The sequence below is a fragment of the Mesorhizobium sp. LNJC391B00 genome (assembly GCF_000502535.1).
Lineage (GTDB): Bacteria > Pseudomonadota > Alphaproteobacteria > Rhizobiales > Rhizobiaceae > Mesorhizobium.
Genome location: NZ_AYWI01000003.1, coordinates 343661 through 401331, shown reverse-complemented (window position 1 = coordinate 401331; position 57671 = coordinate 343661). Strand labels below are relative to the sequence as shown.

The 57671-nt window shown below is 63.0% G+C and carries 52 protein-coding genes and 2 tRNA genes (2 of these 54 running past the window's edge); 32 read left to right on the top strand and 22 right to left on the bottom strand.

The window, feature by feature from the left end; genetic code table 11:
• Positions 1-683 carry the 5' portion of a GNAT family protein gene (locus X750_RS155105; protein WP_023747150.1) on the bottom strand. 4 nt of this gene lie to the left of the window's left edge, so only the first 683 of its 687 coding nucleotides appear in the window; it begins with the start codon at positions 681-683; its stop codon lies beyond the left edge, outside the window.
• An 83-nt stretch (positions 684-766) separates the two neighbouring features.
• On the opposite strand from X750_RS155105, the gene X750_RS155110 reads away from it, so the two are divergent.
• Entirely contained in the window at positions 767-1951 is a 1185-nt protein-coding gene (locus X750_RS155110) for a pyridoxal phosphate-dependent aminotransferase (protein ID WP_023747149.1), read from the top strand.
• Positions 1952-1963: 12 nt separating this feature from the next.
• Here X750_RS155110 and X750_RS155115 read toward each other — a convergent pair whose 3' ends face one another.
• Positions 1964-2725 carry an SDR family oxidoreductase gene (locus X750_RS155115; RefSeq protein WP_023671933.1) on the bottom strand — a complete coding sequence of 254 codons (762 nt, stop codon included), beginning with the start codon at positions 2723-2725 and terminating at the stop codon, positions 1964-1966.
• A 142-nt stretch (positions 2726-2867) separates the two neighbouring features.
• On the opposite strand from X750_RS155115, the gene X750_RS1000000167350 reads away from it, so the two are divergent.
• Positions 2868-2990: a hypothetical protein gene (locus tag X750_RS1000000167350; RefSeq protein WP_023710951.1), complete on the top strand. Its 123-nt coding sequence runs from the start codon at positions 2868-2870 to the stop codon at positions 2988-2990.
• 66 nt (positions 2991-3056) lie between these two features.
• On the opposite strand, the gene X750_RS155120 is transcribed toward X750_RS1000000167350, so the two are convergent.
• Positions 3057-3794: a tellurite resistance TerB family protein gene (locus X750_RS155120; protein ID WP_023671935.1), complete on the bottom strand. Its 738-nt coding sequence runs from the start codon at positions 3792-3794 to the stop codon at positions 3057-3059.
• A 203-nt stretch (positions 3795-3997) separates the two neighbouring features.
• Between X750_RS155120 and X750_RS155125 the strand changes: the two genes are divergently transcribed.
• Entirely contained in the window at positions 3998-4360 is a 363-nt protein-coding gene (locus X750_RS155125) for a nuclear transport factor 2 family protein (protein WP_023733472.1), read from the top strand.
• A 23-nt stretch (positions 4361-4383) separates the two neighbouring features.
• Here X750_RS155125 and X750_RS155130 read toward each other — a convergent pair whose 3' ends face one another.
• Positions 4384-5310, bottom strand: a complete 927-nt coding sequence (locus tag X750_RS155130; RefSeq protein WP_023704004.1) for a rhodanese-related sulfurtransferase — start codon at positions 5308-5310, stop codon at positions 4384-4386.
• Positions 5311-5484: 174 nt separating this feature from the next.
• Here X750_RS155130 and X750_RS155135 point away from each other — a divergent pair, with 174 nt between their 5' ends.
• Complete coding sequence (locus tag X750_RS155135) at positions 5485-6123, top strand: 2-dehydro-3-deoxy-phosphogluconate aldolase (RefSeq protein WP_023747148.1); 639 nt, start codon at positions 5485-5487, stop codon at positions 6121-6123.
• Between the two features lie 137 nt (positions 6124-6260).
• On the opposite strand, the gene X750_RS155140 is transcribed toward X750_RS155135, so the two are convergent.
• The 3 genes from X750_RS155140 to X750_RS155150 all read right to left on the bottom strand — a co-directional run bounded on the left by X750_RS155140 (position 6261) and on the right by X750_RS155150 (position 10206).
• Positions 6261-6334: transfer RNA gene (locus X750_RS155140), tRNA-Gln, on the bottom strand.
• 115 nt (positions 6335-6449) lie between these two features.
• Positions 6450-8276 (bottom strand): DUF882 domain-containing protein, encoded by a 1827-nt coding sequence (locus X750_RS155145; protein WP_023747147.1) that lies wholly within the window; start codon positions 8274-8276, stop codon positions 6450-6452.
• A gap of 391 nt (positions 8277-8667) precedes the next feature.
• Positions 8668-10206 carry a sigma-54 dependent transcriptional regulator gene (locus X750_RS155150; protein ID WP_023747146.1) on the bottom strand — a complete coding sequence of 513 codons (1539 nt, stop codon included), beginning with the start codon at positions 10204-10206 and terminating at the stop codon, positions 8668-8670.
• A 145-nt stretch (positions 10207-10351) separates the two neighbouring features.
• Here X750_RS155150 and X750_RS155155 point away from each other — a divergent pair, with 145 nt between their 5' ends.
• The 12 genes from X750_RS155155 (at position 10352) to X750_RS155210 (ending at position 24716) form a co-directional block, all read left to right on the top strand.
• Positions 10352-12190, top strand: a complete 1839-nt coding sequence (locus tag X750_RS155155; protein ID WP_023747145.1) for a M3 family oligoendopeptidase — start codon at positions 10352-10354, stop codon at positions 12188-12190.
• Positions 12191-12604: 414 nt separating this feature from the next.
• On the top strand, positions 12605-13321 hold the full coding sequence (locus tag X750_RS155160) for a protein in NADH-ubiquinone oxidoreductase complex (protein WP_023747144.1): 717 nt from the start codon (positions 12605-12607) through the stop codon (positions 13319-13321).
• Positions 13322-13484: 163 nt separating this feature from the next.
• Positions 13485-14630 carry an aminodeoxychorismate synthase component I gene (locus X750_RS155165; RefSeq protein WP_023747143.1) on the top strand — a complete coding sequence of 382 codons (1146 nt, stop codon included), beginning with the start codon at positions 13485-13487 and terminating at the stop codon, positions 14628-14630.
• Positions 14579-15241, top strand: a complete 663-nt coding sequence (locus tag X750_RS155170) for an aminotransferase class IV family protein (protein WP_031242745.1) — start codon at positions 14579-14581, stop codon at positions 15239-15241. The genes X750_RS155165 and X750_RS155170 overlap by 52 nt, the downstream gene beginning before the upstream one ends.
• A gap of 52 nt (positions 15242-15293) precedes the next feature.
• Positions 15294-16217 (top strand): DUF3445 domain-containing protein, encoded by a 924-nt coding sequence (locus X750_RS155175; protein WP_023747141.1) that lies wholly within the window; start codon positions 15294-15296, stop codon positions 16215-16217.
• 2 nt (positions 16218-16219) lie between these two features.
• Positions 16220-17458 (top strand): hypothetical protein, encoded by a 1239-nt coding sequence (locus X750_RS155180; RefSeq protein ID WP_023747140.1) that lies wholly within the window; start codon positions 16220-16222, stop codon positions 17456-17458.
• Between the two features lie 127 nt (positions 17459-17585).
• Positions 17586-19031, top strand: a complete 1446-nt coding sequence (locus tag X750_RS155185; RefSeq protein WP_023747139.1) for a homospermidine synthase — start codon at positions 17586-17588, stop codon at positions 19029-19031.
• Positions 19032-19219: 188 nt separating this feature from the next.
• Entirely contained in the window at positions 19220-19597 is a 378-nt protein-coding gene (locus X750_RS155190) for a hypothetical protein (RefSeq protein WP_023683250.1), read from the top strand.
• A 197-nt stretch (positions 19598-19794) separates the two neighbouring features.
• Positions 19795-21822 carry a bifunctional UDP-sugar hydrolase/5'-nucleotidase gene (locus X750_RS155195; protein WP_023747138.1) on the top strand — a complete coding sequence of 676 codons (2028 nt, stop codon included), beginning with the start codon at positions 19795-19797 and terminating at the stop codon, positions 21820-21822.
• Between the two features lie 154 nt (positions 21823-21976).
• Positions 21977-23041, top strand: a complete 1065-nt coding sequence (gene hemH / locus X750_RS155200; RefSeq protein ID WP_023747137.1) for a ferrochelatase — start codon at positions 21977-21979, stop codon at positions 23039-23041.
• Between the two features lie 158 nt (positions 23042-23199).
• On the top strand, positions 23200-24150 hold the full coding sequence (locus X750_RS155205; protein WP_023671952.1) for an SPFH domain-containing protein: 951 nt from the start codon (positions 23200-23202) through the stop codon (positions 24148-24150).
• A gap of 101 nt (positions 24151-24251) precedes the next feature.
• Complete coding sequence (locus X750_RS155210; protein ID WP_023686409.1) at positions 24252-24716, top strand: NfeD family protein; 465 nt, start codon at positions 24252-24254, stop codon at positions 24714-24716.
• Between the two features lie 86 nt (positions 24717-24802).
• Here X750_RS155210 and X750_RS155215 read toward each other — a convergent pair whose 3' ends face one another.
• The gene (locus X750_RS155215; protein ID WP_023747136.1) at positions 24803-25798 is read right to left on the bottom strand and encodes a KpsF/GutQ family sugar-phosphate isomerase; all 996 of its coding nucleotides are present in this window, start codon (positions 25796-25798) and stop codon (positions 24803-24805) included.
• Between the two features lie 150 nt (positions 25799-25948).
• Here X750_RS155215 and X750_RS155220 point away from each other — a divergent pair, with 150 nt between their 5' ends.
• On the top strand, positions 25949-27733 hold the full coding sequence (locus X750_RS155220; RefSeq protein WP_031196517.1) for an outer membrane beta-barrel protein: 1785 nt from the start codon (positions 25949-25951) through the stop codon (positions 27731-27733).
• Here the strand turns inward: X750_RS155220 and galU are convergent, their stop codons facing one another.
• A complete protein-coding gene (gene galU / locus X750_RS155225) occupies positions 27734-28639 on the bottom strand; it encodes a UTP--glucose-1-phosphate uridylyltransferase GalU (protein ID WP_023671956.1) in 906 nt (301 codons plus the stop codon).
• A gap of 207 nt (positions 28640-28846) precedes the next feature.
• On the opposite strand from galU, the gene X750_RS155230 reads away from it, so the two are divergent.
• Both X750_RS155230 and X750_RS155235 read left to right on the top strand, forming a co-directional pair.
• Complete coding sequence (locus tag X750_RS155230) at positions 28847-30070, top strand: lytic murein transglycosylase (RefSeq protein WP_023744196.1); 1224 nt, start codon at positions 28847-28849, stop codon at positions 30068-30070.
• A gap of 102 nt (positions 30071-30172) precedes the next feature.
• Complete coding sequence (locus X750_RS155235) at positions 30173-31378, top strand: DUF459 domain-containing protein (protein ID WP_023695706.1); 1206 nt, start codon at positions 30173-30175, stop codon at positions 31376-31378.
• Here the strand turns inward: X750_RS155235 and X750_RS155240 are convergent.
• Together X750_RS155240 and gltB are read right to left on the bottom strand one after the other, a co-directional pair.
• Positions 31375-32829 carry a glutamate synthase subunit beta gene (locus X750_RS155240; protein ID WP_023671207.1) on the bottom strand — a complete coding sequence of 485 codons (1455 nt, stop codon included), beginning with the start codon at positions 32827-32829 and terminating at the stop codon, positions 31375-31377. The genes X750_RS155235 and X750_RS155240 overlap by 4 nt on opposite strands.
• 140 nt (positions 32830-32969) lie before the next feature.
• Positions 32970-37721 (bottom strand): glutamate synthase large subunit, encoded by a 4752-nt coding sequence (gene gltB, locus X750_RS155245; RefSeq protein WP_023747134.1) that lies wholly within the window; start codon positions 37719-37721, stop codon positions 32970-32972.
• A gap of 509 nt (positions 37722-38230) precedes the next feature.
• On the opposite strand from gltB, the gene X750_RS155250 reads away from it, so the two are divergent.
• On the top strand, positions 38231-39280 hold the full coding sequence (locus X750_RS155250) for a low specificity L-threonine aldolase (RefSeq protein ID WP_023686416.1): 1050 nt from the start codon (positions 38231-38233) through the stop codon (positions 39278-39280).
• Between the two features lie 18 nt (positions 39281-39298).
• A complete protein-coding gene (locus X750_RS155255) occupies positions 39299-40195 on the top strand; it encodes an MBL fold metallo-hydrolase (protein WP_023747133.1) in 897 nt (298 codons plus the stop codon).
• Here X750_RS155255 and X750_RS155260 read toward each other — a convergent pair.
• Together X750_RS155260 and X750_RS155265 are read right to left on the bottom strand one after the other, a co-directional pair.
• Positions 40192-40956 (bottom strand): sulfite exporter TauE/SafE family protein, encoded by a 765-nt coding sequence (locus X750_RS155260; protein ID WP_023695702.1) that lies wholly within the window; start codon positions 40954-40956, stop codon positions 40192-40194. The genes X750_RS155255 and X750_RS155260 overlap by 4 nt on opposite strands.
• Positions 40957-41113: 157 nt before the next feature.
• Complete coding sequence (locus tag X750_RS155265; protein WP_023671202.1) at positions 41114-41581, bottom strand: Hsp20 family protein; 468 nt, start codon at positions 41579-41581, stop codon at positions 41114-41116.
• A gap of 458 nt (positions 41582-42039) precedes the next feature.
• Between X750_RS155265 and X750_RS155270 the strand changes: the two genes are divergently transcribed.
• From X750_RS155270 to X750_RS155280, 4 genes are all read left to right on the top strand, one after another.
• Positions 42040-42999 (top strand): alpha/beta hydrolase, encoded by a 960-nt coding sequence (locus tag X750_RS155270; RefSeq protein WP_023683237.1) that lies wholly within the window; start codon positions 42040-42042, stop codon positions 42997-42999.
• Between the two features lie 164 nt (positions 43000-43163).
• Positions 43164-43334, top strand: a complete 171-nt coding sequence (locus X750_RS1000000166345; RefSeq protein WP_023683236.1) for a hypothetical protein — start codon at positions 43164-43166, stop codon at positions 43332-43334.
• A gap of 3 nt (positions 43335-43337) precedes the next feature.
• Positions 43338-43577: a DUF1127 domain-containing protein gene (locus X750_RS155275; protein WP_023683235.1), complete on the top strand. Its 240-nt coding sequence runs from the start codon at positions 43338-43340 to the stop codon at positions 43575-43577.
• 125 nt (positions 43578-43702) lie between these two features.
• Positions 43703-44533: an AraC family transcriptional regulator gene (locus X750_RS155280; protein WP_023683234.1), complete on the top strand. Its 831-nt coding sequence runs from the start codon at positions 43703-43705 to the stop codon at positions 44531-44533.
• 12 nt (positions 44534-44545) lie between these two features.
• On the opposite strand, the gene hisN is transcribed toward X750_RS155280, so the two are convergent.
• Together hisN and X750_RS155290 are read right to left on the bottom strand one after the other, a co-directional pair.
• A complete protein-coding gene (gene hisN, locus X750_RS155285) occupies positions 44546-45319 on the bottom strand; it encodes a histidinol-phosphatase (protein WP_023747132.1) in 774 nt (257 codons plus the stop codon).
• 337 nt (positions 45320-45656) lie between these two features.
• A complete protein-coding gene (locus X750_RS155290) occupies positions 45657-46598 on the bottom strand; it encodes an N-formylglutamate amidohydrolase (RefSeq protein WP_023747131.1) in 942 nt (313 codons plus the stop codon).
• Between the two features lie 164 nt (positions 46599-46762).
• Here X750_RS155290 and X750_RS155295 point away from each other — a divergent pair, with 164 nt between their 5' ends.
• Together X750_RS155295 and X750_RS155300 are read left to right on the top strand one after the other, a co-directional pair.
• The gene (locus tag X750_RS155295) at positions 46763-47125 is read left to right on the top strand and encodes a response regulator (RefSeq protein ID WP_023671195.1); all 363 of its coding nucleotides are present in this window, start codon (positions 46763-46765) and stop codon (positions 47123-47125) included.
• A 114-nt stretch (positions 47126-47239) separates the two neighbouring features.
• Positions 47240-47314 (top strand) — tRNA-Val (locus tag X750_RS155300).
• Positions 47315-47521: 207 nt separating this feature from the next.
• Here X750_RS155300 and X750_RS155305 read toward each other — a convergent pair.
• From X750_RS155305 to X750_RS155330, 7 genes are all read right to left on the bottom strand, one after another.
• A complete protein-coding gene (locus X750_RS155305) occupies positions 47522-47809 on the bottom strand; it encodes a DUF982 domain-containing protein (RefSeq protein ID WP_245260022.1) in 288 nt (95 codons plus the stop codon).
• A gap of 112 nt (positions 47810-47921) precedes the next feature.
• A complete protein-coding gene (locus tag X750_RS155310) occupies positions 47922-48344 on the bottom strand; it encodes a DUF982 domain-containing protein (RefSeq protein WP_348524465.1) in 423 nt (140 codons plus the stop codon).
• A gap of 64 nt (positions 48345-48408) precedes the next feature.
• A complete protein-coding gene (locus tag X750_RS155315) occupies positions 48409-48816 on the bottom strand; it encodes an Hsp20 family protein (RefSeq protein ID WP_050587649.1) in 408 nt (135 codons plus the stop codon).
• Between the two features lie 572 nt (positions 48817-49388).
• Positions 49389-49595 carry a hypothetical protein gene (locus X750_RS1000000164245; RefSeq protein ID WP_023686425.1) on the bottom strand — a complete coding sequence of 69 codons (207 nt, stop codon included), beginning with the start codon at positions 49593-49595 and terminating at the stop codon, positions 49389-49391.
• Positions 49596-49676: 81 nt separating this feature from the next.
• Positions 49677-50645, bottom strand: coding sequence for a GDP-L-fucose synthase (locus X750_RS155320; RefSeq protein ID WP_023704026.1), 969 nt, complete (start codon positions 50643-50645; stop codon positions 49677-49679).
• 9 nt (positions 50646-50654) lie between these two features.
• Entirely contained in the window at positions 50655-51725 is a 1071-nt protein-coding gene (gmd, locus tag X750_RS155325) for a GDP-mannose 4,6-dehydratase (RefSeq protein WP_023704027.1), read from the bottom strand.
• 103 nt (positions 51726-51828) lie between these two features.
• A complete protein-coding gene (locus tag X750_RS155330; protein ID WP_023747129.1) occupies positions 51829-52983 on the bottom strand; it encodes a dihydrodipicolinate synthase family protein in 1155 nt (384 codons plus the stop codon).
• A gap of 229 nt (positions 52984-53212) precedes the next feature.
• On the opposite strand from X750_RS155330, the gene X750_RS155335 reads away from it, so the two are divergent.
• The 5 genes in view from X750_RS155335 to X750_RS155355 are tightly spaced (at most 10 nt apart) and all read left to right on the top strand, a layout consistent with a single transcriptional unit that may run on beyond the window.
• Entirely contained in the window at positions 53213-54271 is a 1059-nt protein-coding gene (locus tag X750_RS155335) for a LacI family DNA-binding transcriptional regulator (RefSeq protein WP_023747128.1), read from the top strand.
• Positions 54268-55284 (top strand): Gfo/Idh/MocA family oxidoreductase, encoded by a 1017-nt coding sequence (locus X750_RS155340; RefSeq protein ID WP_023747127.1) that lies wholly within the window; start codon positions 54268-54270, stop codon positions 55282-55284. The genes X750_RS155335 and X750_RS155340 overlap by 4 nt, the downstream gene beginning before the upstream one ends.
• A complete protein-coding gene (locus X750_RS155345) occupies positions 55281-56882 on the top strand; it encodes an acyl CoA:acetate/3-ketoacid CoA transferase (RefSeq protein ID WP_023747126.1) in 1602 nt (533 codons plus the stop codon). Before X750_RS155340 ends, X750_RS155345 begins: the two co-directional genes overlap by 4 nt.
• Positions 56875-57651, top strand: a complete 777-nt coding sequence (locus X750_RS155350; RefSeq protein WP_023671185.1) for an enoyl-CoA hydratase/isomerase family protein — start codon at positions 56875-56877, stop codon at positions 57649-57651. The genes X750_RS155345 and X750_RS155350 overlap by 8 nt, the downstream gene beginning before the upstream one ends.
• Positions 57652-57661: 10 nt before the next feature.
• A protein-coding gene (locus tag X750_RS155355; protein ID WP_023671184.1) for an aldehyde dehydrogenase family protein crosses the window boundary here: on the top strand, positions 57662-57671 show its start. The gene runs 1502 nt beyond the window's last position; only the first 10 of its 1512 coding nucleotides appear in the window; it begins with the start codon at positions 57662-57664; its stop codon lies off the right edge, out of view.

Below are 57671 nucleotides of genomic sequence, written 5' to 3'. Positions count from 1 at the left end.
GCGCCGAACTCGGCGCGGAAATCCTCGAGCCGCCGCTTCTGCCGGCCTTCGCCATCGAAATTGGCGGGATCGAGCCATGCCTCATAGGCTTTGCGCAGCGCCGGCCATTCCTTGTCGATGATCGAGTACCATGCCGTATCGCGGTTTTCACCCTTGACCACAAGATGCTGGCGGAAAATGCCCTCGAACTTGAAGCCGAACCGCTCCGCAGCGCGCTTCGAAGGGTCGTTGCGGTTGTTGCATTTCCACTCGTAGCGGCGATAGCCGAGCCCGTCGAAAATGTACTTCATGAACAGGAACTGCGCTTCGGTCGCTGCCGGCTTGCGCGAGATCAGCGGCCCCCAATAGATGTTGCCGATCTCAATGACGCCATAGGTGGGATCGATGCGCATCAGCGTCTGTCGCCCCGCGACCCTGCCGCTGGCCTTGTCGATGACGGTGAAGAACAGCGGATCCTCGCTCGCCTCGACCTTATCCAGCCATGGCTGGAAATCGGCGCGGGTTTGCGGCGGATAGTCGGGCAGCCAAGCAAAGCGGCCGTCAATGTCAGGCACCGACGACGCCTCGTAAAGGCCGTCGCCATGCTTTTCGGCGCTCAGCGGTTCGAGCCGGACATAGCGGCCGTCAATGGGCTTGCGCTCGGGCCGCGGACGCGCTTGCCAATCTTTGAGATTTTCCGACACGCAAAACTCCAATCCGTTTGACTTTTGTGAGCAGACGCTCACAAAAACGCGACCTAACAGCAAGAACCACACGGACGGGAAAAATGCTCCACACGATTTCGGCCTTCGACCGCCTCGGCGAGGAAAACGCCTTTGCCGTGCTGGCGCGGGCGACCGCACTGGCTCAACAGGGCCGCGATATCGTCAATCTCGGCATCGGCCAGCCCGACTTCAAAACGCCGCAGCACATTGTCGACGCAGCGATCAAGGCGCTGCGCGACGGTCACCATGGCTACACCCCGGCCAACGGCCTGCTGGCGACGCGCGAAGCGGTGGTGCGGCGCACGCTGGCCACCACCGGCGTCGAGGTCTCGCCGGAAAATGTGATGATCCTGCCCGGCGGCAAGCCGACCATGTTCGCGGCGATCCTGATGTTCGGCGAACCCGGCGCCGAGATCCTCTATCCCGACCCTGGCTTTCCCATCTATCGCTCGATGATCGAGTTCACCGGCGCCGCGCCCATTCCGGTGCCGATCCGCGAAGAGAACGGCTTTGCCTTCTCGGCCGAGGAGACGCTGGGGCTGATCACCTCGAAGACGAGGCTGCTAATCCTCAACTCACCGGCCAACCCGACCGGCGGCGTCACGCCGCGCGCCGAGATCGAGAAGCTGGTGGAGGGGCTGCAAGCGCATCCGCAGGTCGCTATCCTCTCCGACGAAATCTACGACGTCATGACCTATGACGGCGAGACGCATTTTTCGCTGCTCAATTTTCCGGAAATTCGCGACCGGCTGATCGTGCTCAACGGCTGGTCGAAGACATGGGCGATGACCGGCTGGCGCATGGGCTGGTCGATCTGGCCGAATGGCGACAAGGGCGCGCATCTCTACGACAAGGTGCGCAAGCTGGCGGTCAATTGCTGGTCCTGCGTCAACGCGCCGAGCCAGTTCGCCGGCATCGCCGCGGTCGACGGCCCGCAGGACGATGTCGACAAGATGATGCGCGCCTTCGACAACCGCAGGAAGATCGTGGTCGAGGGGCTGAACGCGCTGCCGGGCGTCTCCTGCATCACGCCCAAGGGCGCATTCTATGCCTTCCCGAATGTTTCGAAGACCGGCTGGAAGGCCAAGAAGCTCGCCTCGGCACTGCTCGAGGAGGCCGGCGTGGCGCTGATCGGCGGCCCCGATTTCGGCATTCTCGGCGAAGGCTACATCAGGCTCTCCTACGCCAATTCCGAAGAGAACATCTTGCGCGCGCTGGAGCGGATCGAGTCGTTTTTGAAGAGGTAGGCCTTCGGCTCTTCACCCACGCCCCACGAACGGCATCTTGGTCGCCATCACCGTCATGAACAGCACATTGGCATCGAGCGGCAGGCTGGCCATGTGGACGACGGCGTCGGCGACGCGCTGGACGTCCATCACCGCTTCGGCGGCGATGGTGCCATTGGCCTGCGGCACGCCGACCGTCATTGCGTGCGCCATATCGGTCAGCGCGTTGCCTATGTCGATCTGGCCGCAGGCGATGTCATAGGGCCGGCCGTCGAGCGCCAGCGTCTTGGTCAGCCCCGATATGGCATGCTTGGTCGCGGTGTAGGGGACCGAGCCCGGCCGTGGCGCATAGGCCGACACAGAGCCATTGTTGATGATGCGGCCGCCCATTGGCTTTTGCTTGCGCATGACGCCGAAGGCGGCGCGGGCGCATAGGAACGATCCGGTGAGATTGACGCCGACAATATCGTTCCAGACCTCGACCGGGATCTCGTCGATCGGCGTCGACTTGTAGCTCATGCCGGCATTGTTGAAGAGCAGGTCGACGCGGCCGAAGGCTGCGGCCACCGTCTCGAACAGATCATCGACTTCGCCGGCCTTGCTGATGTCGCAGGCAACTGCCAGCGCCTTGGCGTCCGCTTTCCCGGCTTCGGTAATGGCGGCGTCGAGCACCGCTTTGCGGCGGCCGCAAAACACCGTGTTCCAGCCCGCCTTGAGCAGCGCCGTGGCGACGCTCTTGCCGATGCCGGTGCCGGCGCCGGTGACGATGGCGGTTTTCTCTGTGAGGGCTGTCATGGATTTCGCTCCTGCGCGCCGCGCATCCCGGCAACAGATCGGGGTGCATCCGAATGCACCGACCCATCGCAAATGACGGGGATCATGGCAAGCCGGACACTGTGCATGTCGCTCAAAGTGGCCCCGGTTGTGAGAGAACGACATGCATCAGGACAAAAACATGAAGCGCGACGCACTTTATGTGATCGGTCCAACAAAAAGGGCGGTCATTGGCGACCGCCCTGATCTGAACCGGGCTTGGGAGGAGGAAAGCCGATCCGACTGACTAAAATCATGCGCTTCCTCGGTAAACGAGACGTTAACGCATTTTTTCCGGCCTCGGCTGCGTTGTCTACCAGCGCGGATTCGGCGCCGTGCCTGACGGAACCGGCACCTTGGCCGCCGACACCGTAGCCTCGACATGATCGACGAGCGCATCCGGCAGGCCGAGCCGGCCGGCGAGCAGGTCGAGATAGCCGCGTTCGGCGCGCGTATCGGGGTCGATCGTCAGTCGCGACGCCGTGTAGAGCTCGAGCCTCTGCTCATCGGTCTTGGCGCCTGCGACCAGCGTATCGAGGTCGAGCGGGCTATCCAACTCGGCCATCAGAAACTTTTCCGCTTCCGTGCCGATGCCGGCCAGACTGAGCTTGCCGGCGATCTTTTGGCGTTCCGCGTCATCGACATGGCCATCGGCCTTGGCCGCCGAGATCATCGCCCGCACAAGGGTCAGCGTGAACTCGTCCTCCCCCTGTGGCGCCTGTGAAGGATGAAAGCCGGTGTCGGCGGGCGGCGGCAGCAATTCCGGCTGGCCGGCCGCCGGCGCCTGCTCGGGTGCATTGCCGGCCTTGTAATTCTGGTAGGCCTTGTAGGCGAGACCGCCGATCGCAGCCAGTCCGCCGAGCTTCACGGCCGTGCCGGTGACCTGCCGTCCCGTGCCGGTTCCAAGCAGCACCGCGGCCAGCGCACCGGCGGCCAGCGGATTGTCCTTGGCCATCTGCACAGCCTGCCCGGCCTTGTCGCGAACGGTGCCGGTTGTGCCGGGAACTTGCGAGCCGAGCAGATCGTCGAGAAGCTTCTTGGGGTCGAACATGGTGCCTCCAGAAAAGGGCCCGCGCCAACGTGGACGGGCAGGTTTTGGACGTTGCAGACGTAGGTCCCGATTGTTGACATTACAATGACGGACCGGCGCTTTGCTATCGGCGCCGGCAATGCCGCAAATCAAATTCGATGTGTCGAAACCCGCCTCGGCTTCGGTTAGTGTCGCCGCAACGTCGGCGAGGGAGGAGTTTTGCCGTGACCGATCAGCCAGACCGCGACCAAGCACGAGATCCCCAGGATCTGGAGCGCCTGCTAATTGATCGGCAATGGGCGGGAGACATTGAGGGCATGGTAGCGCTGTTCGAACCCGATGCCGTCATCGACACCGGAGCAGCCGAATTGACGCGTGGCCATGAGGCGATCCGCGCTTTGTTCGAAGCCTTTGCCGCGAGCTGGCGAAAATTCCAGCGCGGCGAGCAGCGCCCGGCGGCCATTAACGGCGAACTCGCGTTGACGTCGACCAGGCTTGCCGACGGCTCGATAACCTCAGAGGTCGCGCGCCGGCAGGCCGACGGCACATGGCTGTGGGTGATCGACCGCTATTCTGTCGTGTGGTGATCCAGTCAGGGCGTCGGCGGCACTTAACTGCCGATATGTCCCCTGCCCTGCGCCTGCGCAAGTTCGACCTGGCGCTGGCGCTCGGCATAGCGGGTGCGATCCTCATCCGAGCGTGCCTCGTAGCAATGCGGGCATGACACGCCGGTGGAAAAATGCGGCGACAGCCGGTTCTCCGGCGTCAGCGGATGCCGGCAGGCGCGGCAGAGTTCGGCCTCGCCTTCGGTCAACCCATGCGACACCGAGACCCGCTCGTCGAAGACGAAACACTCGCCCTGCCACAGGCTGTCTTCGGCCGGCACCTCTTCGAGATATCTGAGGATGCCGCCCTTGAGATGGAACACATCCTCGAAGCCGAGCGACTTCACATAGGCCGTCGCCTTTTCGCAGCGGATGCCGCCGGTGCAGAACATCGCAACCTTGCGGCCGTCGAGTTGGTCGCGGTGTTTTTCCACCCAGGCCGGGAATTCGCGAAAGCTCGACGTGCGCGGGTCCACCGCGCCCTCGAACGTGCCGATCGACACTTCGTACGCGTTGCGTGTGTCGATGACGATGGTGCCGGGGTCCGAGATCAGCGCGTTCCAGTCGGCCGGCGCGACATAGGTCCCCGCACCCGTCGCCGGGTCGAGGTCTTCGACGCCCATGGTGACGATCTCGCGCTTCAGCCGCACCTTCATGCGATGGAACGGCATTTCGGCGGCAGTGCTGTATTTGACCTCGAGATCGGCAAGACCCTCGATGGCCTCGAGATAAGCGATCAGGTCGGCTATGTCGGTTTCGCTGCCGGCGACCGTGCCGTTAATGCCCTCCTGCGCCAGAAGCAGCGTGCCCTTGATGCCGCGCCCGCAGCAGAAGGCGGCAAGCGGCGTGCGCAAGACCCGCAGCGCGTCGAAGTCGCCCAGCCTCGCAAATTTGTAGAGCGCGGCGACGCGCACGGGTTCATGGTTGGTCATCGCCAAGCCACTAGACCGTGGTCAAAGCGGATTCAAGGCAGAGCTAAAGACACTTCGTCGGTATTCGCCCGCAGGCTCGTTGGCCGACATGTGACATCGCGGCAGGCCGGGTTTCGTGGACTCGGAATCGGCCTTCTGCTAATCGGTTGAAATCACCCAGGGAGAGAAAAGCCAATGCCCAGCAAGACCGAAAAGCTCCTGTCGCTGCTCAATGGCCAGCCGGTCATTCCGGTGCTGAAGATCGCCAATGTCGCGGACGCCGTCCCGCTCGCCCGGGCGCTGGCCGCCGGCGGCCTGCCGGCGATCGAGATCACGTTGAGAACCGCCGATGCGCTGGAAGCGATCCGCCGCGTGGCCGGTGAGGTCGAGGGCGCCATTGTCGGCGCCGGCACAATTCTCGATGCCAAGCAGTTCGACCAGGCAGCGGCGGCTGGCTCGAAGTTCATCGTCAGCCCCGGCATCACGCGCGAGTTGCTGGCGGCGGCCAAGGACAGCGACGTTCCCTTGCTGCCCGGCGCCATCACGCCCGGCGAGATCATGGCTGCCCGCGAGGCCGGCCTGCGGTTCCTGAAATTCTTCCCGGCCGAACAATCCGGCGGCATCGCCTCGCTGAAGGCCTTTGCCTCGCCGCTGGCCGACGTGAAATTCTGCCCGACCGGCGGCATCTCGGCCAAGAACGCCGCCGACTATCTCAGCCTGTCCAACGTTATCTGCGTCGGCGGCTCGTGGGTGGCGCCGGACGAGTTGGTCAAGGCCGGCAAGTGGGATGAGATCGAGGCGCTCGCACAGACCGCGAGCAAGCTCGGAAAATAACCTCCGCTACTTTATCTTTGCGCAATCCCAAGGGAAGCGCTCCGCGCTTTCCCGGGAAAATCACAGTGTTCCCGGAATTGCACTCGGCACAAAAACCCGCCAGCTGCGCCGACCGGGTTTGCTACGCGTTGAGATTTTGGTTCCCGCTCAAGGGCTCGAACCTCGATTCACGCCTTCAAAGGGCGCTGTCCTACCATTAGACGAAGCGGGAATGCAGTTTGGTGGTTAGCATTCTGGGGCGATGGAAGCCAGTGCTCGATATCTCGCTAGAAGCAAAAGCCGCGCGGGTTGCCCAGCGCGGCTTCAATGTTTACCCCGTCGAGCTCTTACTTCGTCTGGAAGCGGGCGACCGAAAGGAATTTCACGGCATTGCCGGTGAAGCGGTTGGCATCGGCCATCTGGTTGTCCGCATGGAAGCCTGCGGTGTAGACCTCGCTCGGCGGCGTATGCACGATGTTGTAGGCATAGCGCGGCGCTGTCGTCGGGCTGGAAACGGTGGCGATGTTGTCGCCGCTGCTCAGCGCCCAGCGGGCCGCCTGCGGTTCGGCCGCCACCACCACTGCCTTCGGTCCTGGCTTCAGGTCGCGGGCCGAAGCCCTGGCTTCCTTGCGTGTCGTCTTGACGCCGGCGCCGATCACCGAGGCTGGATCGGTACCGGCGGGACGGGCAGCAATAGCGCCGCGCGGCGATGCGGCATCGACACCTGACGGATCGTTGAACGCCGAGCGCGGCTCAAGCGACGCAACCTGATAGTCGTCGGTAGCACCGGCTGTATCGGCGGCGCTGGCCTGTTCGAGAACCGCCTTGACCTCGTCCGGACGCCGCGACGGCAGCACCGAGAACGCGTCGGTTGCGGTCTGCTTGTGGGCAGCCGTATCGGCCAGCGCCAGCAGAACGCCCTTGTCCTGCGGCGCAAGCTCAGCCGGCGGCGAAGAGCGGTCGGGACGCCAGGTCGGCAACGGGACGTTGACCGCGACCTGCGCCGGAGCGGCAGCTTGATCGGCCCCCTGGTCGGCATTGCTCGCATCGGCCGTGCCGAACGGCACATTGGCCGGCGCCTGCGCCGTCGCCACCGTCTGTTCGGTGGTGGCATCGGCCACGCCGAACGGCACGGTCTCAGGTTGTTGCGCGCCGACATCGGCCTTCGGCCGCGGTGCGAAAGCGGGCAGCGGCACTTCCTTGGCGGGCAGCGCGGCCATGATCGTCTCCGGCGTGTCCTGCGGCTCCGAATCGTCAGCGCTGTCGTCGGCAAGCTGCGGAACGTTGGCGCGCTTGGCGTTCTGCGGCGACACGATCGCGATGCCAGGCAGATTGCTGTTGTTGTTGCTCGTGGCAGCCAGCACCGGCTTCACGCTTCTCGGCGGCGGCGCGGCGGTAGCGACATCGGCGCTGTCGTCGGCTTCGTCTTCACCGCCACCGCCAAAGAACGCGGACAGGAAGCCACCGGATTTCTTGGTGCTGCCGCCTGCGCTGGCCATCATGATGGCAGGAGAACCGGCGCCCTTGCGCGCCTTGTAGGAGGCGAGCGCCTGGTCATAACCCGGCAACGGCCTGCCGTCGCTCGGCACATGCAGCGTCTTGCCATTGGGGAACAGGCTGACCAGTTCCTGGCGGCTGATGCCTGGCCAATGCCGCACATTGCCGACGTCCATGTGGACGAAGGGCGAACCCGACGACGGATAGTAGCCGACGCCGCCGCCCTGCATCTTCAGGCCGATGTTGCGCAGCTTTTTCAGCGGCACACCCGGAATGTAGAAGTCCATCGCCTTGCCCAGCATATGCTGGCTTTCCTTGGCGACACCGCGGCTGCGGCTGCGCAGCATCGAATTGGTCGACGGCGAGCGATAGCCGCAGACGACCTGGATATAGTCGGTGGCGCCGGCCTGCCGGTAAGCTTCCCACACCAGATCGAGCAGGCGCGGATCCATCTTGGTCGGTTCGTTGCGACGCCAGTCGCGCAGGATGATGTTGATCTTCCTGAGGCCTGCCGGATCGTAGCGGCCATTGCGCTTGTAGACGATCTCGGCCTTTTCGTGCGTGTGGAGGTGATAGAGCTTGAGCGAGCGCGTTTCAGCGCTGGCGCCGGCAGCAGTTGCGGCGAGGAAAGCGAACGCAACGATCAACGCTGCCAGCCATCTCGGCCAGACGCCCATGTGATCGCGCCGCCCGTTTCTGTGTCGTTCGACTTTGTTCAAATCAAAAGGCCTTGCAGGCTGCCGTTTGTCCCCGGATTTGTCCAAACGGATGCGTGGTTCTCACATCCGAATATCGATCCTAATGGTTAATCATCGCTTATTGAAGCCGAAATGCGGTAACACCGTGGCGATATCCCGTCAAAAATAATACACAGGATTTCTTGGTAAACTGCTGGTTTAGATCAAGATTCAGCCTTTTCGCGCTACACGATCTGTTACCGCTGGCCTTAATGCGTGAACAACGCTGTCCGCATCAGCCATATTCCCGCCCCAACCCCCTTATGCAGCGCCGGATATGGCACGGCAAGCTGGTCCCGGCCTTGCGTTGGCAAGCTGTGGAATTCGGCGTTCAGGAGGCAAGGCGGTCGAGGCGACCGGTTTCCGGGTCGATGCCGTATTCCTTGAGCTTGCGGTAGAGCGTCGAGCGGCCGATGCCGAGACGCCGTGCGACCTCGCTCATCTGGCCGTTATAATGGTCGATGGCGAGCTTGATCATTTCGAGTTCGACATCGGCCAGCGCACGCACATTGCCACGCTCGTCCAGCGCCCGCAGCGTGCCGAAACGCTGAAGCAGCCTCGCCGGAGGGGCGGGCTCGGCAGCTGCAGTACCGGCGTCGTCAGTCTGCGCGCCATCGCCTTGCGATCCGGTGCTCAAGGCCATGCCGGGGTCCGACAAGGACGCATCGGCGTCGAGATTGACGGTGCCGTCGACCTGCGCCCGGATCTGCGGAAATTCGTCAGTCGTGAGCACATCGCCTTCGGCAAGCACCGAGGCCCTGAACACGGCGTTTTCCAGCTGCCTGATGTTTCCCGGCCAATCATACGCCTGCAGCATGGCCAGTGCGGCATCCGAGATGCCGTGCAGGCGATTGCCCGCCGGCGCCACCTTGTCCATGAAATGCTTGACCAGATAGGGGATGTCGTCGCGGCGGTCGCGCAGCGGCGGCACGACGATCGGGTAAACGTTGAGCCGGTAGAACAGGTCCTCGCGAAACTTGCCGTCCTTGACCTGCTGCAGAAGGTTGCGGTGCGTGGCCGAGATCAGCCTGATGTCGACCCTGACGGTGGAACGGCCGCCGACCGGATCGACCTCGCCATCCTGCACGGCGCGCAACAGCTTGACCTGCACGTCGAGCGGCAGGTCGCCGATCTCATCCAGGAACAGGGTGCCCGAATGCGCCTCGACGAACTTGCCGGTGTGCTTTTCGGTGGCGCCGGTGAACGAACCTTTTTCGTGACCGAACAGGATCGATTCGACCAGATTGTCGGGGATGGCGCCGCAATTGACGGTGACGAACGGCTTTGTGCGGCGTTCGCCGCTGCCCTGGATGGCGCGCGCCACCAATTCCTTGCCGACGCCCGATTCGCCCTCGATCAGGATCGGGATGTTGGAGGCCGCAGCCTTCTGGCCGAGGCGGATCACCCGGTCCATCGCCGGGCTGTGCGTGATCATGTCCTTGAAGGTCAGGTGGCCGCCGCGACGCCGCGACGTGCGCTTGACCTCGTCCTCGACCGCCTCGACCTTGAGCGCGTTGCCGACCGCGGTCTGCAGCCGGTCGGGAGACGCCGGCTTGACGACAAAATCGAAAGCGCCGTGGCGCATCGCCGAAACCACCGTTTCGATGCCGCCCTGCGCAGTCTGCACGATGACGGGAACAGTGATGCCGCGCTCGCGCATCGCCTTCAGCACGCCGATGCCGTCGAGGCCCGGCATGACAAGGTCGAGGATGACTGCCGAAATACCCCTCGCATTGGGTCCGTCAAGCGCGCTCAGACCGGCCTCGCCGCCATCGGCAACGATGGCGCTGTGGCCGAATTTCGTCACCGCCGCCTCGAGCAGCCGGCGCTGCACGGGATCGTCATCGACTATAAGAATGGAACCTGTCATGACTGATTTGAGTTGCCCGCCCGGGAAATTCCCATGGATCATCTTGGCACAGGGTTCTAAACAAGGTTTCAAAAAACCCGGTGAACGAATTCCTTAGGATTTGACCGGCTTGTCCTTTCCCCTTGATTCCAGAAGGTAATTGTTGATGAGCAGGATTCTCGGTCGGCAGCTTGCGGCGGTAGCGTCCGGTCAGGGCGCGGCGGAACTTGGCGACCTGCCGGAATGGAATCTCGCCGATCTTTATTCCGGCATGGAGGCGCCCGAACTGAAGCGTGACCTTGCCAAGGCGGCGGCCGACGCCGTCGCCTTCGAGAACCGCTGGAAGGGCACACTGGCTGCGGAGGCCGGGCGCGGAAGCGCCGGCAGGCTTGGCGAGGCGCTGACAGCCTATGAGGCGCTGGAGGAACTGATCGGCCGCATCGTCTCCTATGCCGGCCTGATCTATGCCGGCAACACCGCCGATCCGCAGCGCGCAAAGCTCTATGGCGACATCCAGGAAAAGATGACCGACGCCAGCGCGCATCTTCTGTTCTTCGCGCTGGAACTGAACCTGATCGATGACAAGGCGCTCGAATCCGCCCTCGCCGCCGACGCCGGCTTTGCCCATTACCGGCCCTGGGTGCTCGACCTCAGAATGGACAAGCCCTACCAGCTCGAGGATCGGGTCGAGCAGCTGTTCCATGAGAAATCGATCACCGGGCGCGGTGCCTGGAACCGGCTGTTCGACGAGACGATGACCGATCTGCGTTTCGACATAGACGGCGAGGAACTGACGCTGGAGCCGGCGCTGAACCGCCTGCAGGACGCCGATGGGGAGGTCCGCCGCCGCGCCTCCGAAGCGCTGGCCACAACCTTCCGCAAGAGCCTGCGCACCTTCACGCTGATCACCAACACGCTGGCCAAGGACAAGGAGATTTCCGACCGCTGGCGCGGCTTCGAGGACATCGCCGACTCACGCCATCTCGCCAACCGTGTCGAGCGCAGCGTGGTCGACGCGCTGGCATCGGCCGTGCGCGAGGCCTATCCGCGCCTGTCTCATCGCTACTACGCGATGAAGGCGTGCTGGCTGGGCATGGAGGTGATGAACCACTGGGACCGCAACGCGCCCTTGCCCGAAACGCCGCAAGCGGTGATTCCTTGGGATGATGCCAGGAACACTGTGCTATCGGCCTATCAGCGCTTTTCCCCCGACATGGCGGAGATCGCCCGCACCTTCTTCGACCGCAACTGGATCGACGCGCCGGTCAGGCCCGGCAAATCGCCCGGCGCCTTCGCCCATCCGACCGTGCCTTCGGCGCACCCTTACGTGCTGCTCAACTACATGGGCAAGCCGCGCGATGTGATGACACTGGCGCATGAACTCGGCCACGGCGTGCATCAGGTGCTGGCCGGCGGCCAGGGCGCGCTGATGGCTTCGACGCCGCTGACTTTGGCCGAGACGGCCTCGGTGTTCGGCGAGATGCTGACCTTCCGTTCGCTGCTCGACCAGACCACCGACAAGCGCGAGCGCAAGGCGATGCTCGCCCAGAAGGTCGAGGACATGATCAACACGGTCGTGCGCCAGATCGCCTTCTACGAGTTCGAACGCAAGGTGCATGCAGAGCGCAAGAAAGGCGAACTGACCTCCGACAAGCTCGGCCAGTTCTGGCTCGAGGTGCAGGCCGAAAGCCTGGGGCCGGCGATCAAGCTGCGCGAGGGCTATGAGGTCTTCTGGACCTACATCCCGCACTTCGTCCACTCCCCCTTCTACGTCTACGCCTATGCCTTTGGCGACTGCCTGGTGAACTCGCTCTACGCGGTCTACCAGAACGCCGAGCATGGCTTCCAGGACAAGTATTTCGAGATGTTGCGCGCCGGCGGCACCAAGCATCACTCGGAGCTTCTCGCCCCCTTCGGCCTCGACGCCACAGACCCCGCCTTCTGGCAGATCGGGCTCGGCGTGATCGGCGGCCTGATCGACGAGTTGGAAGTGCTCGACAGTTAATGCGCGCACCCATTGGACCGATGCCGCAGAGTGACAGGTTCAGGAGCGGTCTCGACTTTGCAGAATCGCAGAACAGTTTAGCCGGAATTCATGTGACGGCAGCGCTGTTCTTGTTCTAAATATCTGTTCTTGAATAACTCTCCGGCGAAATTTTCCGTTAGCTTTCCCGAAGCCGTATGATAGCTTTCCGACCGAAGCTCAGCCGGGCGCGCGGCTTAAGGCCGGACAGCATCCCGGCCCATGGCAGCGGTCTGACGAATGCGACAGCGACGGTTGGCAATGGGCGGGAAAGCCGAACGCCGACAGTCGACGACAGACCGGCTGTTCCCTGAGCCGCCGAACCACATTGGATGATCCGATCTGCCAAGGTCATGACTTGGGACGGCGGCGGACGGATCCGACTGGAGAGAGACGATGACCTTCTTTTACATTGTCCTGGCGTTCCTTGTAGGTGTGTTGGTTGGCTGGTTTATCTGGGGCCGGCTGCGCGGCGAACTCGACAGCTTGCGGGGTGATCTCGACCGCACCCGCAGCGAGCGTGACAGACTGCGCGCCGACGCCGATCGCCTGACCGGCGAACTCGACGCCTGCGGCAAGACCCGCGCCGATCTCGAACGCCGGCTGCGTGAAACATCGGCTCCATCCACCAAGCCTTCAAGTTCGGCGCCGGCTGCGCTGGTATCGACAGCGGCAACGGCCAAGTCCGCCCGGGCCGCGAAACCGGCCCCCGCCAAACCCGCCGCGGCCAAACCAGCTGCGGCCAAATCCGCGGCCGCAAAACCAGCGGCCAGCAAACCTGCCGCCGCCAAGGCCGCGCCCAAAGCCGCGGCTTCAAAGCCCGCCGCCGTCCCGAAGAAGGCCGCCCCGGCAGCTGGGAAGGCCGACAATCTGCGCCGCCTGATCGGTATCGGCCCGGTCAACGACAAACTGCTCAAGGGCCTTGGCGTCACCACCTACGCGCAGATCGCCGGCTGGACCGCGGCCGATGTCAAGCGCATCGAGGACACGCTGAATTTCGACGGCCGCATCGCCCGCGAAAAGTGGGTCGAGCAGGCCAAGCTGCTTGCCACCGGCGACGAAAAGGAGTTCGCACGCCAATTCCCGAGCGCCGGGACCGCCAACAACAGCTGATCTGTCATCGGCAACATAACCAGAAGGCGGCGCTCTCGGGCGCCGTCTTTGTTTTTGCATTCGCCACTGTCTTTGCGCCCTGCGACGCCGCTCCCTCGATTGCACGCCGCCCGGCCCCCATATAGAGCGGTTCTGGCGTCATCGACCGCAGTACCCGAGCCCCATGCCCCTGCCCTCTGCCATTTTCCGCAACGATGAAAGCGGCCGTCAGTTGGTCTTCGACCACCCGGCCGACATCATCATTGCCTATGATGCCAAGGATTTTCTGCCGGCGCTGGCGGCTGCGCAGGCGGCGAGCGATGCCGGCAAATGGCTGGCCGGCTATTTCTCCTACGAAGCGGGCTATCTGCTCGAACCGAAACTCGTGCCGCTGCTGCCTGAAGGCCGGCGTGCGCCACTGGTTTGTCTGGGTGTCTTCGATGCTCCGGTCGAAGAGGGCGTGCCGCGCAACGATGCGCCGGCCACCAATGGCCCCATCTTCGACGCCAGGGCCAGTTGGTCCGCTCAGGACTACGCCAGACGCTTCGCGCGCCTTCACGACCACATCCGCAAGGGCGATTGCTACCAAGGCAACCTGACCTTTCCGGTCCGTGCCCAATGGTCGGGCGATCCGCTTGCTGCCTTCGACGCACTGACAGGACGCCAGCCGGTCAAGTATGGCGCACTGATTTCGCTCGGCGATCCCATCGTCTTATCGCGTTCGCCCGAGCTGTTCTTCGAGATCAATGCCTTAGGCATGATCGAAACCCATCCGATGAAGGGCACCGCACCGCGCGGCGCGACCAAGGCCGAGGACGCGCGGTTGAAGTCCTTCTTGCGCAGCGACGAAAAGAACCAGGCCGAGAACCGGATGATCGTCGATCTCCTGCGCAATGACATCTCACTGATCAGCGAGGTCGGCACGCTGGAAGTCCCGGAACTGTTCCGCATCGAGAGCTACCCGACCGTCCATCAGATGGTGAGCCGTGTGCGGGCGAAGCTTCTGCCTGATCTCGGCATCCGCCAAGTCTTTGGCGCGCTGTTTCCCTGCGGCTCGATCACCGGCGCGCCGAAAATCCGCGCGATGGAAATCCTGCACGAGCTGGAAGACACACCGCGCGACGTCTATTGCGGCGCCATCGGCTGGATCGCGCCTGGCGGCATGATGCGCTTTTCGGTGGCGATCCGCACTATATCCCTCTTTTCCAGTGGCGAGGCCGTTTACAATGTCGGCGGCGGCGTCGTCTTCGATTCGACGGCGCAAGAGGAGTATCAGGAGTGTCTGCTGAAGGCGCGCTTCGCGACGGGGACACCGCCGATTTCGAGCTGATCGAGACCATGCGCTGGGAGCCCGGCCAGGGCTTTCTGCGCTTCGAACGCCATCTCGCACGCCTTTACGGCTCGGCGGAAGAACTCGGCTTTGCCTGCGATCCGCAGCGGATCGGCGAGGTGCTGGCGAATACTATCGGGGCGCAGCAGACGGCGCTGCGCACCCGGCTCGTCCTGCAGCGCAATGGCGAGGTGACGGCTTCTGTTCAGCGTTACGAGCCACTCGCCGCCGACAAGGTCTGGCGGCTGCGACTGGCGCGGGTCCGGCTCTCCTCCACCGACACGCTGCTGCGCCACAAGACCGGCCGGCGGCAAGTCTACACTCACGCCCGCTCCGAATATCTGATCACCCAGGCCGACGAAGTGTTGCTCGCAAATGAGCGCAGTGAAATCTGCGAAGGCACCATCACCAACGTCTTCGCCGATTTCGGTGATGGCATGCTGATGACACCCAGGCTCGACTGCGGCCTGCTGCCTGGCGTATTGCGCGCCGAGTTGCTGGACGAAGGCCGCGCCCAGGAGGCGATCTACAGCTATGACGAGTTGAAATCCGCCAAAACACTGTTCGTCGGCAATTCTCTGCGCGGCTTGATCCCGGCAACATTGGCCTGATACGAAGCGGCTGCGAGAATAACCGCCGGCATTGGACACTTTCTAGCGAAGCATGAATTCTCGTCAGCCCACGCACACGCCCTATGATGGCTCCTCAAAGCTCTTCACCATCGGGCTGAAGCCGCTCGAACTCGACAAGTGGATCGAGGTCGACCGGTATCTCTTCGACCATCTCGCCGAAAAGCGCCGGCTGTATGCCGAAATTCCCGACAAGGTGTTTGTCGAGGAAGACGGCACGCGCGACGCCCAGCGCGAAGTGCGCGGCCTCATCGAAGCACATCTGCTGTCGACATTTCCCGGGATGTACCGGCGCACCAATGCCGGGGTTGAGGTCATTGGCGCCAAAGCCGACTCTGACGCCACCTTCCCCGATGCCCCGCTGGTCGCAGCGTCGCTGCTCGTTCAGGAAGACCTGATCCTGATGCGCCGTGACGACACCGGCTGGCGGCTCGCCGCCGGCTCGCTGTGTTTCCCGTCATCCTGGTCGCTGGTCGAAAAATTCGGCCGGCCGCTGCAGCAGATCCACGCACCGGTGCCGGGCTTCGGTCCGGGCACCAGGCCGGCCGAGCTCATCAACCGCATGTTCGACGGCCTGCAGGGTCAGGCCGTCGAACGCTTCAACTGGTCGATCCAGGCCGGCGACGCGCTCTATCATCCGCTCTCCAATGTCGAGCGCATCGACCGTGCCACCAACCGCCCCTCGCGATTTCCCGACGGCGACGTCAACGCCCACGCCTTCATCCGCGTCGAGCGCCAGACGCTGCGCAAACTGCCTCTGTCGCGCGACATCCTGTTCACCATCCGCATCCATCTCGACCCGCTGAAAGTGCTGGCGCGGCATCCCGACCGGGCAACGCTTGCCGCCTCTTTCGCGGCGCAATTGCAGGCGCTGGATGAGGCTCAACTCGACTATAAGGGGATGACATCAGACCGTGACCGGCTGGTGCAACGCCTGCAAACCATGGCTCAGGAGTGACGATGATCCGAAAAATCCTGGAGCAAGCCGTATTGCTCGGTGCATTGCTGGCGTTGCCGGCAACGGCGCTCGCCGACCCCGTCACCTATGCCGGCAAGCTCGGCAACATCGACATCGTCGTCGAGTTTACCGGCGATCCGGCGACGGCTGGAGAGGCACAGGCGGCGCGCTATTTCTACCGCTCCAAGGGCGTCGATATTCCTCTGCAGGCGAAGTCGAGCAAGGGCGCCACCTTTCAATTGGCCGAGGAAGAAGCCTGCGATGCCAAGAAGTGCGGCGACGGCCAGGCTCCACCCATCGGCGCCGTCTGGCGGTTGAGTTCCGCCGACAAGGGCAAGACGCTGGAAGGCACCTGGACGGCCAAAAAGACCCTGCCGCTGAAGCTGACAAGGATCGCCAGCCGTGCCCAGACGGAGACGCCGGCGACGACGCCACGCGATCTCTATGATTTCACCGACATGACATTCTCGGGCGACGATGCGCCGATCACCATGGCGGCATCGCCCTACGACTATATCAAGCTGGATTTCGCGCCCAAGGCAGACGCCAAGGAAGGTTGGCCGGATGCAGCCTACAACTATGTCACCGATCCGCGCACCAAATTCGCCAGGCCGCGCATCGTCGATCTCGCCGGCAGTGCGCCGATCGAAGCCGCCAATGCCTTGCTGCAGAACCGCCATTGGCATGACAGCCTCAGCGCCTTGACGTGCGCGGCGCTGCAATACGCCGGCTTCCACGATGGACCACCGATGGAGGGCATGGATGACGATTCGCTTGGCGGCTACGAAGACACGACGTCCAAAGTGACGTCATTGACGCCGAAGCTGATGAGCTGGTCGGAATCCGGCAGCCTCTATTGCGGCGGTGCGCATCCGAACAACTATTCCGACGCCTATGTCATGGACGTGCGCCGTGGCGCCTTGCTTACCCTTCAGGACATGTTTTCCGATACGGGCGACGGCAAGCCAGGCCCCTCGCTGGCCGCCTTCGTCAGGGAGAACCGCAAGAAGCCAAGCGACCAGACCGAGGTGGATTACGAGGCCGAATGCGGCATCGACGATTTGATCAGCGACTATCTCGGCGCCAGCCTGAAGCGCGATGGCGACAGGCAGGTTCTGGTCTTCGGCCTGCAAGGTTTGCCCAACGTCATCCAGGCTTGCGGCGGCGATCTCGTTGAAATGCCGGTCTCCGAAGCACAAGCGCTGTTCACACCGGAATTCGCGAAACTGCTCGAACCGTAGGCGTATCTGCGCGGCCGGGAACTAACCTTATCCCTGCTTTTCGCTTTATTGTGACAATGATCTATGGTTTGTCGCGCGGCGGTCGAACGGCCGTTTTGGCGCGTTGCTTGAAGGAGTGCTCGATAAAATGGCGAATGAAAACTGGCCCGTTTACGGTGAAATCACCGGCCCTGTCGTGATGATCGGCTTTGGTTCGATCGGACGGGGAACGCTGCCTCTGATCGAGCGCCATTTCAAATTCGACAAGTCGCGCATGACGGTCATCGACCCGCTCGACACCGACCGCAAGCTGCTCGACGAGCGCGGCATCGCCTTCGTCCAGGAGCACGTGACCGAGAAAAACTACAAGAAACTGCTGACGCCGCTTTTGACCAATGGTGACGGCCAGGGCTTTTGCATCAATCTGTCGGTCGATACCGGCTCGGTCGACCTGATGCGGCTCTGCCGCAAGCTCGGCGTGCTCTACATCGACACCGTCGTCGAGCCGTGGCTCGGCTTCTATTTCGACGCCAAGGCCGACAATGCCAGCCGCACCAACTACGCGCTGCGCGAAGCCTTGATCAAGGAGAAGCACGACAAGCCCGGCGGCGCTACCGCGGTTTCGACCTGTGGCGCCAATCCGGGCATGGTCTCGTGGTTCGTCAAGCAGGCGCTGCTGAACCTTGCGGGCGACCTCGGCCTCGAGTTTTCCGAACCCGCGCAGGACGACCGTGACGGCTGGGCGAAGCTGATGAAGCAGGCCGGCGTCAAGGGCATCCACATCGCCGAGCGCGACACCCAGCGCACCAAGAAGCCGAAGCCGATGAACGTGTTCTGGAACACCTGGTCGGTCGAAGGTTTCATCTCGGAAGGGCTGCAGCCGGCCGAGCTCGGCTGGGGCACGCATGAGAGATGGATGCCGAAGAACGGCAAGGAGCACAAGCATGGCTCCAAGGCTGCGATCTATCTCGAACAGCCCGGCGCCAACACCCGCGTGCGCTCCTGGTGCCCGACGCCGGGCGCGCAATACGGTTTCCTGGTGACGCACAATGAGGCGATCTCGATCGCCGACTTCTTCACCGTGCGGTCGAAGAAGGGGAAGGTGCAATACCGCCCGACCTGCCACTATGCCTATCACCCCTGCAACGACGCCGTGCTGTCGCTGCACGAAATGTTCGGCGCTGCCGGCAAGCCGCAGCCGATCCACCATGTGCTTGACGAAAACGAACTGGTCGACGGCGTCGACGAGCTTGGCGTGCTGCTCTACGGCCATGCCAAGAACGCCTACTGGTACGGTTCGCAGCTGTCGCTGGCCGAAGCCCGCAAGCTGGCGCCCTACCAGAACGCTACCGGCATGCAGGTCACCTCGGCCGTGCTCGCCGGCATGGTCTGGGCGCTGGAAAACCCGGAAGCCGGCATCGTCGAGGCCGACGAGATGGACTACAGGCGCTGCCTGGAAGTGCAGTCCCAGTATCTCGGACCGGTCAAGGGCTACTACACCGACTGGACGCCGCTCGATAACCGTCCGGGCCTGTTTCCCGAGGACCTCGACAAAAGCGACCCGTGGCAATTCCGCAACATCCTCGTTCGATAGCGGTTCCATACCCCTGCCTCACTGCCTTGCAATCGCCCGGAAATCGGGCGATTGAAGGGATGCGGACGAGAGCAGTGTGCATCCATTTGGACGCACGAGGGACGGCTCTGGAAACTTGAGGCCACGCACATCGTGTTCTCCAAAGCGTCGTTTGACGATTGGGCCGATGCGTCAGGAGAGGATTTGATATGACGATTGCGCGCAAAATTCTTTCTGCGGGCGCGGCGGGCGCTCTTGCGACGATGCTTGCCGCCTGCACCACCGGCGGCTCCGACGGGCCACCGATCTCATCGCAGGCGCGAGGCGTCGAAGGCTCATGGCTGAACGCCGAAGGCAAGGCGGTCTCGACATTGAACGGCGGCGTCTTCACCACCGTTTCGGCGGAGACCGGTGAGAAATTCGCTGACGGCAGCTACACCAAGACCGGCGCCACCTCGGTCGAGATCAACGGAACCTCGCTGATCCGGCAGCAGCCAATCGCTTTCAACTGCCTGCTGGTGTCCATAAACCAGCTGAATTGCACCAGCTCCGCCGGGCAGAACTTCGTGCTGACCAGGCGCGGCTGAACCTTTCCCATGCGGCTTTGCGGATGGCGGCGGCGCGATGCCGCCGCCTTTTTTATGCCGGCAAACCGATGCCGGTTATCCGCCCTGATTCTTCTTGCATCGCCACAACCGCGATGTGAACATACCCGAAATGCTGGCTGTTATCCTGCAGTCGGGCAAGAGCGCTAAACGCCTTTGATCATATCCGGGAGACGAAGATGAAGAAGCTCGCCGCCATTGCCGCCCTCTCTGCCTCGACACTCGGCCTGTCGGCCGCACCATCCTTTGCCGACTACACGTTGAACATCCTGCATTTCAACGATTGGCACAGCCGCATCGAAGGCAACAACAAATACGAGTCAACCTGCTCGGCCGAGGAAGAGACCAAGGGTGAGTGCATCGGCGGCGCCGGCCGGCTGGTCACCGCGATCGCACAGGAGCGCAAGAAGCTCGAAGGCCAGAACGTGCTGCTGCTCAATGCCGGCGACAGCTTTCAGGGATCGCTGTTCTACATCACCTACAAGGGCACGGCGGAGGAGGAATTCCTCAATCAGATCAAGCCCGACGCGGTGACGCTCGGCAACCACGAATTCGACGATGGCGAGAGCGCGCTGGTGCCTTATCTCGACAAGGCGAAGTTCCCGATCGTCAGCGCCAATGTCGTGCCCAACGACAAGTCCGGCGCCGCAGGCAAGATCAAGCCGTCGATTGTGCTTGAGGTCGGCGGCCAGAAGATCGGCATTGTCGGCGCCGTGACCAACGACACGCCGGAACTCGCCTCTCCCGGCCCCAACATTACCATCGAGGACGACGTCAAGTCGATCACCGCCGAGGTCGAGAAGCTGAAGGCGCAAGGCGTCAACAAGATCATTGCCGTCACCCATATCGGCTACAGGCGCGAGCGCGATGTCATCGCCAAGATCCCGGGCATCGATGTGGTGGTCGGCGGCCACAGCCATTCGCTTCTGTCCAACACCGACCCGAAGGCTGAAGGCCCCTACCCGACGATGGTCGACAACCCCGACGGCTCCAAGGTGCCTGTCGTGCAGGCCGCGTCCTATTCGAAATATCTCGGCGAATTCAAGGTCGTGTTCGACGACAATGGCAACGTCAAGGAAGCCAGCGGCGACCCGATCTTCCTCGACAAGTCGATCACTCCCGATCCGGCCGTTCTTGCCCGCATCAAGGAGCTTGGCGCGCCGATCGAGGCGCTGAAGAACAAGGAAGTGGCCGAGACCACCGAGGCCATCGACGGCAGCCGCGAAAGCTGCCGCACCAAGGAATGCGCGATGGGCAACCTCGTCTCCGACGCCATCCTCGACCGCGTCAAGGGACAGGGCGTCGAGATCGTCGTCTCGAATGGCGGCGGCCTGCGTGCTTCGATCGACAAGGGCACCGTCACCATGGGCGAGGTGCTGACCGTGCTGCCGTTCCAGAACACGCTGGCGACCTTCCAGATTTCCGGCAAGGATCTGGTTGCCGGGCTGGAAAACGGCGTCAGCCAGGTCGAGGACGGCGGCGGCCGCTTCCCGCAGGTGGCAGGTCTCAAATACTCCTTCGACAAGTCGGTCGCGCCCAATGCCGGCCGAGTCAAGTCGGTCGAGGTGATGCAGAACGGTGCCTGGGCGCCGATCAATTCGGACAAGGACTATCTGGTCGCCACCAACAATTACGTCCGCCAGGGCGGCGACGGCTATAAGGTCTTCGCCGAGAAGGCCAAGAACGCCTATGATTACGGCCCGGGCCTCGAACAGGTGGTCGCCGACTATCTCGCCGCGCACCGGCCCTACACGCCCAAGCTCGACGGCCGCATCACCGAGGTTGCCGCAACCGTAGCGGCTGCCCCGGCCGCCGAGCCGGCAAAACCAGCCGAACCGGCACCTGCTCCAGCGGAACCGGCAAAATCGGCCGAGGCTGCACCGGCGGAGCCGGCGATGCCCGCATTGCCGGCAGGCTCCGGCGACATCACCACCACGCCGCCGACTGTCCCGGCGGAAACCGCCCCGGCAACGCCGGCTCCGGCCGAACCGGCAAAACCGGCCGAAGCCGCACCTGCTCCGGCAAAGCCGGCTGACGGCGCCCCGGCCGAAGCCAGCCATGTCATCGTCGCCGGCGATACCTATTGGGATCTCGCCAAGAAGGCCTACGGCGACGGCGCCAAGTGGAAGGTGATCTCCGAGGCCAACAAAGGCTACGAGCCACGCCGGCTTCCGGTCGGCGCGAGCTTGACCATTCCGGCGAAGTAACCTCGCTTCGCGCTTGCGACCAGCAAAATCCGTCCGGGAAACCGGGCGGTTTTTGGCTTTCAGGGTAAGGTGCGGCCAGACGCAGCATTGAAAACTCGCGCCGCATCGCTAGGTTCGCCCGACATCGTCGGTTTCGCGGTGTCGGGAGACCTTCATGACGCTTTCCACGCCTGTCGACCCCAAAGCCGCGAAAGCGCTCGACCTGCTGCCGGCGGGACATCCGCCGGTAAACGCAGGCAAGATCGGCGTCATGCTGGTCAATCTCGGCACGCCCGACGGTACCGATTTCAAGCCGATGTGGCGCTATCTCCGCGAATTCCTGTCCGATCCGCGCGTCATCGAACTCAACAAGGCGATCTGGTATCCGATCCTCTACGGCTTGGTGCTGACCACCAGACCGAAGAAGTCCGGCGCCAATTACGCCAGGATATGGAACCGCGAGAGGAACGAGTCGCCGCTGCGCACCTACACCCGCGCGCAGAGCGAAAAGCTGGCCGCAGCGCTCATCGACCTACCCGATGTCGTGGTCGACTGGGCGATGCGCTACGGCAACCCCTCGACCGCGAGCGTCGCTCAAAGGCTGGTCGAACAAGGCTGCGACCGCATCCTGTCGTTCCCACTCTACCCGCAATACTCCGCGACCACCACCGCGACCGCCAACGACCAGCTGTTTCGCGCCTTGATGAAGATGCGCCGCGCGCCTGCCGTGCGCAGTGTTCCGCCCTACTATGACGAGCCGGTCTACATCGAGGCGCTCGCCCATTCGATCGAACGGCATCTGGCAACGCTAGACTTCGAGCCCGAGGTGGTCATCACCTCCTATCACGGCATCCCGAAGCCCTATTTCGAGAAGGGCGATCCCTATCACTGCCACTGCCAGAAGACGACACGGCTGTTGCGTGAACGACTGGGGTGGGATGAAAAGAAGCTGATCATCACCTTCCAGTCGCGCTTCGGCGCCCAGGAATGGCTGCAGCCCTACACCGACAAGACGGTCGAGAAACTGGCGAAGGACGGCGTGAAATCGATCGCCATCGTCAACCCAGGCTTTTCCGTCGACTGCATCGAGACGCTGGACGAAATCGGCCGCGAGGCGGCCGAGACCTTCCATCACGCCGGCGGCGAGAAATTCGCCCACATCCCGTGCCTCAACGACAGTGCAGAAGGCATGGCGGTGATCGAGGCGATGGTGCGGCGCGAGCTGTCGGGCTGGGTCTGAGGCCGCCACGTTGCGGCGATCGATCGCCGCAGTTGCGCTATTCCATGCACTAATAATCAACGATCACCTGATTGTAACATTATTGAAACACACCTAAGTGTTTGGTGAAGTCGGTTGCATGGAATCAACGCCATGGCCGGCATCTGAGGGAGATTCAAATGGACTTCAGTGGTTTCGGTATTGCGATTGGTGCGCTTGCCTTTCTGGTATTGGTGCTTCTTATCAAAGGCATCCGGACAATCCCGCAAGGCTATAATTATACGGTGGAGCGCTTTGGTCGTTACACCAAAACACTAAGCCCCGGCCTCAACCTCATCGTGCCGTTCGTCGACCGAATCGGCGCCAAGATGAACATGATGGAGCAGGTGCTCGACGTTCCGAGCCAGGAAATCATCACGCGCGACAACGCCATTGTGGGCGTCGACGGCATCGCCTTCTACCAGATCCTCAATGCGGCCCAGGCCGCCTACCAGGTCGCCGGCCTGGAGAACGCCATCCTCAATTTGACGATGACCAACATCCGTACCGTCATGGGCTCGATGGACCTCGACGAATTGCTGTCGAACCGCGACGCCATCAACGAGCGCCTGCTGCGCGTCGTCGACGAAGCGGCGCATCCGTGGGGCATCAAGATCACCCGCGTCGAGATCAAGGATATCAATCCGCCGGCCAACCTCATCGAATCGATGGGTCGTCAGATGACCGCCGAACGCAATAAGCGTGCGCAGATCCTCGCCGCCGAAGGCCTCAAGCAGTCGCAGATCCTCGAGGCCGAAGGCCGCAAGGAAGCCGCCTTCCGCGACGCCGAGGCGCGCGAACGCTCGGCCGAGGCCGAAGCGCGAGCCACCCAGGTTGTATCGGAAGCCATCTCCAAGGGCGACGTGCAGGCACTCAATTACTTCGTGGCGCTCAAATACACCGAAGCGATGGGCAAGATCGGCACCGCTAACAACAGCAAGGTCGTGCTGATGCCGATGGAAGCCTCGGCGCTGATAGGCACCCTCGGCGGCATAAGCGAGATCGCCAGGGAGGTGTTCCGCAGCGAAGGCACCGCCGGCGCCGCCAGGCAGGCCGCCCGCCCTCCGGTGGTTCGCCCAAGCGAAAACTGAGATCGGGCGAGAACTGAGATCATAAGAGCATGATCCCGAAAAGTGGGAGCCGGTTTTCGGAAAAGATCATGCTCTCAAACAAGAACTAGGAGCGCACTCCCATGTTCGACCGCATCATTTCCGAACTTGGTCCGTGGAACTGGATGGTTCTGGGCTTCGTCCTCCTGGTGATGGAGGTCATCGCGCCAGGAATATTCATGCTGTGGATCGGCATCGCCGCATTGGTGATCGGTGTGATTTCCCTGCTCGTCTGGGACGCAAGCTTCTGGGCCTGGGAAGTCCAGGTCCTCGCCTTCCTGGCCCTGTCGCTGGTCTCGGCCCTTGCCGGAAAGAAGCTGGTTGGTGGGCGTAATACCCCTAGCGACCAGCCGCTCCTCAACCGGCGCGGCGCGCAGTTGGTCGGCAGGATGGCAACGCTGGCCGAGCCGATCAAGGACGGTCGCGGCCGCATCAAACTCGGCGACACACTGTGGCGCGTCTCCGGTCCCGACCTGCCGGCCGGCACGCAGGTGCGCGTCGTCAGTTCGGCCGACACCGATCTGGAACTGACCGTCGAGGCAGTTTGACATTTCGAAAGCGCATGGCGCTTTCGATCCGGAAAATCAGGCGCGTCGCCTAGGGCTTCCCGAACGCGACGCGTCCTTTGATTTTTTCAGGCGGCGCCGATGCGCAGCAGGTCGTGCAGATGAACCAGTCCCACGAGCCGCCTGCCTTCGACCACCATCAGGCTCGTAATGGCCGAATTGTTGATAATCTGCAGCGCCGTCGCCACCAGCGTGTCCGGTGTGGCCGTCTTCGGCTTTTTCGTCATCACCTGATCGACGCTCATTTCCATGAGATTGCTGCCGATGTGACGCCTGATGTCGCCATCGGTGATGATGCCCACCAACGCGCCATCCGCCGTCGCGATCGCCACGCAGCCGAAGCCCTTGTTCGACAATTCGAGGATCGCCTCGCGCATGCCCGTGCCGGAAGCCACCAGCGGCAGCCTGTCGCCGACATGCATGATCTCGTGGATCTGCGTGAGATTGGCGCCGAGCTGGCCGCCGGGGTGGAACGTGCGGAAATGGTCGGGCGTGAAGCCGCGCGCTTCGAGCAGCGCTATGGCCAGCGCATCGCCGACCACCAGTTGCAGCAGGGTCGATGTCGTCGGCGCCAGACCGTGCGGGCAGGCTTCCGGCGCGGACGGCAGGAGCACCACCACGTCGGCCGCGCGCGCCAGCGCCGAGGCCGCGCCCGCGGTAATCGCAATCAGCGGGATCGAGAAGCGCCTGGAATAGGCGACGATGCCCATCAACTCTTTGCTCTCGCCGGACCATGACATGGCGATGATGGCATCGTCTCTGGCGATCATGCCAAGGTCGCCATGATTGGCCTCCGCCGGATGGACGAAGAAGGCAGGCGTGCCGGTCGAAGCCAGACTAGCCGCGATCTTAGTGCCGATATGGCCGCTTTTGCCGACGCCGGTGACTATGACGCGGCCATTGATGCGCGACACCATGTCGACGGCGCGGGCGAAAGGTTCGGCCAGTTCGTTCTCCAGCGCGGCGGCCAATGCCGCCACGCCGGCCTGTTCCGTGGCTACCGTTCTCAGCGCCGAGGCGACCGAAGCCTCCAAAGGCTTCTTTTCTGGGGATCCCGCATGCATGGCTGATGCGATTAGCGCTTTGCCGTTCGCCTGTCCAACAGAATTGCCGTCCAGCCATGTCGTATAGGCACACCTTCAACCCTCCGTTAACCATCCCCGTTTACGGTTCGGTAAGTATGGCGCGCTTGCGCCGCGCAAGCAGTGGTGACGATGTCGCGGGCCCAGCCTCAAGAGAAAAAAGGTCGAACGGGCAGAGCCTTTTGCGCTCTGCTTCTGGCGACGAGCGTGCTCGCTTTGCTGCGGCCAACTGCGCTTCATGCCCAGGAGACCGAGCTGCGCGGCGAAGTTTCGGAATCGGCGATCCTGTCCGACCAGCAGCGCCGGGCCAGGCAATTGAGCAAGGCCAACACGCAGGTCAAGCCCGCCCCTGCCGACACCGCCCCCACGGGAAACACGCCAACCGCTTATGTGCCGGCCAGCGATGGCGCCTTGCCTGACGACACCGACCCGTCACAGGCCGGCGCAAACAGCATTTTCGACCCGCCGGCGACCATCGACGATTCGTTCGCCGACAAGCCGCCAACCGTCCAGCCACGCCGGCCATCGACGGCAAAACAACGCGCCGCCGCGGATGCAGACAAGGCCAAGGACAAAACCAAGGCTGCCGACAAGAAGAAGCCTGGCAAAGCCACGGACCAGACCACCACCGCCGCGACTCCGGACGGCACTGCGGCAGGCGACGCCGATCAGGACACAGCGAACGGCCGTGTCCTCACCGTCGGCGGTGTCGACCGACGAAAGCTCGACCCCGGCGCCGAGCGCACCGGCGCCATCGAGGGCCAGAAGAAGAAGCTCGAGGACGACCCGTACGCGGCAACCGGCATCAAGGTCGGCTCGTTCCTGCTGCGGCCGACGCTCGAGCAGGGCGTTGCCGTCACGTCGAACGCCGATTCCAGCGCTGGCGGCAAGTCGGCGGTGCTGTCCGAAACGGCGCTCCGTTTCTCCGCCGCCTCCGATTGGCGCGAGAATTCGGCGGTCATCGACGGCTACGGCAATTTCCGCAACACCATTTCGGGCCAGAAGATCAATGAGGCACGCGGCCGTATCCAAGGCACGTACAATGTCGACCTCGACAATGAACTGCGCGCCATCGCCAAGCTCGGCTACGAGATTGCGCCGGAATCGGCCTCCGCGCCCGACGCCATTGCCGGCGTCACCTCGCAGCCGATCCGCCAGACTGTCGACGGCAGCCTCGCCGTCGAGAAGGATGTCGGCAAGCTGCGCTTTGCGCTGACCGGTGCGGTCTCCCACGACATCTATGGCGATGCCGAACTTACCGATGGCACCTCGCTGTCGCAGAAGGACCAGGACAACACGCTCTACACTGCAACGTTGCGGACCGGCTATGAAATTTCCCCGGCTCTGACGCCCTTTGCTGAGATTGAGCTCGGCCGCCGGGTATATGACCAACGGATCGACAACAAGGGCTTCGAGCGCTCTTCGACCCGGCTTGGCGCGCGCGCCGGTATCGAAGTCGACATGGGCGAGAAGCTCAAGGGTGAGTTCTCGGCCGGCTGGCTGAGGGAGGCGATCGACGACAAGAACCTGGAGGCGATTTCGGGAGCCACCATCAATGCCGACCTCAAATGGTCGCCCGAGCGCGGTACCATCATCGGCCTCACCGGGCGAACCACGGTCGAAGGCACGACGAATGCCGGTAAGAGCGGCGACATCCTCTATTCCGGCCGCCTCACCGGCGAGCGGCAGATCCGCGCCGACCTGACCGGCAACGCAGCCCTTGGGCTCGACTGGCGCAATTACACCGGCTCCGACGGCCATGACATGACGCTGAGTGCAGAGGCCGGGCTGACCTGGTGGCTGAACCGCTATGTCGGCCTCACCAGCCGCGCCCGCACCGAAAAGCTGACCAGCAATCTGCCCGGGCGCAACTACACCGCCAACAGCATCTATTTGGGGCTGAAGCTGCAGCGGTAGCTAAAAAGCAGCGCCGCGACGCTCGGACGGCTTCATTTCATCGAGCAGCGTGCGGATGACGCCGGCCATGTTCTCGTTCATGTCGCTGCGCCACAGCGCGAAGGCGACATTGGCCTCGACGAAGCCTTCCGGCGAGCCGCAATCGAAGGTGCGGCCCTGAAAGTGGTAGCCAAAGAAGGGCTGCTGCTTTTCCAGCTTCAGCATCGCGTCGGTGAGCTGGATCTCGTTGCCGGCGCCCTTTTCCTGGCTTTCGAGGATCTTGAAAATCTCGGGCTGCAGGATGTAGCGGCCGTTGATGTAGAGATTGGACGGCGCGGTGCCGGTCTTCGGCTTTTCGACCATCTCGGTGATGCGGAAGCCGTGATGCGTGTCCTCGCCGCGGCCGACAATGCCATATTTGTGGGTCTCGGCCGGATCGCATTCCTGCACCGCGATGATGTTGTTGCCGGTCTCCTCGTAGAGCTCGACCATGGCCTTCGTGCAGCTCTTCTCCGACTGCATGATCATGTCGGGCAGCAACAGCGCGAAGGGTTCGTCGCCGACCAGTTCGCGGGCGCACCAGACGGCGTGGCCGAGACCCATCGGCACCTGCTGGCGGGTGAACGAGGTCTGCCCCGGGGCCGGCTGCAGCCGCTGCAAGCGGGCCAGCTGGTCGTCCTTGCCGCGCTGTGCCAGCGTATCATAGAGCTCGAACTGGATATCGAAATGGTCTTCTATGACCGCCTTGTTGCGGCCGGTGACGAAGATGAAATGTTCGATGCCGGCCTCGCGCGCCTCATCGACGACATACTGGATGACCGGCCGGTCGACGACGGTCAGCATCTCCTTGGGAATGGCCTTGGTGGCCGGGAGAAACCGTGTGCCGAGACCGGCGACCGGGAAAACTGCCTTGCGAACTCGCTTCATGCGTCAATTATCCGTTTGAGGGCGTGCCCGGCAATCCCGCCTCGCGACATTTTCGCGCCGGAATTGTGGATTATCGGGCCATTGAGGGAAACATCAACCGGTAAAGCATCCAGGTGTCTTTTCGTTCCAGGCGCCGCCTATGGTAAACCAATTGCTAACCCGGTTCGGCGATGAATGGTCTTTCCTGAGATAGAGAAAGGGGAAAATATGTCCGTTCGCAGTGCCGCAAAACTCTTTACCAGCGTGCTGACGGCGGCCAGCCTCTCGCTCGCCTTGCTGATGCCGGCCGGACCGGCCTTCGCCGATGCCGGGTTTCGGCAATGGGTCGCCGGCTTCCGCGCCACGGCCGTGGCGGGCGGCGTTTCCGGCGCGGTCTACGACCGAGCGTTCCGGGGCATCAATGAGCCCGACCCGGTGGTGCTGGAAAAGGCACGCACCCAGCCCGAGTTCACCGCGCCCGCCTGGGACTATTTCGACAACCGCGTCCACGACCAGTCCGTTGCCGTCGGCCAGCAGATGGCCAGGAAATGGAAGCCGTGGCTGGACCGGATCGAAGCCAGGTTCGGCGTCGACCGCTACATCCTGCTCGCCATCTGGTCGATGGAATCGAATTATGGCGAGATCCTCAAGCGCGACGACATCATGCGCAATGTCATCCGCTCGCTGGCAACCCTCGCCTATGGCGACGCCAAGCGTTCGAAATTCGCCCGCACCCAATTGGTCGCCGCGCTGAAAATCCTGCAGACCGGCGACATCGACGAAAGCCACCTGATGGGCTCCTGGGCCGGCGCCATGGGCCAGACCCAGTTCATCCCGACCAGCTACCAGCATTATGCCGTCGACATGGACGGCAACGGCAAGCGCGACATCTGGAATTCGATCCCCGATGCGTTGGCGACATCAGCCAATCTGCTGAAGAAGAATGGCTGGCAGGGCGGCAAGACCTGGGGCTACGAGGTCACCATTCCAGCCGGCAAACTGCCTGCCGGCTCGAAGACATTGGCGCAGTGGCAGGCGCTCGGCGTCGCCAGGGCCAATGGCAAGCCGTTCAAGAACGCAACCGACAAGGCGACGCTGAAAGTGCCGGACGGCCGCGGCGGACCGGCATTCCTGATGATCAAGAACTTCTCCGTCATCAAGGCCTACAACAACGCCGACAAATATGCCCTGGCCGTCGGCCTTCTTGCCGACGAAATCGCCGGCTCTAATGGTCTGGTGCAGGACTGGAAGCGGCCCTTCACCAAACTGTCCTTCGAGGAAAGGCAGGAGTTGCAGAAGCGGCTTTCGCAGCACGGACTTTACGACGGCAAGTTCGACGGCAAGATCGGTGACGGCACGAAAACCGCCATCATGACCTATCAGGCAACGGTCGGCTTGACCCAGGACGGGTATCCGAGCATGGAAGTGCTCAAATGGCTCAGAAAGAAATAGAGCCGGCGACGGCAGCTTGCATTTGCGACGCAAGGGATGCCGTAGCATCGGTCTGTGCATGATCCCCTGCAAGGGCCATGCACCAAGGGATGGAGAGGGTGCTTGGTTTCGGCAGCGCGTATCCGTGTGATCGTTTTCCGCTTGCCGATCCTCATTCTGGCCATCGTCGTCCTGGCGACGGGGGTCGCCGGCAGTTTCCACACACCGGCTTTGGCGCAGGAGCAACCGCAGAACCGCGGCTGGTCGCTGCGCGACCTTCTGTTCCCGCGCCGCAGCGAACGCATCGAGCCGCCGCTCGACGTCCGCAAGGCAAAGCCGAAGGTCAAGAAGAAGCCCCGTGCACCCGTTGAACCTTCCGCTCCGATTGTCGAGAAGACACCGGATGCCCGCGTCGTTCTGGTGATCGGCGATTTCATGGCCAACGGCCTGGCCGAAGGCCTCGAAACAGCCTTTGCCGACAATGCCAACGTCAGGATCGTCGAGCGCGCCAACGGTTCTTCGGGTTTCGTGCGCGATGATGTCTACAATTGGCCCGAACAGGTCAAATCGCTGGTCGAGACCGAAAAACCCTCCGTGGTCGTCGTCATGCTCGGCTCCAACGACCGCCAGCAGATGCGCGTCAACGATGTGCGCGAGCAGCCGCGCTCCGAGAACTGGACCAAGGAATACGAACGCCGGACCGAAGCCTTGGGAAAGGCACTGGCGGCGACCAAGGTGCCTTATCTGTGGGTCGGCATGCCAGCCTTCAAGACGCCGAAGATGACCTCCGACATGCTCGCATTCAACGACATCTACCACTCGGCTGCCGAGAAGAACGGCGGCGAATTCGTCGATGTCTGGGATGGGTTCGTCGACGAGAACGGCGCCTTTGTCTCGACCGGCCCCGACATTAACGGCCAGGCCGTGCGGCTGCGCTCCGACGACGGCATCAACGTCTCGAAAGCCGGCAAGCGAAAGCTCGCCTTCTACACCGAAAAGCCGCTGGCCAAGATCCTCGGCCTGGCAGCGCCGGGAAGCGTGGTGACGGCTGCCGCACCGGCCGGCGCCCCGGTCGAGGCGCCGTCGCTGCCCGCCGCCCCGATCGTGGTCGACCGCACCGTTCCAATGCTGCTCAACGATCCGGCGCTCGACGGCGGTACCGAACTTCTCGGTGCGGCGGCGGCGCCGAAAGCCAATCCGGATCTACCCGGCGAAAAACTAATCCTCGAAGGCAAGGCGCCCGAGGCCTCGCCCGGCCGCGCCGACGACTTCTCGTGGCCGCCCAAGGCCGCTGCCGCGACGGATACGACGACGGCGATCAATCGTTAACGGGGGAGTACCGTCGACCCCATCAGCGCTTCATCGATCGAGCGCGCGGCCTGGCGGCCTTCGCGGATCGCCCACACAACCAGCGACTGGCCGCGGCGCACATCACCTGCGGCGTAGAGCTTGTCGACGCTGGTCTTGTAGTCGCGATCGTTGGCTTCGACATTGCGGGAACGGCGGCTGTCGGTAGTGATTTTCATCTCACCGTCCAGCTCTTTCGCGACGCCGGCGGCAGCCGGTCCGGCAAAGCCGATGGCGATGAAGGCGAGGTCTGCACGGATGACGAATTCGGTGCCGGCGATCGGCTTGCGCTTCTCGTCGACTTCGCAGCATTTGACGCCGGTCAGTTGGCCGTCCTCGCCGATGAATTCGAGCGTCGCCACCTGGAATTCGCGCTCCGCACCTTCGGCCTGTGAGGACGAGGTGCGCATCTTGGTCGCCCAGTAAGGCCAGACCGAAAGCTTGTCTTCCTTCTCCGGCGGCTGCGGGCGGATGTCGAGCTGGGTGACGCGCACCGCGCCCTGGCGGAAGGCGGTGCCGACGCAGTCGGACGCGGTATCGCCGCCGCCGACGACGACGACATGCTGGCCGCCGGCGATGATCGGATGCGACGGCCAGGCCACCGACTGGATCGGCTCGCCGCCGACGCGACGGTTCTGCTGCACCAGATAGGGCATGGCGTCATAGACGCCGCCGAGATCGTCGCCCGGAATGTTGGCCGGACGCGGCGATTCCGAACCGCCGCAATAGAGCACCGCATCGTATCCGGCGAGCAACTCTGCCACCGGCTTATCGACGCCGACATTGACGCCGCAATGGAAGGTCACGCCCTCGCCCTGCATCTGCTCGATGCGGCGGTCGATATAGTGCTTCTCGATCTTGAAGTCGGGAATGCCGTAGCGCATCAGCCCGCCGGGACGGCTCTCACGCTCATAAACGCTGACCTCGTGGCCGGCGCGGCCAAGCTGCTGCGCCGCCGCCATCCCTGCCGGACCGGAGCCGATGACAGCGACCCGCTTGCCCGTCTTCTTCTCTGGCGGATAAGGCCGGATATGGCCGGTTTCATAAGCCTTGTCGGCGATTGCCTGTTCGACAGTCTTGATGGCAACCGGAATGTCCTCGAGGTTCAGCGTGCAGGCTTCCTCGCAGGGCGCGGGGCAGATGCGGCCGGTGAACTCGGGGAAATTGTTGGTCGAATGCAGGTTGCGGATCGCATTGTCCCAGTCGCCATTGTAGACGAGGTCGTTCCAGTCCGGGATCTGGTTGTGGATCGGGCAACCGGTCGGCCCGTGGCAGAACGGGATGCCGCAATCCATGCAGCGCGCCGCCTGTTTCTCGACCTCCTTGTCCGACATCGGCAGCGTGAATTCACGAAAATGCCGGATGCGGTCGGAGGCCGGCTGGTACTTGTGCACCTGCCGGTCGATTTCGAGAAAGCCTGTTACCTTGCCCATAGTCCAGTTCCTGCTGTCCAGATGGTGCGGTTTTCGCACCCGTTAACCCCTTGAGGCAGCCGTGGCAACCTTGCATCCGAGGTCAAACTGTCGCTGAAAGTTCCGCCGGGAAGCCTGCGCCTCCCGGCAAGTCGAAAAACCTATTCCGCCGCCACGCCCATGCGCATGCGTTCCATCTCGATCAGCGCGCGGCGGTATTCGACCGGCATGATCTTGCGGAATTTCGGCCGGAAGGTCGTCCAGTCGTCGAGTATCTCGCGGCCGCGTACCGAACCGGTGAAATGGACGTGGTTCGAGATAAGCTGGTAAAGCCGTTCCTCATCATGGGTGGTCATGTCGCCCGAGACGTCGACGCGACCCTTGTGGTCGAGGTCACCGCCATGATGCAGCAGCCTTTCCATCAGATCGTCTTCTTCCGGAACCGGCTCCAGCTCGACCATCGCCATGTTGCAGCGCGCGGCGAAATCGCCGGCCTCATCCAGAACATAGGCCACGCCGCCCGACATGCCGGCAGCGAAGTTGCGACCGGTCTGGCCGATGACGACGACGATGCCGCCGGTCATGTATTCGCAGCCATGATCGCCGACGCCTTCAACGACGGCGGCGACGCCCGAATTGCGCACCGCGAAGCGCTCGCCGGCGACACCTGCGAAATAGGCCTCGCCCTCGGTCGCGCCATAGAGGACGGTGTTGCCGACGATGATCGATTCCGCCGCGACGATCCTGGACTCCTCCGGCGGCCGGATGACGATGCGTCCGCCCGACAGGCCCTTGCCGACATAGTCGTTGGCCGCACCGACGAGATCGAACGAGATGCCGCGCGCCAGGAAGGCGCCGAACGACTGGCCGGCGGTGCCGGTCAGCTTCACCTGGATCGTGTCCTCGCGCAGGCCCTTGTGCCTGAAGCGCTTGGCGACTTCGCCCGACAGCATGGCGCCCGTGGAGCGATCGACATTGCGGATGTCGACCTCGATCTTGACCGGCTGCTTGCTTTCGAGCGCGGGCTTCGCCACTTCGATCAGCTTGCGATCGAGTACATCGTCGATCGGGTGTTTCTGCCGTTCGGTCCAGTGCACCGCCTCATGCGGCGCGTCCGGCTTGAAGAACATCTTGCCGAAATCGAGCCCACGCGCCTTCCAATGCTGGATCATCTCGCGCTTTTCCAGCAGGTCGCTGTCGCCGATGATCTGGTCGATATGGGTGTAGCCCATCTCGGCCAGCAGCCCCCTCACCTCTTCCGCAACGTAGAAGAAGAAGTTGATGACATGCTCGGGCGTGCCCTTGAAACGCTTGCGCAGAACCGGGTCCTGCGTCGCGACGCCGACCGGGCAGGTGTTCAAGTGGCACTTGCGCATCATGATGCAGCCGGCCGCGATCAGCGGCGCGGTCGAGAAGCCGAACTCGTCGGCACCGAGCAGCGCACCGATGATGACGTCGCGCCCCGTGCGCAAGCCACCATCGACCTGCAGCGCAACGCGCGAGCGCAGCCCGTTCAGCACCAGCGTCTGGTGCGTCTCGGCTAGGCCCATTTCCCACGGGCTGCCGGCATGCTTGAGCGAGGTCAGCGGCGACGCGCCGGTGCCGCCATCATAGCCGGAGATGGTGATGTGGTCGGCGCGCGCCTTGGCGACGCCCGCCGCGACCGTGCCGACACCGACTTCCGACACCAGCTTTACCGAGACATCGGCCGCCGGGTTGACGTTCTTCAGATCGTAGATCAGCTGCGCCAGATCCTCGATCGAATAGATGTCGTGATGCGGCGGCGGCGAGATCAGGCCGACGCCAGGCGTCGAGTGCCGGACCTTGGCGATGGTGGCGTCGACCTTGTGGCCGGGCAGCTGGCCGCCCTCACCGGGCTTGGCGCCCTGCGCGACCTTGATCTGCATGACATCGGAATTGACGAGATACTCGGCGGTGACGCCAAACCGCCCCGAGGCGACCTGCTTGATCGCCGAACGTTCGGGGTTCTTGCCGCCGCCGGGCAGCGGCAGATAGCGGTCGGCCTCTTCGCCGCCCTCGCCGGTGTTCGACTTGCCGCCGATCTGGTTCATGGCGCGCGCCAGCGTCGTGTGTGCCTCGCGCGAGATCGAGCCGAACGACATCGCCCCTGTCGAGAAGCGCTTGACGATATCGGCCGCCGACATCACGTCCTCTATCGCCACCTTCTTGCGGCCGGTCTCTTCCGCAAGCTTGATCCTGAACAGGCCGCGTATGGTCTGGGCACGGGCCGTCTCGCTGTCGATCTGCGCGGAATACTCCTTGAACGTCTCCCACGAGCCCTGGCGCACGGCGTGCTGCAAGGTGGCGACGGCGTCGGGCGACCACATATGGGCTTCGCCGCGCATGCGGTACATGTACTCGCCGCCGACCTCGAGGCTGTTGCGCAGCACCGGATCGTTGCCGAAACCGTCGGTGTGGCGGCTGAGCGTCTCAGCCGCGACCTCGTCCAGGCCGACACCTTCGATCAGCGTCGCTGTGCCGGTGAAGTACTTGTCGACGAAATCCGACTTCAGCCCGATGGCGTCGAATATCTGCGCGCCGCAATAGGACTGGTAGGTGGAGATGCCCATCTTCGACATCACCTTGAGGATGCCCTTGCCGATCGACTTGATGTAGCGCGAGACCACCTCGTAGGCGTCGACCTCCGCCGGCAGTTCGCCACGCTTGTGCATGTCGAGCAGCGTATCGAAGGCAAGGTAGGGGTTGATCGCCTCGGCGCCGTAGCCGGCGAGACAGCAGAAATGATGCACTTCGCGCGGCTCGCCGGATTCGACGACCAGGCCGACGGCGGTGCGCAGACCCTTGCGGATCAGGTGATGGTGCACCGCAGCCGTCGCCAGCAGTGCCGGAATGGCGATACGGTCGGGACCGACCTGGCGGTCGGACAGGATGATGATGTTGTAGCCGCCGGCAACGGCCGCCTCGGCGCGCTCGCACAGACGCTCGACGGCGCCCTGCATGCCGGCCGCGCCCTCGCTCGACCCGTAGGTGATGTCGATGGTCTTGGTGTCGAAACGGTCCTCTGTGTGGCCGATCGAGCGGATCTTTTCCAGATCGCCATTGGTCAGGATCGGCTGGCGCACTTCGAGCCGCTTGCGGCGCGAATTGCCGACCAGGTCGAAGATGTTCGGCCGCGGCCCGATGAACGACACCAGGCTCATCACCAGCTCCTCGCGGATCGGGTCGATCGGCGGGTTGGTGACCTGGGCGAAATTCTGTTTGAAATAGGTGTAGAGCAGCTTCGACTTGTCCGACATCGCCGAGATCGGCGTGTCGGTGCCCATCGAACCCACGGCTTCCTGGCCGGTGGTCGCCATCGGCGACATCAACAGCTTGGTGTCTTCCTGCGTGTAGCCGAAAGCCTGCTGGCGATCGAGCAGGCTGACATCCTTGCGCAGCGCGCGCGGCTCGACCGGCTTCAGATCCTCGAGGATCAGCTGCGTGTTGTTGAGCCAGGTCTTGTAGGGATGCCTGGTGGCGATCTCCGACTTGATCTCCTCGTCGGAAATGATGCGGCCCTTGGCGAGGTCGATCAGAAGCATGCGGCCGGGCTGCAGCCGCCACTTCTTGACGATCCTCTCCTCCGGCACCGGCAGCACGCCGGCCTCTGACGCCATGATGACGCGGTCGTCGTCGGTGACGATGTAGCGCGCCGGGCGCAGACCGTTGCGGTCGAGCGTGGCGCCGATCTGGCGACCGTCGGTGAAGGCGACCGCGGCCGGCCCGTCCCACGGCTCCATAAGGGCTGCGTGGTATTCGTAGAAAGCCTTGCGGTCGGCATCCATCAGCTTGTTGCCGGCCCAGGCTTCCGGGATCAGCATCATCATGGCGTGGCTGAGGCTGTAGCCGCCCTGGAACAGGAATTCGAGCGCATTGTCGAAGCACGCCGTGTCGGACTGGCCGTCATAGGAGATCGGCCACAGCTTCGAGATGTTGTTGCCGAACAGTTCGGAATCGACCGAGGCCTGGCGCGCCGCCATCCAGTTGTTGTTGCCGCGCACCGTGTTGATCTCGCCATTATGCGCGACCATGCGGTACGGGTGCGCCAGCTTCCATGACGGGAAGGTGTTGGTCGAGAAGCGCTGGTGGACGAGGATCAGCGCGGTCTCGAAACGCGGATCCGACAAATCCTTGTAATAGGCGCCGACCTGGTAGGCCAGGAACATGCCCTTGTAGACAATGGTGCGCGCCGATAGCGACACACAGTAGGCGCCGATATCCTTGTTGTTGTTCTCGGCGTAGATGCGGCCGGAAATCACCTTGCGCAGCAGGTACAGCCTGGCCTCATATTCCTCGTCATCTGGAATGTCTGATGTGCGGCCGATGAAGACCTGGCGATGGAACGGTTCGGAGGCCGCAATATCGGGCGCCTTCGACAGCGATGAATTGTCGACCGGCACGTCGCGAAAGCCGAGCAGCGGCAGCCCTTCTGACTGCGCCGATTCGGCGATGATCTCTTCGATATGGGCGCGCAGTGCCGCATCCTGCGGCATGAACCAGTGGCCGACGCCGTATTGGCCTGCCGCCGGCAGTTCGACGCCCTGGGCCGCCATCTCTTCGCGGAAGAAATGATCGGGGATTTGCACCAGCACGCCGGCGCCGTCGCCCATCAGCGGATCGGCGCCGACAGCGCCGCGATGCGTCAGGTTTTCGAGCACGAAGAGCCCGTCCTTGACGATCTGGTGCGACTTCACGTTCTTCATGTTGACGATGAAGCCGACGCCGCACGCGTCATGCTCGTTGCGCGGATCGTAGAGACCCTGCGCGGCCATACCGTTGCCGGTCAGGCCGTTGGTGGTTCGGCCTTCTTTGGTCAGAACGGTATTTTTAACGGCTGCCGCTTTCGTCTGCGCGGCCTGGCCGATAATCGCAGATGGCGTCAGTTCCGTCATCGTCCTGTCCTCCGATCCGGCCCCTTGCACGTCTAGCATTTGGGGCGCTGGTCTACCTTGGGAAGCGACTGGCTTCCGCTCTCATTCTTGCGGCACGTCTTTTCGAAATCCTTGGCGGACCGTGCGGTGCACCGCCGGTTCGTATCCGGTATCGTACAGGCCACAGCCGAGCCGTCTACCCGTCGCTCGCGGCAACGGCCGGAGTGGCCCAAATGATACGCCAATCCAGCCTGACTTGTGCGACAAAATAAGACAGCACTACTGTCCTAAATTTTTATGGCAGAAATCCTGGGCGCACACAAGACCGATTCACCAAATTCTTGGACGTTTGGCGACAGAAAATTACGTCGGGCGCTGTTGAAACGAAATTTCGGTCCCGGCACTCCTTCGTGATCGCCTTTGGCTTTACCGCTTTTTCAGCCCTTGGCCCTTGCGCGTCAAACCCCGAAACGGCCATGGTCGCGCTCTTGTCGCAACCAGACTTTCTCAACCAGGCAGGGACTTTCCTGATGTTCTTTGCATCCGACAACTGGGCGGGCGTCCATTCCAACATTGCCGCCGGGCTGTCAGCCAATGCTGGCGGCTTTTCGACCGCCTATGGCGATGGCGATCTCGACCGGGCCGTCTACCAGCGTTTCAGCGAGATCTTCGAACGCGAGGTCGCGGTGTTCTTCGTCGCTACCGGCACGGCGGCCAACTCGCTGTCCCTGGCCGCTTACAACAAGCCCGGCGGCATTTCCTTTGCGCACCGCGAATCGCACATCATCGAGGACGAATGCGGCGCGCCGGAATATTTCAGCGGCGGCTCGCGTCTCCATGCTGTCGACGGCGCCCTGGGCAAGATCGATCCGCACAATCTTGAACGCGCCGTCGCCCGTTTCGCACCCGAAATCGTCCATTGGGGACGCCCGACGGCCGTCTCGATCACCCAATCGACCGAAGTCGGCACAGTGTACGGGCTCGACGACATTTCCACCATTTCGGAGATCGCCAAACGCTTTTCCCTGCCGCTGCATATGGACGGCGCCCGTTTTGCCAACGCATTGGTCGCGCTTGAGACGACGCCGGCCGAAATGACCTGGAAGCGCGGCGTCGACATCGTCTCGTTCGGCGGCACCAAGAACGGCTGCTGGTGCGCCGAAGCGGTGGTGCTGTTCGATCTAGACCGCGCCAAGGAGTTGTCCTTCCTGCGCAAGCGCGCCGCACAGCTGTTCTCCAAGTCGCGCTTCATCGCAGCGCAGTTCGACGCCTACTTCACAGACGGCCTGTGGCTGGACACGGCCCGTCATGCCAATGCCATGGCCGCGCGCCTGGCGGCTGCGATCGAGGATTCGGCAACGGCGAAGCTCGCCTGGTTGCCGCAGGCCAACGAGGTGTTCGCGGTGATGAAAAAGGCGGAAGCCGAAAGGCTGCAATCCGTCGGCGCAGCCTTTTACGACTGGCACAGGCCGCACGGCTTCGACGGCCATGTCGGCGAGGACGAGTTGCTCTATCGCTTCGTCACCAGCTTTGCCACGACTTCAGATGAGGTCGATCGCTTCGGCCAGATGATCGCCTGAACCCGCGAGACCGCGCCAATGACAAAGCCACCTCTCGGCTCAACCATGCGGCTGGTTCGCCCGGCGCCAAACGTGCTCGGCTTCTACGATGGCCGCGTTGACGGCGTTCGCGCCTGGTCGGACGAGCCGAACTGGCTGGACGACGGCGCCTATGCCCTCGGCATCTGCACCTATGCGATCGTCGATGGTTCGCAGGCGCTTGTCTACGACACGCATATTTCGCTGCCTCACGCGCGCTTCATCAGGCAGACGCTCGAAGACATGGGCGCAACATCGATCCGGGTCGTGCTCAGCCACTGGCATGACGATCATATTGCCGGCAATGAGGTGTTTCAGGATTGCGAGATTATCGCCAACACGCTCACCGCCTCGGCGCTCGCGAACAACCGGGCTGAGATCGAAAGCGGTGTTCCACCGATCAAGCCTCTCGTGCTGCCGAACAGGACCTTCGCAGGCAGTCTTGACCTCGCCGTTGGATCGATCGCCGTCGAACTGCGTCAGGTCGAAATCCACAGCCATGACGGCACGGTGCTGTTCATGCCCGAAACCGGCCTGCTCCTGGCGGGCGACACGCTCGAGGATCCGATCACCTATGTCAGCGAGGCGGATCGGCTGGCGCAACATCTGGTCGATCTCGAACGCATGGCCGGCTGGTCGATAGACCGCATCTTGCCCAATCACGGCTCGCTCGAAGCGATTGAGCGAGGCGGCTACGACAAAGGCCTCATCGCCGCGACGCAAGCCTACGTTCAAAAACTGCTTCGCTGCCGGCGTGAGCCTGATCTTGCGAAGCAGGATCTGAAAACCTGCGGCGCCGACATATTCGCCACGGGCGCGGTCGAGTACTTCGCGCTGTACGAGCCCGTCCACCGGCAAAACGTCGAGGCCGTTCTCGCAACCGGCACCGATCGCTAAGCAAGGAAAGGCCGCGCCAAAAGCTCGAGGCCAAGCAAGATCAGGAAAACAAGAAACCAGCGCCGGAAGGTCGCCGGGCTGATCCGCTGCCGGAGCAACTGTCCGAGCCACATGCCGAGCAAGGCCGGCGCAACCGCCAGCGACGACATGGCGACATGCCCGACCTGGAACGCGCCGTGCGAGGCAAGGCCGGCAGCGAGCGCGATCGTCGACACGGTGAAGGACAGGCCGAGCGCCTGGATCAGATCGCCACGGCTCAAGCCCAGCGCCTGAATGTAAGGTACAGCGGGCACGACGAACACGCCGGTGCCGCCGGTGACGATGCCGGTAAGGAAACCGACGATGGGCGACGACCAGCGCTCGGCTGACGCGGGAACCGTCAACTGCCGCGCCAGCAGCGTATAGACGGCATAGACGATCAGCGCCGCCCCGAGGCCGGCCGTCGTCCATTTGACATTGTCGCTGGCCAGCAGCCATGAGCCGGCCAGCGTGCCGGCGACGATGCCGACCATCATCAGCCACAGCCGCCTGAGGATCCATCCGAAGCTCGGGCCGGCAAACAGCTGCCAGATATTGGTGACGAAGGACGGCACGATCAGCAGCGAAGCCGCGGCGACCGGCGGCATGATTGTGCCCAGCAGCCCCATCGCCAACGTCGGCAGTCCCATACCGGTAACGCCCTTGACGATGCCGGCCAGCAGGAAGGTCACCGCAATGGTTGCCGTTAGGGCCAGGGAAAAATCAGCCGAAAGATCAGACATCGCCCTTCATGGGAAGACGGCGCCCGCCGCAAAAGAGCCAGAACTCTTCGGTTGGGGTGACAGAGGCTGCGGCGAAAAAAAGCGGCGCCTCGCGGCGCCGCTTTCGTCTCGGGAGGAGACGCTTTCAACCTTGGGCGTTGTGACGCCGCCCTCTTGATCACGCGGCGTTCTTGGCCTCGATCTGCTTGGCGTTGGCCGAAGAGGCGGTAATCGCGATCTTGCGCGGCTTCAGCTCCTCGGGGATGTTGCGCTTAAGGTCGACGAAAAGCAGGCCGTTCTTCAGGGTGGCGCCGACGACCTCGACATGGTCGGCAAGCTGGAAGCGGCGCTCGAACGAACGCGAGGCAATGCCGCGGTAGAGCAGCTCGGAGCCTTCGCCATTGCCCTCTTCCTTGCGCTCACCCTTGACGGTCAGCACGTTGCGGTGGGCTTCGATCGAAATCTCTTCGTCCGAGAAGCCGGCAACCGCCATCGAGATGCGATAGGCGTCCTCGCCGGTGCGCTCGATGTTGTAGGGCGGATAGGTCTGCGCGCCATCGGGCTGGGCCAGCGAGTCGAGCATGGTGAACAGGCGGTCGAAGCCGACGGTCGAGCGATAGAGCGGGGAAAAATCAACGTGACGCATGAGGTGTTCTCCTGTTGAGCAACATGTTTGCGTGTGGCCGGTGCGAAACCCTGGAAAGGCGTTTCGGGTGGACCAGCAGCCCCGACATCGGCGGCTGCATCCGACATTTGGGGAGCGCAAAAGCGCATTTCAAGGATTTTTGAAGAGCGCCAATCGAGGCGTCGATGAACGGCAGATGAACCGCTGCTTCGGCGCCCGTTCAGCCGGCCGGCGCTAGAGTGCCCCCAGGATAAAGAACCAGGCGGCGCCGGATGAAAGCGCCGCGACGAGGCCGACCGGGTGTAACGTCCCTTCCTCCCGGATCGACAGAGGCCGGAAGCACGCCGCCGCAGGCTGCTTCCGGCCTTGCTTGTTGTTCGTCCGCCCCCTTGGCGTCCTCCCTTTGCTTTTCATCCATTGGCGTCTATCACCATGCCGACGCCCTGCCGGGTGAGACACCACGAAGACGCAAGCGCCTAATGACGGATCTCTTCCATCCCACGCCAGGCAATCCGCCGCCGCAAAATGTCGCCGGCGGCTTTTTCACCACGCGCGACGGCAAGAAGATCCGCTACGGCCTGTTTGCCGCGGTCACCCGGCCGCTGAAAGGCACCGTCGTGCTGCTGCCCGGCCGCAACGAGTGCATCGAGAAATATTTCGAAACCATCCGCAACCTGACCGACCGCGGCCTCGGCGTCGCCACGCTCGACTGGCGCGGCCAGGGCGATTCCGACCGGCTGATCGCCGACCCGCAACGCGGCTATGTCCGCTCCTTCTACGATTACACCGGCGACCTCGAACAGTTCTTCGAGGACATCGTGCTGCCCGACTGCCGCGGCCCGTATTACATCCTCGCCCATTCGATGGGCGCCGTGATCGCGCTGCTCGCGGCGCCGTCGATGGTCAACCGGGTGCGTCGAATGGTGCTGATTGCGCCTTTCCTGACGGTGCCCGACTCGCCCGTGTCGGCAAAAATGGCGCGCCGCGTCTGCTCGGTATTGTGCTTTCTCGGCTTCGGTCGGCTCTACGCCGCCTGGGGTCCGCGTCCCAGGGAAACCCTGCCCTTCGCCCTCAACAAGGTGACATCGGACCCCGGGCGCTATCAGCGCAACACGAAAATCTACGAGCACTATCCGCAACTGGCGCTCGGCGGGCCGACGATCCGCTGGCTGCAGGCGGCAATCAAGGCAGGCGAAGCCATCAGCGAGCCCGACTTCATGGCCAGGATCCAGGTGCCGCTGCTGATGATCGCCGCCGGCGCCGATCAGGTCGTCTCGACCAAGGCCGTGGAAGCCTACGCCAGGCGTCTGCGCCTCGGCTCGCTGCTGATGATCGATGGCTCGAAACACGAGATCCTGCAGGAGGCCGATGTCTATCGCGAGCAGTTGCTCGCCGCCTTCGACGCCTTCATACCCGGCAACGACGACCCCACAGCCTGATGCCACCGGCGCTGCATGTTGCGGCGCCTTGAGCTTGCGCCTGCTGACAGCCTTCTGTCAGGAGCAGCGTCGGCAGCACACAAAGAGCTAAAGATTCTGACAGCCGGTGCCGCCCCGGAATGCTCATCTCTCCGTGTCGAACCGAACGCCAAGGAGATGACGTCATGACCGAGAAAACCTGCGCTGCCTGCGATTGCCAGCTGGACGCCAATCCGATCCGCGTCAAGGTCGGCGGCAAGACCGTCGAGGTCTGCTGTGAGGAATGCGCGATTGCGCTGAACGAAGCCGGCGCATCAGTGGCCGGCGCATCAGTGGCCGGCAACGGGGAAGCCTGAGCGATGCGCCCCGATCATGCAGCGGCGGCGCAATGCCTCGCACATCAGCCGACAACTCAAACCGCGACGTTCCGGCGGTCCTTGCGGACACAAGGCATCGCGGCGGCCAACTGGATCGGCCGTCAACTGGAAAGGCGCCGAAGCCGCCTTGCCTTGCTCGAAATGACCGACGAACAGCTCAAGGACATCGGCCTGTCGCGCAGCCAAGCTCACTGCGAATACATGCGCCGTTTGTGGGACTGAGCCATGGCCGTACGAAGGGCCCGACAGGTGAAGTCTCCTGACAGGTTTGGACAAGCCAATCGCCTAATGTGCCGGAGCAGCTTTCGGCGCAAGGGTAGAATGCAACGGCCATGTCTCAGCTCACCATGTCGCAGTTCACGGTACAGACGCTTCTGGACACCGGCACCGTCAGGGTGAGGGATGTCCTCTGCAGCGGCGAATGCCGGCACAAGAGCGAAGAAGAGTGCACCGCTGCCACGCATCTTGTGTTTCCCTATCGCGGCGTCTTCGTGCGCCATGTCGGCCGCAACGATGCGGTCGCCGAAGCCAACCAGTTGTTGTTCTTCAACAACGCCGAAGGCTACCGGATCAGCCATCCCGTCGAGGGTGGCGATTCCTGCCTCGATCTCGTTGTCGAGGAGGCGCAACTGCAGGAGCTGACGCCGAAGGAGCAGTTGCGCTCGGGCAGCGCCGTGGCGTTTCGTCGTCAGCGCCGCCGCATCGACCCGCGGGCTCAGGCGCTGGTGGCGGTGCTGCGCTACAGCCTGAGCCGCAACATTGCCGAAACGCTGGAGGCCGAAACCCTGGCGCTGACGCTGGTGCGGCGCTCCCTCGGCGAGAGCACCTCGCATGCCGCCGGCGCCAGCGCTGGCCGGCAGAAGCTGGTCGATCGCGCCAAGCTCGTCCTGTCCTCGGATCTTTCGCGGCGCTGGACGCTGGCCGAGATCGCCGCTGAAGTCGGGGTATCACCGGTTTATCTCACGCAGGTTTTCCAGCAGGTCGAGGCGATGCCGCTCTATCGCTACCATCTGCGCCTGCGGCTGGCGCGCGCGCTCGACCTGCTTGGCCGCTACGACAATCTGACCACGCTCGGCCTGGACCTCGGCTTCTCCAGCCACAGCCATTTCAGCTCCGCGTTCAGGCAGGTCTACGGGCGAACGCCGGCGGAATTCCAGCGCTCGATCAAGCCGCGCTGATCGGGTCGACTATCAGCCCCGCAGGGCTGCCATTGCAGCCGCATGAAGCTCCGGCGTTGCGGCGGCCAGGATGTCGCCGCCCTTTTCCGCCGGACCGCCCTCGAATGTGGTGACGACGCCGCCGGCCTTTTCGATGATCGGGATCAGCGCCACGATGTCGTAGGGTTTCAATCCGGGATCGGCGACGATGTCGACGCTGCCCGAGGCAATCATGGCAAAGGCGTAGCAATCGGCGCCGTAGCGGGCGAGCTGGATCTGTTCCTCGAACGCGTCGTAGCGGGTGCGCGCCTCGCCCTTGAAAAGCGCCGGCGTGGTGGTGAACAAGGTCGCCTCGTCAAGCTTCGTCCTCTTGCGGGTCGACAGCTTCCGCGGCCCACCGGGGCCTTGGTAGTGGGAGCCGGAAGCGTTGGCGTAGAACAGCTCGCCGGTGAACGGCTGCGCCATCATGCCGGCGACGGCGTCACCGTCGACCGTCAACCCGACCAGCGTTCCCCACACCGGCAGGCCTGAGATGAAGGCGCGGGTACCATCGATCGGATCGATCACCCAGACATGCCTTGAGGAGATGTTTTCGCTGCCATGTTCTTCGCCAAGGATACCGTGATCGGGATACTCAGCCGAGATCAGCGCCCGAATGGCGCGCTCGGCCTCGCGGTCGGCCTCGGTGACCGGGTCGAAACTGCCTTTTTCCTTGTTGTCCACGGCGCCCTGTGCGCGGAAACGCGGCAAGGTTTCAGCCGCCGCTGCTTGCGCGATCCGGCGCATGAAATCGATGCTGATGTCCACGTGATTCTCCCGCATTACAGAGTGCCAACCCGGTCTGCCGGCACTTTCCCGCCAAAACAAGCCGGTTTATCGATTTATCAGAGACATCAGCGTTGCTGAAATGTCACACATCGGGACCATCGAAACGCATTTTCACATCAGAGTGAATTAAAAAAGCGTGGGATCGATTGACATTTGTGCATCGCACAATAAATTTGTTCTCGGACAGGTTTTCCTGTCCATGCCCTCCTTGGGCGTTTCCTCCCTAGACTTCGACCGTGTCGTGCAAACGATGCGGTCTTTTTTTACGCTGCGGGATGGCCAGCGCGGGATTGCATGAACAGCCGCCGCTCCGGCGTCATTCGGCGGCCAGCGGCAGGTCGACGAAGTGGTGGTCGGGCATCGCCATCAGGTCGGCCGAAAAGCGCGCCATATCGTCGCCCAGCGCATCGAAGCCGGCCGATTTCTGGAACGTCCGCTCATTCATGTAGAGGCCGCGATTGACCTCGATCTGCAGCGCATGCAGATGGCGCGCCGGCCGGCCGTAATGCTCGGTGATGAAGCCGCCTGCATAGGGTTTGTTGTGCGCGACGGTGTAGCCCATGCCGATGAGCAGGCCGATCGCCGTCTCGGTCAGGGCCGCCGTGGCCGAGATGCCGAAACGGTCGCCGACGATGAAATCCGGCCGCAGGCCGCTGTCGCCCACCCTGATGCTCGCCGGCATCGAATGGCAGTCGATCAGCACGGCATAGCCGAACCTGGCATGGGTTCTGGTCAAAAGCCGCTTCAGCGTCTCGTGATAGGGTTTGTAGACCACCTCTATGCGCTGGACGGCCTCCGCCAGCGGCAGACGGCCGGAATAGATGTCGAGCCCCTCGCCCACCAGCTTGGGCACGGTGCCGAGCCCGCCGGCGACGCGCGCCGAGCGGATGTTGCAGAAGGACGGCACCGGCTCGGCGAACATGCGCGGGTCGAGTTCCCAGGGTTCGCGGTTGACGTCGAGATAGGCGCGCGGAAAATTCGCCGCCAGCATCGGCGCGCCCAGCGCCACCGCGCTGCCGAACAGCTCGTCGACATAGCAATCCTCGGAGCGGCGGATGGCGTTCCGGTCGAGCCGCGCCATGGCCAGGAAGCGGTCTGGATAATAGCGGCCGCTATGCGGTGAGTTGAAGACGAAGGGAACGCGCTGCTCGGCGCCCGATCGGATTTCGAAGGGTGGAACGACCGAAAAATCTTCGGCTGCCGTCGTCAATTTGAACGAACCCGGAAACAGCAATGCATCATGATGGGAAACTGCCACCTCATCGGCCGCATGTCCAGCATTTCGGCATGTCAGGAACCCCGTCAAATCAGGATTAATGCCGCCAACGTTCACTTGATGTTTACCGTCAGCTCCTCATATACAGGATGGTTAACGGGCTTGCCGGACGGCAGGCTTGGCTGGGGTGATTCGGACGGGACAAGATGGCACGCATTCTGCTGGCGGAAGACGACGACGACATGCGCCGGTTCCTGGTCAAGGCACTGGAGCGGGCCGGCTACCACGTCAGCGATTTTGACAATGGCGCCAGCGCCTACGAGCGGCTGCGCGAAGAACCTTTCTCCCTGCTGCTGACCGATATCGTCATGCCGGAGATGGACGGCATCGAACTCGCCCGCCGCGCCACCGAGATCGATCCCGACCTGAAGGTGATGTTCATCACCGGTTTCGCGGCCGTCGCGCTCAACCCCGATTCCAAGGCGCCGAAAGACGCCAAGGTGCTGTCCAAGCCCTTCCACCTGCGCGATCTCGTCAACGAGGTCGAAAAAATGCTGCAGGCCGCCTGAAGCACGCACAGTGTGATCTCGCCGCTTCGTCGGCGGCGCGACAAAACGAGCCTTTCTTTCCCTTTCCGGCTATTGACGCGCTGGACCAAAAATGGTGTATGCGCGGCTTCGGATGGGCGTGTAGCTCAGCGGGAGAGCACTGCATTGACATTGCAGGGGTCACAGGTTCAATCCCTGTCACGCCCACCATCCTTTCAATAACTTAGCCAAGCCCGTTTTTGGCGCACCCCTTCGACGACTTAGCCGGTAAGGCGGCCACCGCTTGTGGCAGCCGCCTCGTGTTTGTGGACATTCTAATGCATGGCGCTCAAAAGTGGCCCCGGTTTTGAGACGACGACATGCATAAAAACAAAGACCTAAAGCGCGTCGTCTGAGTCCGTTCAAACGCGACGCGCTTTAGACGTGGTGCGGGCTTAGCGTCCTTGAAGGCGCAGGCTCGATGCCGTCCTCCATAAGAATATCCTTCTTGCGAGCGAACGCGACGAAGACGCCTCGTGCTGTCTCGGGTTCCACATCACCAATCAGAGCGGCTTTGCAAGCGCGAATAGCAGCTCTCTGCTCCGGGCTGTTGCCACACCATTCGGCTGCGAATTGATAGGCATCTGCGACCGTGTTGAGTTGGCGGGGAAAGCCCAATCCCACCCACACCCGGACTGGCTTTTCAAAAGGTTTCGATAGCATCATGACCTCCTTTCCTAATGCATGTCACCCAGAAGTATGCCGCCGTTCTGGGACAACGACATGCATCAAAACAAAGACTTAAAGCGTGTCGCATGAATCCGTTTCGCGACGCGCTTTAGGCAGTCACTCCTCCGCCTTCGCCACCTCTGCCCATCATCCACGGCATTGTCGTGGATACTTCCTCAAGGATTCTGGCTGCTTTCGCAAAACCGCTGAACGCGTCTCTGGCTGCGGAAAGCGGATAATCGCTATCGAAAGCTCGCTGGCAGGCCCGCAATGCGGTTTGGTGAATGGGGCCGCGCCTGTCCTTCGGCCATTCATAGAGGAACTCCAGAGCGTCCTCGAGACACGTGATTTCCTGAACAAGGTTGTCGCCGCTTTTCACGAAAACGGCGCTGTCAAACATCCGATCGTTCATATGATCCTCCAAATCGAACGAACCATTGAGTTTCATGGTTTGCGCGGTCCAGGCCAACTGCAGGCGCGCGACAGAGGCGCGCCAGTAGGTCCTGCAGTGATCATCTTCGTTTCTCCGCAATCACAGCCTCCCGGCCGGAACCGGGAGGCGGACCCGCAGTTCAAAGTGTGACAGATCGACAGGATTACGCGGCTTTACGCGCGCGGTCCGTGTCTTGCGTGATCTGAGTGGCGGCCGTTGGCGTGTCGCCCACGCCGATGCTGATGCGGCGCGGCTTCAGCTCTTCGGGAATCTCGCGGACAATGTCGATCGAGAGGAGGCCATTCTCCAGTTTGGCTGCCTTGATCTTCATGTGGTCGGCAAGCTTGAACGTCTGCCTGAAACTGCGGTAGGCAATGCCCTGGTGCAGCAGCTGGCGTCCGCTCTGATCATCAGCTTTCTGGCCTACCACGACCAGTTCGGGTCCATGCTGGGTCAGCTCAACCTCATCTTGGCTGAAGCCTGCGATGGCCATCGAGATACGGTAATCGTTCTCGTCGACCTTCTCGATGTTATAGGGCGGCCAGTCCGGACGCGTGCCGCTGTCGAGCATGTCGAAAAGCCGGTCGAAACCGACGGTGGTCCGATAGAGGGTNCCGTTCTCGTCGACCTTCTCGATGTTATAGGGCGGCCAGTCCGGACGCGTGCCGCTGTCGAGCATGTCGAAAAGCCGGTCGAAACCGACGGTGGTCCGATAGAGGGTATCAAAGGTTCTCATAGCCACATCCTCCTTGAAGCAACATGGGTACAAGGACGCCGCCCCGTGCGGCGCCGCCATTTTTTGCCGAGCCTTATGGCCTTGGCGGAAATCGAATTAGGAGGCGCCCCAAATGAGTTCAAGAGCATCTCGAATTTTTTTTAGTAGCATCCTTCGCATCGACGGAAAGCGAAATCTGAGTTTCTCCGGGACCTTCCCTTCGAACAGTCGAACAGCCCCTTGAAGTACAGATCCGGCGGGAAGTTTTCGCGCGATCTGCGCGACCGCATCGTCTACTGCCCCGCCGTCCCGTTTCGTATTAAAATGCCGGCCAGCAAGGAACCGGGTAGCGGCCTTCCGATCCGTAAATCCACCCTGTCGGGGGACGAAACGTCCCGGCACGTGCCGGGACGTTTCTGGCTCGCGGATCACTGTGGCCGCGGATCGGGCCTGTCGGGCTTGTCATGAGGGGTGTTGTTGCCTTCACGGCACGGTGTGCCGATGCCGCAGCATTTGCCGTTGTAGGTGACACCGGGCTTGGTCTTCTCGCATTCCCTCGGCGGTGCCGTCTGACACCCTGCCAGCACCGAAACCGCGATGGCGGCGAGAAAGACGTTTCTTGAAGTGATAAACATTGACGTTCTCCTTGATGGACCGTGTTTGCTACACACCGCTTGGTCGCGGGCGGCAGCGAAATGGTTCAAGGAAAATTGGAATCAGGCCGCGCCGAGGCGGACATCACCCTTCTCAACATGGTTGAGAAACCACGCATATGTCTGTTCCAATCCACCGCGAAGCGCGTAGCGGGGGCGCCATCCCGTCGCAAACAGCCGCGAAACATCCATCAACTTGCGCGGCGTGCCGTCTGGCTTGGTCGTATCGAAGGCGATATCAGCCTCGACGCCGACGACCGATGCGACGGTCTGGGCAAGCTCGGCAATGGTGACATCCTCTCCCGAGCCGACATTGACGTGGCCGTCGCCGGCATAATTCTTCAACAGCCAGACCAAGGCATCGGCGGCGTCGTCGACATGCAGGAATTCACGCCGCGGCGTGCCCGAGCCCCAGACCTCCAGGCTGCTGCCACCGCTCAGCGCCAGCGCATGCGCCTTGCGCATCAGCGCCGGTACGACATGGCTGCTCTGCAGGTCGAAATTGTCGCCAGGACCATAAAGGTTGGCCGGCATCGCCGAGATGTAGTCGACGCCATGCTGGCGCCGATAGGCCTGGCACAGTTTGAGCCCGGCGATCTTGGCGATCGCATACCATTCATTGGTGGGTTCGAGCGGACCGGTCAGCAGCGCGTCTTCCCTGATCGGCTGCGGCGCGAGCTTTGGATAGATGCAGGACGAGCCGAGAAACAAAAGCTTGCCGACCTCGCTGCGAAAGGCGCCGTCAATGACATTGCCCTGCATAACCAGGTTTTGCTGCAGGAAATCGACAGGGAACCGGTCATTGGCCAGGATACCGCCGACTTTGGCGGCCGCCATCACCACCGCATCCGGCCTGTGGTCGGCCATCCAGCGCCGCACCCCCGCCTGGTCGAGCAGGTCGAGCTTGTCGCGCGATATGGTGAGTATCTCGCAGTCCTCGCTCGCCAGCCGGCGCACGACGGCCGAACCGACCATGCCACGATGCCCGGCGACGAAGACACGCTTGCCCTTCAGTTCAAATGTCGCGTCCATCGGCCTGCCTCACGCAGAACGGCTGTTCTGCCGCGTGCCGCCGGCCGCGCGTGCCAGATCGGCCTGCACCATTTCCGTCACCAGATCCCTGAAGCCGGTCGTGTGCGACCAGCCGAGTCTTGCCTTGGCCTTGGCGGGGTCACCGAGCAGCAGATCGACCTCGGTCGGCCGGAAATAGCGCGGATCGATACGGACCAGGACAGTGCCCGAACCGGCATCGACACCGACTTCATCGACACCCTCGCCTTGCCAGCGGATGCTGCGTCCGGTCTCGGCAAAAGCCAGTTCGACGAATTCGCGCACGGAATGCGCCTCGCCGGTCGCCAGCACGAAGTCATCGGCTTCGCTGTGCTGCAGAATGCGCCACATGCCCTCTACATAGTCGCGCGCATGGCCCCAGTCACGCTTGGCATCGATGTTGCCGAGATAGAGCGTGTCCTGCAGGCCATGATGAATCGAGGCGACGGCCCGTGTGATCTTGCGAGTGACGAAGGTCTCGCCGCGTGTCGGGCTTTCGTGATTGAACAGGATGCCGTTGGCGGCGAACACGCCGTAAGCCTCGCGGTAATTGACCGTGATCCAGTAGGCGTAAAGCTTGGCCGCGGCATAGGGCGAGCGCGGATGAAAGGGCGTGGTCTCGCTTTGCGGGACCTCGCGCGCCTTGCCATAAAGCTCCGACGTCGAGGCCTGATAGAAGCGCACCGACTTCTCCAGGCGCAGGATGCGGATCGCCTCGAGCAGCCTGAGTGCTCCCAGCGCATCGGCATTGCCGGTGTATTCCGGCGTCTCGAAACTCACCTGGACATGACTCTGGGCGCCGAGATTGTAGATCTCGCCGGGCTGTGTCTCCTGCACCAGGCGAATAAGGTTGGTGGCGTCGGTCAGGTCACCATAATGCAGGAAGAAACGCGCACCGCGCTCGTGCGGATCGACATAGATGTCGTCAACGCGCTCGGTGTTGAACGAGGACGAGCGGCGTTTGACGCCATGGACAATATAGCCCTTCTGCAGAAGCAATTCTGCGAGATAGGCCCCGTCCTGCCCGGTTACACCGGTGATGAGCGCCACTTTTTCCGTCATTGCCGCTCCGTCCGCATCCAATCCCGGCAACCGAATACAGATTTGGCGCGAGAACGCAAATCCCCATACGGGGGACAGGTTTCAGCCAGCGATTGTGTCGTTCTCAGGCACCTGCAACCGCGCAGAAATGCTTCATCCTGGCCAGCGCAAGCTCGGGATCGGCGAGCAACCCTGCCTGGTCGGCAAGGCGGAAGATGTCGGCATAGTGCAGGATGCCGCGCGCCGACTGCATGCCGCCGACCATGGCGAAATGGTCCTGATGGCCGTTGAGCCAGGCCATGAAGACGATGGCGGCCTTGTAATACTCCGTCGGCGCCTCGAAGATCTTGCGCGACAACGGCACTGTCGGCGCCATCAGCGCGTCAAAGCCGGCGCGGTCGCCGTCAGCCAGTTTCGCGAGCGCCGCACTGGCGACCGGCGCGATGGGGTCGAATATGCCGAGCAAGGCGTGCGAGTGCCGCTTCCCGTCGCCGGCAATCAGTTCGGGATAGTTGAAATCGTCGCCGGTGAACATGACGACGCCTTCCGGCAACCGGTTGCGCAAGGCAACTTCCTTGCCGGCATCGAGCAGGGAAATCTTTATCCCCTCGACCTTGCCGGCATGGCGCTCGATGATGGCGACGACGGTGTCGAGCGCGGCCTCGAAATTGCCGCTGCCCCAATAACCTTTCAGTGCAGGATCGAACATGTCGCCCAGCCAGTGCAGGATGACCTTGCCGGATGCCTGGCTGAGGATGCGATCGTAGACCCTGATATAGTCGTCCGGACCCTTTGCGACCGCTGCCAGCGCCCGGCTGGCCATCATGATCGCCTTGCCGCCCTCGCCTTCAATGAAAGCGAACTGCTCCTCATAGGCGGCGATCACATCTTCGAGTGATCTCGAATTGGCCGGCGCCAGATGATCGGTGCCGGCGCCCGAGGCGAGGTCTGCGCCTTCGACGCTGCGCGCCTCGGCGATCGAGCGCCGGATCAATTCCTGCGCATTCGCCCAGTCGAAACCCATGCCGCGCTGCGAGGTGTCCATCGCCTCGGCGATGCGGAAGCCAAGCCGCCACAAATGATGCCGAAACGCCATCGTCTTGTCCCAGTCGACCGCAGGCTTCGACCAGGGGTCGGTCATCGCGAAAGGGTCGGCGACGACATGGGCAGCGGCATAGGCGATGCGCGGGAAAACCGCACCGATTACGGGCTCGACCGGACTGCCCGCGAGCTTGTAGCTGACGCGGCCGCCATTCTGCGTAGGCAGGGTGATATCCATGGCAACCTCCGTTTTCGGCATCCTATAAATGGAACGTTCCAATAAATCAAGAACCTTTATGATTCAGGCGATTGAACCGGTCCAAATGCCGAAGAAGGCTAAGAGCCCTTGCTTGGAACCGCATTCCTCACCTTTTCGATCTCCGCAAGAATCCCGATTGACTCTCGTTTGGCAGAGTGATTAGAACGTTCCAATAGATTTGCTCATTCAGGCGGAGGAAACCACCGACATGGCCAGCCGGCCCAAGGCAACGATCCTGGACATCGCCCGCGAGGCTGGTGTGTCCAAATCGACGGTGTCGCTTGTGCTGCAAGGCTCAGGGCTGATCCGGCCTGAAACCGCGGTCAAGGTTCGCAAGGCGATCGAGGATGTCGGCTATGTCTACAACCGCGGCGCCGCCAATCTGCGCAAAGCCCATTCCAACGTCATCGGCATGGTCATCAACGATCTCACCAACCCCTTTTTCGCCGAGCTGGCGGTCGGCATGGAGCGCGTCTTCCAGTCAGCCGGCATCGTGCCCTTCATCGCCAACACGGCGGAGAACCCGGTGCGCCAGGAAGAAGTGCTGAAGTCGCTGATGGAACAGGGCGTCGCAGGCCTGATCGTGTCACCGGCACGCGGCACCACGCCGGGCGCCTTCCGTCGCCTCGAGATGGCGGGCGTGCCGGTCGTCTTCGCCATGCGCCGCCTGCCGGACAGCCGCATCCCGGTGATCGCGCCTGACAACCATCGCGGCGCGTATCTCGCCGCCGCCCATCTGATCGGCAAGGGCCATCGCCGGCTGGCCTTCTTCGGCGGCACCTCCGACCTGGTCGTCTATCAGGAGCGCCTGGGCGGTTTTCGTGAAGCTTGCGAAACATTGGGCATTGCCAGGCGCGACGTGCTTGTCGTCGAAGGCGAGACCAGCCGCAGGGGCGGCATCGCGTGCCTGGAAACCGCCCTTGCCATGGCCGAGCCGCCGACGGCGGCACTGTGCTTCAACGATGCCGTCGCCTTCGGCGTCATGCTGGCGCTGCGCAAGCGCGGGCTGGAGCCCGGCGCGGACTTTGCCGTCGTCGGCTTCGACGACGTGGTCGAGGCCGAGCATTATATGCCGGCGCTGACCAGCGTCTCGGTCGACACACCCGGCCTCGGTGAACGCGCCGCCCACGTCATGCTGAAGATGATCCAGTCGCGCACCACGCATGCCGAGGACCATATCGGCGCCGTCAATCTGGTCGTCAGGGACAGCTGCGGTCCCGGTCGCCGCGCCCAGAACACATCAGCAGGAATGGGAGACGCGGCATGAGCGTCAGATGGGGACTGATCGGCGCCAGCACGATCGCCAAACAGTTCATGATCAACGCCATCCGCGCACAAAAGGATGGCGAGATATCAGCGGTGACGAGCTCCAACCCGGAGCGCGCCAAGACCTATGCCGCAGAAAACAACATTCCTCTCGCCGTCTCGACGCTTGACGATTTGCTCGGCGCCGACATCGACGTCGTCTACATCTCGACCACCAATGAACTGCATCTCGAACAGGCGCTGGCCGCGATCAAGGCGGGAAAGCATGTTCTGTGCGAAAAGCCGCTGGCGCTGAACAGCACTGATGCGCGCATAATGGTCGCCGCCGCCAAGGAAGCCGGCGTGGTGCTTGGCACCAACCATCATCTGCGCAATGCCGGCGCCCACCACGCCATGCGCGACGCCATATCAGCCGGCCGCATCGGCAAGCCGATTGCCGCGCGTGTGTTCCATGCCGTCTATCTGCCGGAGAACCTGCAGGGCTGGCGCATCACCAGACCGGAAGCCGGCGGCGGCGTGGTGCTCGACATCACCGTGCACGATGCCGACACGCTGCGCTTCGTGCTCGGCGACGACCCGATCGAGATTTCGGCCTTCACCCAGTCGGCCGGCATGGCCGGCAGCGGGCTGGAAGACGGTGCCATGTGCATCTGGCGCTTCAGGTCCGGTTTGATTGCCCAGTCGCATGAAGGCTTCACAACCAAGTTCGCCGATACCGGCTTTGAGGTGCATGGTTCCGAAGGTTCGCTGATCGCAAAAAATGTGATGACGCAGAAGCCGGTCGGCTCGGTGCTGCTACGCACCGCCAAGGGCGAGGAAGAACTGAGCTTCGACCGAGAAGACCTCTACGCCAGGTCGCTGCGCCAGTTCCATGCCGCCATGCGTGGAGAAGGCCAGCCCTCCGCCACCGGCGAGGACGGCGTCTGGTCGCTGGCGTCGGCCGAAGCAGCGTTGCTGTCCGGGAAATCCGGCAAGGCGGTTGCCATCGAGCCGAAACTCGGGAGCGCCAAGTGAGCAAGCTCGTCTCCGCTCAGCAGGCCGCCAACCTCATCAAGGACGGCATGACCGTGTCGGTCTCGTCGTCGAGCGGGCTCGGCTGCCCGGATGCCGTGCTCGCCGCCATCGGCGGGCGCTTCGACGCGGAAGGCCATCCGAAAAATATCACCACGCTGCACCCTATCGCCGCCGGCGACATGTATGGCATCAAGGGCATCGACCATCTGGCCAAGCCCGGTTTGTTGAAGCGCACGCTCTGCGGCTCCTATCCCTCGGGCCCCTCCTCGTCCGAGCCGCCGCAGATCTGGAAGATGATCGGCGACAATTCGGTCGCCGCCTACAATGTGCCGTCGGGCATCCTGTTCGACATGCACCGCGAGGCCGCCGCCAAGCGGCCGGGCGTGCTGACCAAGGTCGGCCTTGACACTTTTGCCGACCCGCGCCACCAGGGCTGCGCCATGAACGCGGCTGCAAGCGAGCCGATCGTCTCGGTGCAGCAGTTCGACGGCGAGGAATGGCTCTATTTCCGCTCGATCGTGCCCAACATTTCGATCATCCGCGCTACCACCGCCGACGAGCGCGGCAACCTGACCTATGAACATGAGGGCGCCTATCTCGGCGGCCTCGAACAGGCGCTTGCCGCGCGCAACAATGGCGGCATCGTCATTGCGCAGGTCAAGCGCGTCGTCGAGAACGGCACGCTGAAGCCGCATGACGTGCGCGTGCCCGGCGTGCTGGTAGACCACATCGTGGTGGCGCCGGACCAGTTGCAGACGACGCTGACGCCTTACGACCCGGCGATTTCGGGCGAGATCTTCCGCCCGCTGTCAAGCTTTCGCAACGCCGAAATGAACATCCAGAAAGTAATCGCGCGCCGCGTCGCCATGGAGTTGCGCGATGGCATGGCCGTCAATATCGGCTTCGGCATCTCGGCCAATGTGCCGCGTATCCTTCTCGAGGAAGGTCAGCACGGCAAGGTCACCTGGGTGATCGAGCAGGGCGCGGTCGGCGGCGTGCCGCTGCTCGACTTCAAGTTCGGCTGCGCTTCCAACGCCGAGGCGATCATGCCCTCGCCGCACCAGTTCATCTATTTCCAGGCCGGCGGCTTCGATGCCTCGCTGCTCTCCTTCTTGCAGATCGACCGCCATGGCTCCGTCAACGTGTCGAAACTCTCGGCCCGGCCACATGTCACCGCCGGGGCCGGCGGCTTTGTCGACATCACGGCACGGGCGAAAAAGATCGTCTTCTCCGGCTTCTTCAATGCCGGCGCAAAACTGTCGCTCGCCGATGGCGGCATCCGCATCGATGCAGAAGGCAAGGTCAAGAAGGTGGTCAACGAGGTCGAACACATCTCCTTCTCCGGCAAGCGCGCCGTCGCGCAAGGGCAGGACATCACCTACGTCACCGAGCGCTGCGTGATGAAGCTGACGCCGGACGGTCTGATGGTGACGGAACTGGCGCCCGGCATCGACCTCGAACGCGATGTGCTGGCGCAGTCAGAGATTCCGCTCGGCATCGCCAACGATCTCAAGGTCACGCCGGCGGCTCTCTATCAGGACCGGCCGATCGGCCTGTCGCTGAATGGTGGCGCTTCGCTCGGAGGCGCGCATGGCTGAGCGCCTCGTCACCTTCGAGCAGGACGGCGCCATCGGCATCGTCACGCTGCGCCGGCCGGAGAAGTTCAACGCGCTGGACATTCCGATGCTGCGCGCGCTCGAGACAGCGCTCGACGAAGCCGAAATGGCTGAAGGCGTGCGCGTCGTGCTGATCCGCGGCGAAGGCAAAGGCTTTTGCGCCGGCGGCGACGTCGAGGCCTGGGCACAAATGAGCGCTGCCGACTTTCAGGTGCAATGGGTGCGCTACGGCCACCGTGTCTTCGACCGACTGGCGCGGCTGCGGCAGCCGACCATCGCGGTGCTTTCCGGCCATGCGCTGGGTGGCGGGCTGGAGCTGGCGGTCGCCTGCGACTTCCGTGTCGCCGAAACGCAGGTGAAGCTCGGCTTTCCCGAGACATCGATCGGCGTCGTCCCCGGTTGGTCCGGCACGCAGCGCGCCGTGCGCCGCTTTGGGGCCCAGATCGTGCGCCGCATGGCACTCGGCGGCGAGCTCTTTGCCGCCTCCGACGCGCTTGCCCTCGGCGTCGTTGACCGCGTGGTCGAGACCGGCCAGGCGCTGGCAGAGGCCAGGACTTGGGCCGAAAAAATCGCCGGGCGCGGGCCGCTCGCAACCGAAGCCGCCAAGCTGATGATCGCAGTCGCCGAAGGCGAGGAAAGTGCGGCCGCCACCGAGGCGCTCGCCAGCGGCTTCGTTGCGCTGACCGGCGACCTCAAAGCCGGCGTGAGCGCCTTCAAGGCCAAGCAGAAGCCGGCCTTTTCAAGATCCTAGAGAAAGCATGATGAACGCAC

Excerpts from the sequence above, each read along its gene's own strand:
- X750_RS155265 (WP_023671202.1), bottom strand. The coding sequence starts at position 41,581 with ATGCGTCACGTTGATTTTTCCCCGCTCTATCGCTCGACCGTCGGCTTC.
- X750_RS155295 (WP_023671195.1), top strand. The coding sequence starts at position 46,763 with ATGGCACGCATTCTGCTGGCGGAAGACGACGACGACATGCGCCGGTTC.
- X750_RS1000000164245 (WP_023686425.1), bottom strand. The coding sequence starts at position 49,595 with ATGTTTATCACTTCAAGAAACGTCTTTCTCGCCGCCATCGCGGTTTCG.
- X750_RS155150 (WP_023747146.1), bottom strand. The coding sequence starts at position 10,206 with ATGACAGGTTCCATTCTTATAGTCGATGACGATCCCGTGCAGCGCCGG.
- X750_RS155185 (WP_023747139.1), top strand. The coding sequence starts at position 17,586 with ATGGCGAATGAAAACTGGCCCGTTTACGGTGAAATCACCGGCCCTGTC.
- X750_RS155350 (WP_023671185.1), top strand. The coding sequence starts at position 56,875 with ATGGCTGAGCGCCTCGTCACCTTCGAGCAGGACGGCGCCATCGGCATC.
- X750_RS155215 (WP_023747136.1), bottom strand. The coding sequence starts at position 25,798 with ATGCATGCGGGATCCCCAGAAAAGAAGCCTTTGGAGGCTTCGGTCGCC.
- X750_RS155115 (WP_023671933.1), bottom strand. The coding sequence starts at position 2,725 with ATGACAGCCCTCACAGAGAAAACCGCCATCGTCACCGGCGCCGGCACC.
- X750_RS155280 (WP_023683234.1), top strand. The coding sequence starts at position 43,703 with ATGTCGCAGTTCACGGTACAGACGCTTCTGGACACCGGCACCGTCAGG.
- X750_RS155210 (WP_023686409.1), top strand. The coding sequence starts at position 24,252 with ATGTTCGACCGCATCATTTCCGAACTTGGTCCGTGGAACTGGATGGTT.
- X750_RS155270 (WP_023683237.1), top strand. The coding sequence starts at position 42,040 with ATGACGGATCTCTTCCATCCCACGCCAGGCAATCCGCCGCCGCAAAAT.
- hemH (WP_023747137.1), top strand. The coding sequence starts at position 21,977 with ATGACGCTTTCCACGCCTGTCGACCCCAAAGCCGCGAAAGCGCTCGAC.
- X750_RS155145 (WP_023747147.1), bottom strand. The coding sequence starts at position 8,276 with ATGGGCGTCTGGCCGAGATGGCTGGCAGCGTTGATCGTTGCGTTCGCT.
- X750_RS155260 (WP_023695702.1), bottom strand. The coding sequence starts at position 40,956 with ATGTCTGATCTTTCGGCTGATTTTTCCCTGGCCCTAACGGCAACCATT.
- X750_RS1000000166345 (WP_023683236.1), top strand. The coding sequence starts at position 43,164 with ATGACCGAGAAAACCTGCGCTGCCTGCGATTGCCAGCTGGACGCCAAT.
- X750_RS155250 (WP_023686416.1), top strand. The coding sequence starts at position 38,231 with ATGTTCTTTGCATCCGACAACTGGGCGGGCGTCCATTCCAACATTGCC.
- X750_RS155335 (WP_023747128.1), top strand. The coding sequence starts at position 53,213 with ATGGCCAGCCGGCCCAAGGCAACGATCCTGGACATCGCCCGCGAGGCT.
- X750_RS155275 (WP_023683235.1), top strand. The coding sequence starts at position 43,338 with ATGCGCCCCGATCATGCAGCGGCGGCGCAATGCCTCGCACATCAGCCG.
- galU (WP_023671956.1), bottom strand. The coding sequence starts at position 28,639 with ATGAAGCGAGTTCGCAAGGCAGTTTTCCCGGTCGCCGGTCTCGGCACA.
- X750_RS155135 (WP_023747148.1), top strand. The coding sequence starts at position 5,485 with ATGCCCAGCAAGACCGAAAAGCTCCTGTCGCTGCTCAATGGCCAGCCG.
- X750_RS155110 (WP_023747149.1), top strand. The coding sequence starts at position 767 with ATGCTCCACACGATTTCGGCCTTCGACCGCCTCGGCGAGGAAAACGCC.
- X750_RS155255 (WP_023747133.1), top strand. The coding sequence starts at position 39,299 with ATGACAAAGCCACCTCTCGGCTCAACCATGCGGCTGGTTCGCCCGGCG.
- X750_RS1000000167350 (WP_023710951.1), top strand. The coding sequence starts at position 2,868 with ATGCATCAGGACAAAAACATGAAGCGCGACGCACTTTATGTGATCGGT.
- X750_RS155320 (WP_023704026.1), bottom strand. The coding sequence starts at position 50,645 with ATGGACGCGACATTTGAACTGAAGGGCAAGCGTGTCTTCGTCGCCGGG.
- X750_RS155120 (WP_023671935.1), bottom strand. The coding sequence starts at position 3,794 with ATGTTCGACCCCAAGAAGCTTCTCGACGATCTGCTCGGCTCGCAAGTT.
- X750_RS155190 (WP_023683250.1), top strand. The coding sequence starts at position 19,220 with ATGACGATTGCGCGCAAAATTCTTTCTGCGGGCGCGGCGGGCGCTCTT.
- X750_RS155195 (WP_023747138.1), top strand. The coding sequence starts at position 19,795 with ATGAAGAAGCTCGCCGCCATTGCCGCCCTCTCTGCCTCGACACTCGGC.
- X750_RS155130 (WP_023704004.1), bottom strand. The coding sequence starts at position 5,310 with ATGACCAACCATGAACCCGTGCGCGTCGCCGCGCTCTACAAATTTGCG.
- X750_RS155305 (WP_245260022.1), bottom strand. The coding sequence starts at position 47,809 with ATGATGCTATCGAAACCTTTTGAAAAGCCAGTCCGGGTGTGGGTGGGA.
- X750_RS155240 (WP_023671207.1), bottom strand. The coding sequence starts at position 32,829 with ATGGGCAAGGTAACAGGCTTTCTCGAAATCGACCGGCAGGTGCACAAG.
- X750_RS155155 (WP_023747145.1), top strand. The coding sequence starts at position 10,352 with ATGAGCAGGATTCTCGGTCGGCAGCTTGCGGCGGTAGCGTCCGGTCAG.
- X750_RS155175 (WP_023747141.1), top strand. The coding sequence starts at position 15,294 with ATGAATTCTCGTCAGCCCACGCACACGCCCTATGATGGCTCCTCAAAG.
- gltB (WP_023747134.1), bottom strand. The coding sequence starts at position 37,721 with ATGACGGAACTGACGCCATCTGCGATTATCGGCCAGGCCGCGCAGACG.
- X750_RS155330 (WP_023747129.1), bottom strand. The coding sequence starts at position 52,983 with ATGGATATCACCCTGCCTACGCAGAATGGCGGCCGCGTCAGCTACAAG.
- X750_RS155315 (WP_050587649.1), bottom strand. The coding sequence starts at position 48,816 with ATGCTCGACAGCGGCACGCGTCCGGACTGGCCGCCCTATAACATCGAG.
- gmd (WP_023704027.1), bottom strand. The coding sequence starts at position 51,725 with ATGACGGAAAAAGTGGCGCTCATCACCGGTGTAACCGGGCAGGACGGG.
- X750_RS155160 (WP_023747144.1), top strand. The coding sequence starts at position 12,605 with ATGACCTTCTTTTACATTGTCCTGGCGTTCCTTGTAGGTGTGTTGGTT.
- X750_RS155205 (WP_023671952.1), top strand. The coding sequence starts at position 23,200 with ATGGACTTCAGTGGTTTCGGTATTGCGATTGGTGCGCTTGCCTTTCTG.
- X750_RS155340 (WP_023747127.1), top strand. The coding sequence starts at position 54,268 with ATGAGCGTCAGATGGGGACTGATCGGCGCCAGCACGATCGCCAAACAG.
- X750_RS155180 (WP_023747140.1), top strand. The coding sequence starts at position 16,220 with ATGATCCGAAAAATCCTGGAGCAAGCCGTATTGCTCGGTGCATTGCTG.
- X750_RS155220 (WP_031196517.1), top strand. The coding sequence starts at position 25,949 with ATGTCGCGGGCCCAGCCTCAAGAGAAAAAAGGTCGAACGGGCAGAGCC.
- X750_RS155230 (WP_023744196.1), top strand. The coding sequence starts at position 28,847 with ATGTCCGTTCGCAGTGCCGCAAAACTCTTTACCAGCGTGCTGACGGCG.
- X750_RS155165 (WP_023747143.1), top strand. The coding sequence starts at position 13,485 with ATGCCCCTGCCCTCTGCCATTTTCCGCAACGATGAAAGCGGCCGTCAG.